This is a genomic window from Cytobacillus sp. FSL W8-0315 (assembly GCF_038002905.1).
Classification (GTDB): Bacteria; Bacillota; Bacilli; order Bacillales; family Cytobacillaceae; genus Cytobacillus; species Cytobacillus pseudoceanisediminis.
Map to the genome: position 1 here is coordinate 1442231 of NZ_JBBOOC010000001.1, position 57671 is coordinate 1499901.

Annotated in this window: 55 protein-coding genes (2 of these 55 running past the window's edge); 35 read left to right on the forward strand and 20 right to left on the reverse strand. The window is 41.6% G+C overall.

The genetic code is table 11. The annotated features are described in order from the left end of the window. Positions 1-38, reverse strand: partial view of a hypothetical protein gene (locus MKY20_RS07400; RefSeq protein WP_009331661.1) — the beginning only. Its footprint begins 145 nt before the window's first position; 38 of the gene's 183 nt are visible here — the first part of the coding sequence; it begins with the start codon at positions 36-38; the stop codon falls past the left edge of the window. Positions 39-145: 107 nt separating this feature from the next. Here MKY20_RS07400 and MKY20_RS07405 point away from each other — a divergent pair, with 107 nt between their 5' ends. Next, positions 146-529 (forward strand): hotdog fold thioesterase, encoded by a 384-nt coding sequence (locus MKY20_RS07405; RefSeq protein WP_019380050.1) that lies wholly within the window; start codon positions 146-148, stop codon positions 527-529. Between the two features lie 41 nt (positions 530-570). On the opposite strand, the gene mnhG is transcribed toward MKY20_RS07405, so the two are convergent. The 7 genes from mnhG to MKY20_RS07440 are packed head-to-tail and all read right to left on the reverse strand — an operon-like array spanning position 571 to position 6321. Further along, the gene (gene mnhG / locus MKY20_RS07410) at positions 571-939 is read right to left on the reverse strand and encodes a monovalent cation/H(+) antiporter subunit G (RefSeq protein ID WP_009331659.1); all 369 of its coding nucleotides are present in this window, start codon (positions 937-939) and stop codon (positions 571-573) included. Next, positions 923-1207 (reverse strand): Na(+)/H(+) antiporter subunit F1, encoded by a 285-nt coding sequence (locus MKY20_RS07415; protein ID WP_009331658.1) that lies wholly within the window; start codon positions 1205-1207, stop codon positions 923-925. The genes mnhG and MKY20_RS07415 overlap by 17 nt, the downstream gene beginning before the upstream one ends. Continuing rightward, a complete protein-coding gene (locus tag MKY20_RS07420; protein WP_009331657.1) occupies positions 1207-1683 on the reverse strand; it encodes a Na+/H+ antiporter subunit E in 477 nt (158 codons plus the stop codon). Before MKY20_RS07420 ends, MKY20_RS07415 begins: the two co-directional genes overlap by 1 nt. Before the next feature lie 2 nt (positions 1684-1685). Next, a complete protein-coding gene (locus MKY20_RS07425) occupies positions 1686-3179 on the reverse strand; it encodes a Na+/H+ antiporter subunit D (RefSeq protein WP_019380051.1) in 1494 nt (497 codons plus the stop codon). Then, on the reverse strand, positions 3172-3510 hold the full coding sequence (locus tag MKY20_RS07430) for a Na(+)/H(+) antiporter subunit C (protein ID WP_009331655.1): 339 nt from the start codon (positions 3508-3510) through the stop codon (positions 3172-3174). The genes MKY20_RS07425 and MKY20_RS07430 overlap by 8 nt, the downstream gene beginning before the upstream one ends. Continuing rightward, the gene (locus MKY20_RS07435) at positions 3510-3932 is read right to left on the reverse strand and encodes a Na(+)/H(+) antiporter subunit B (protein WP_009331654.1); all 423 of its coding nucleotides are present in this window, start codon (positions 3930-3932) and stop codon (positions 3510-3512) included. Before MKY20_RS07435 ends, MKY20_RS07430 begins: the two co-directional genes overlap by 1 nt. Next, positions 3919-6321, reverse strand: a complete 2403-nt coding sequence (locus tag MKY20_RS07440; protein WP_019380052.1) for a Na+/H+ antiporter subunit A — start codon at positions 6319-6321, stop codon at positions 3919-3921. The genes MKY20_RS07435 and MKY20_RS07440 overlap by 14 nt, the downstream gene beginning before the upstream one ends. 450 nt (positions 6322-6771) lie before the next feature. On the opposite strand from MKY20_RS07440, the gene MKY20_RS07445 reads away from it, so the two are divergent. Next, on the forward strand, positions 6772-6993 hold the full coding sequence (locus MKY20_RS07445; RefSeq protein ID WP_019380053.1) for a hypothetical protein: 222 nt from the start codon (positions 6772-6774) through the stop codon (positions 6991-6993). A gap of 146 nt (positions 6994-7139) precedes the next feature. Here the strand turns inward: MKY20_RS07445 and MKY20_RS07450 are convergent, their stop codons facing one another. Then, positions 7140-7682 (reverse strand): hypothetical protein, encoded by a 543-nt coding sequence (locus MKY20_RS07450; protein ID WP_019380054.1) that lies wholly within the window; start codon positions 7680-7682, stop codon positions 7140-7142. 166 nt (positions 7683-7848) lie between these two features. On the opposite strand from MKY20_RS07450, the gene MKY20_RS07455 reads away from it, so the two are divergent. Beyond that, positions 7849-8406 (forward strand): DUF5366 family protein, encoded by a 558-nt coding sequence (locus tag MKY20_RS07455; RefSeq protein ID WP_009331650.1) that lies wholly within the window; start codon positions 7849-7851, stop codon positions 8404-8406. Between the two features lie 48 nt (positions 8407-8454). Here the strand turns inward: MKY20_RS07455 and MKY20_RS07460 are convergent, their stop codons facing one another. Further along, positions 8455-10311 carry a transglycosylase domain-containing protein gene (locus MKY20_RS07460; protein ID WP_251175031.1) on the reverse strand — a complete coding sequence of 619 codons (1857 nt, stop codon included), beginning with the start codon at positions 10309-10311 and terminating at the stop codon, positions 8455-8457. Between the two features lie 195 nt (positions 10312-10506). On the opposite strand from MKY20_RS07460, the gene kapD reads away from it, so the two are divergent. Next, entirely contained in the window at positions 10507-11127 is a 621-nt protein-coding gene (gene kapD, locus MKY20_RS07465) for a 3'-5' exonuclease KapD (RefSeq protein ID WP_009331648.1), read from the forward strand. Positions 11128-11166: 39 nt separating this feature from the next. Here kapD and MKY20_RS07470 read toward each other — a convergent pair whose 3' ends face one another. Further along, entirely contained in the window at positions 11167-11547 is a 381-nt protein-coding gene (locus tag MKY20_RS07470) for a kinase-associated lipoprotein B (protein WP_009331647.1), read from the reverse strand. A gap of 121 nt (positions 11548-11668) precedes the next feature. Here MKY20_RS07470 and MKY20_RS07475 point away from each other — a divergent pair, with 121 nt between their 5' ends. The 5 genes from MKY20_RS07475 to MKY20_RS07495 all read left to right on the forward strand — a co-directional run bounded on the left by MKY20_RS07475 (position 11669) and on the right by MKY20_RS07495 (position 15162). Beyond that, entirely contained in the window at positions 11669-12403 is a 735-nt protein-coding gene (locus MKY20_RS07475; protein WP_251156292.1) for a peptidylprolyl isomerase, read from the forward strand. A gap of 82 nt (positions 12404-12485) precedes the next feature. After that, positions 12486-12695: a hypothetical protein gene (locus MKY20_RS07480; protein WP_009331645.1), complete on the forward strand. Its 210-nt coding sequence runs from the start codon at positions 12486-12488 to the stop codon at positions 12693-12695. Between the two features lie 389 nt (positions 12696-13084). Further along, entirely contained in the window at positions 13085-13648 is a 564-nt protein-coding gene (locus MKY20_RS07485; RefSeq protein WP_009331644.1) for a superoxide dismutase family protein, read from the forward strand. Between the two features lie 98 nt (positions 13649-13746). After that, entirely contained in the window at positions 13747-14121 is a 375-nt protein-coding gene (locus MKY20_RS07490; RefSeq protein ID WP_009331643.1) for a PH domain-containing protein, read from the forward strand. 90 nt (positions 14122-14211) lie between these two features. Then, the gene (locus MKY20_RS07495) at positions 14212-15162 is read left to right on the forward strand and encodes a nuclease-related domain-containing protein (RefSeq protein ID WP_019380057.1); all 951 of its coding nucleotides are present in this window, start codon (positions 14212-14214) and stop codon (positions 15160-15162) included. 656 nt (positions 15163-15818) lie between these two features. On the opposite strand, the gene MKY20_RS07500 is transcribed toward MKY20_RS07495, so the two are convergent. Next, a complete protein-coding gene (locus MKY20_RS07500) occupies positions 15819-16988 on the reverse strand; it encodes a MalY/PatB family protein (RefSeq protein WP_251156293.1) in 1170 nt (389 codons plus the stop codon). 113 nt (positions 16989-17101) lie between these two features. On the opposite strand from MKY20_RS07500, the gene MKY20_RS07505 reads away from it, so the two are divergent. Continuing rightward, the gene (locus MKY20_RS07505) at positions 17102-17362 is read left to right on the forward strand and encodes a DUF1871 family protein (protein ID WP_009331640.1); all 261 of its coding nucleotides are present in this window, start codon (positions 17102-17104) and stop codon (positions 17360-17362) included. A gap of 51 nt (positions 17363-17413) precedes the next feature. Here the strand turns inward: MKY20_RS07505 and MKY20_RS07510 are convergent, their stop codons facing one another. After that, complete coding sequence (locus MKY20_RS07510; RefSeq protein WP_009331639.1) at positions 17414-18262, reverse strand: alpha/beta fold hydrolase; 849 nt, start codon at positions 18260-18262, stop codon at positions 17414-17416. A gap of 174 nt (positions 18263-18436) precedes the next feature. On the opposite strand from MKY20_RS07510, the gene MKY20_RS07515 reads away from it, so the two are divergent. Beyond that, positions 18437-18940 carry an Lrp/AsnC family transcriptional regulator gene (locus tag MKY20_RS07515; RefSeq protein WP_071156710.1) on the forward strand — a complete coding sequence of 168 codons (504 nt, stop codon included), beginning with the start codon at positions 18437-18439 and terminating at the stop codon, positions 18938-18940. Next, a complete protein-coding gene (locus tag MKY20_RS07520) occupies positions 18940-20115 on the forward strand; it encodes an aminotransferase (protein ID WP_341000855.1) in 1176 nt (391 codons plus the stop codon). The genes MKY20_RS07515 and MKY20_RS07520 overlap by 1 nt, the downstream gene beginning before the upstream one ends. 103 nt (positions 20116-20218) lie before the next feature. Here MKY20_RS07520 and MKY20_RS07525 read toward each other — a convergent pair whose 3' ends face one another. Next, positions 20219-20587, reverse strand: coding sequence for a helix-turn-helix domain-containing protein (locus MKY20_RS07525; RefSeq protein ID WP_009331636.1), 369 nt, complete (start codon positions 20585-20587; stop codon positions 20219-20221). Between the two features lie 277 nt (positions 20588-20864). On the opposite strand from MKY20_RS07525, the gene yugI reads away from it, so the two are divergent. The 3 genes from yugI to MKY20_RS07540 all read left to right on the forward strand — a co-directional run bounded on the left by yugI (position 20865) and on the right by MKY20_RS07540 (position 23432). Continuing rightward, positions 20865-21263: a S1 domain-containing post-transcriptional regulator GSP13 gene (gene yugI / locus MKY20_RS07530; protein ID WP_009331635.1), complete on the forward strand. Its 399-nt coding sequence runs from the start codon at positions 20865-20867 to the stop codon at positions 21261-21263. A gap of 239 nt (positions 21264-21502) precedes the next feature. Beyond that, positions 21503-22927 carry a Na+/H+ antiporter NhaC gene (gene nhaC, locus MKY20_RS07535; RefSeq protein WP_009331634.1) on the forward strand — a complete coding sequence of 475 codons (1425 nt, stop codon included), beginning with the start codon at positions 21503-21505 and terminating at the stop codon, positions 22925-22927. A 139-nt stretch (positions 22928-23066) separates the two neighbouring features. After that, positions 23067-23432: a group I truncated hemoglobin gene (locus tag MKY20_RS07540; protein WP_251175032.1), complete on the forward strand. Its 366-nt coding sequence runs from the start codon at positions 23067-23069 to the stop codon at positions 23430-23432. A 160-nt stretch (positions 23433-23592) separates the two neighbouring features. Here the strand turns inward: MKY20_RS07540 and MKY20_RS07545 are convergent, their stop codons facing one another. Beyond that, complete coding sequence (locus MKY20_RS07545) at positions 23593-25017, reverse strand: sigma-54 interaction domain-containing protein (RefSeq protein ID WP_009331632.1); 1425 nt, start codon at positions 25015-25017, stop codon at positions 23593-23595. 218 nt (positions 25018-25235) lie between these two features. On the opposite strand from MKY20_RS07545, the gene pruA reads away from it, so the two are divergent. From pruA to MKY20_RS07560, 3 genes are all read left to right on the forward strand, one after another. Continuing rightward, on the forward strand, positions 25236-26783 hold the full coding sequence (gene pruA / locus MKY20_RS07550) for an L-glutamate gamma-semialdehyde dehydrogenase (protein WP_251266885.1): 1548 nt from the start codon (positions 25236-25238) through the stop codon (positions 26781-26783). A gap of 121 nt (positions 26784-26904) precedes the next feature. Next, positions 26905-28104 (forward strand): ornithine--oxo-acid transaminase, encoded by a 1200-nt coding sequence (locus tag MKY20_RS07555; RefSeq protein ID WP_009331629.1) that lies wholly within the window; start codon positions 26905-26907, stop codon positions 28102-28104. Positions 28105-28254: 150 nt separating this feature from the next. Beyond that, on the forward strand, positions 28255-29499 hold the full coding sequence (locus MKY20_RS07560; RefSeq protein ID WP_341003300.1) for a Glu/Leu/Phe/Val family dehydrogenase: 1245 nt from the start codon (positions 28255-28257) through the stop codon (positions 29497-29499). A gap of 65 nt (positions 29500-29564) precedes the next feature. Here the strand turns inward: MKY20_RS07560 and MKY20_RS07565 are convergent, their stop codons facing one another. Further along, entirely contained in the window at positions 29565-29798 is a 234-nt protein-coding gene (locus MKY20_RS07565) for a DUF378 domain-containing protein (protein ID WP_009331627.1), read from the reverse strand. A gap of 197 nt (positions 29799-29995) precedes the next feature. On the opposite strand from MKY20_RS07565, the gene MKY20_RS07570 reads away from it, so the two are divergent. The 3 genes from MKY20_RS07570 to MKY20_RS28655 all read left to right on the forward strand — a co-directional run bounded on the left by MKY20_RS07570 (position 29996) and on the right by MKY20_RS28655 (position 33060). Further along, on the forward strand, positions 29996-31159 hold the full coding sequence (locus MKY20_RS07570; RefSeq protein WP_009331626.1) for an iron-containing alcohol dehydrogenase: 1164 nt from the start codon (positions 29996-29998) through the stop codon (positions 31157-31159). A gap of 214 nt (positions 31160-31373) precedes the next feature. Then, complete coding sequence (locus MKY20_RS07575) at positions 31374-32723, forward strand: glucose-6-phosphate isomerase (RefSeq protein WP_341000856.1); 1350 nt, start codon at positions 31374-31376, stop codon at positions 32721-32723. 193 nt (positions 32724-32916) lie between these two features. Continuing rightward, entirely contained in the window at positions 32917-33060 is a 144-nt protein-coding gene (locus tag MKY20_RS28655; RefSeq protein WP_217028203.1) for a hypothetical protein, read from the forward strand. A gap of 148 nt (positions 33061-33208) precedes the next feature. On the opposite strand, the gene MKY20_RS28660 is transcribed toward MKY20_RS28655, so the two are convergent. Next, on the reverse strand, positions 33209-33709 hold the full coding sequence (locus MKY20_RS28660) for a nuclease-related domain-containing protein (protein ID WP_353057275.1): 501 nt from the start codon (positions 33707-33709) through the stop codon (positions 33209-33211). A 288-nt stretch (positions 33710-33997) separates the two neighbouring features. Between MKY20_RS28660 and MKY20_RS07585 the strand changes: the two genes are divergently transcribed. Next, on the forward strand, positions 33998-34405 hold the full coding sequence (locus MKY20_RS07585) for a YugN-like family protein (protein ID WP_009331624.1): 408 nt from the start codon (positions 33998-34000) through the stop codon (positions 34403-34405). On the opposite strand, the gene MKY20_RS07590 is transcribed toward MKY20_RS07585, so the two are convergent. The 3 genes from MKY20_RS07590 to MKY20_RS07600 form a co-directional block, all read right to left on the reverse strand. Then, on the reverse strand, positions 34402-35394 hold the full coding sequence (locus MKY20_RS07590) for a potassium channel family protein (RefSeq protein WP_071155088.1): 993 nt from the start codon (positions 35392-35394) through the stop codon (positions 34402-34404). The genes MKY20_RS07585 and MKY20_RS07590 overlap by 4 nt on opposite strands. Positions 35395-35489: 95 nt before the next feature. Then, complete coding sequence (locus MKY20_RS07595; protein ID WP_009331622.1) at positions 35490-35639, reverse strand: hypothetical protein; 150 nt, start codon at positions 35637-35639, stop codon at positions 35490-35492. A gap of 254 nt (positions 35640-35893) precedes the next feature. Further along, positions 35894-37252, reverse strand: coding sequence for a DUF4910 domain-containing protein (locus MKY20_RS07600; protein ID WP_341000857.1), 1359 nt, complete (start codon positions 37250-37252; stop codon positions 35894-35896). Positions 37253-37581: 329 nt separating this feature from the next. Here MKY20_RS07600 and MKY20_RS07605 point away from each other — a divergent pair, with 329 nt between their 5' ends. The 13 genes from MKY20_RS07605 to MKY20_RS07660 form a co-directional block, all read left to right on the forward strand. Further along, positions 37582-39399, forward strand: coding sequence for a Xaa-Pro dipeptidyl-peptidase (locus MKY20_RS07605; RefSeq protein WP_217028209.1), 1818 nt, complete (start codon positions 37582-37584; stop codon positions 39397-39399). Positions 39400-39533: 134 nt separating this feature from the next. Next, entirely contained in the window at positions 39534-41909 is a 2376-nt protein-coding gene (locus MKY20_RS07610; RefSeq protein ID WP_019383175.1) for a M14 family zinc carboxypeptidase, read from the forward strand. 298 nt (positions 41910-42207) lie between these two features. Continuing rightward, complete coding sequence (locus MKY20_RS07615; RefSeq protein ID WP_009331618.1) at positions 42208-42822, forward strand: serine/threonine protein kinase; 615 nt, start codon at positions 42208-42210, stop codon at positions 42820-42822. 72 nt (positions 42823-42894) lie between these two features. Then, positions 42895-43539 (forward strand): SDR family oxidoreductase, encoded by a 645-nt coding sequence (locus tag MKY20_RS07620; RefSeq protein ID WP_009331617.1) that lies wholly within the window; start codon positions 42895-42897, stop codon positions 43537-43539. A gap of 462 nt (positions 43540-44001) precedes the next feature. Then, positions 44002-45348 carry a cytochrome ubiquinol oxidase subunit I gene (locus tag MKY20_RS07625; protein WP_009331616.1) on the forward strand — a complete coding sequence of 449 codons (1347 nt, stop codon included), beginning with the start codon at positions 44002-44004 and terminating at the stop codon, positions 45346-45348. Next, entirely contained in the window at positions 45345-46370 is a 1026-nt protein-coding gene (locus MKY20_RS07630; protein WP_019383177.1) for a cytochrome d ubiquinol oxidase subunit II, read from the forward strand. The genes MKY20_RS07625 and MKY20_RS07630 overlap by 4 nt, the downstream gene beginning before the upstream one ends. A 12-nt stretch (positions 46371-46382) precedes the next feature. After that, entirely contained in the window at positions 46383-46484 is a 102-nt protein-coding gene (gene cydS / locus MKY20_RS28665; RefSeq protein ID WP_019383178.1) for a cytochrome bd oxidase small subunit CydS, read from the forward strand. 409 nt (positions 46485-46893) lie between these two features. Beyond that, positions 46894-47799 carry a GGDEF domain-containing protein gene (locus MKY20_RS07635; RefSeq protein WP_251156298.1) on the forward strand — a complete coding sequence of 302 codons (906 nt, stop codon included), beginning with the start codon at positions 46894-46896 and terminating at the stop codon, positions 47797-47799. Then, complete coding sequence (locus MKY20_RS07640) at positions 47789-48694, forward strand: response regulator (protein ID WP_251175036.1); 906 nt, start codon at positions 47789-47791, stop codon at positions 48692-48694. Before MKY20_RS07635 ends, MKY20_RS07640 begins: the two co-directional genes overlap by 11 nt. 26 nt (positions 48695-48720) lie before the next feature. Beyond that, positions 48721-49731, forward strand: coding sequence for a HEAT repeat domain-containing protein (locus MKY20_RS07645; protein WP_251266888.1), 1011 nt, complete (start codon positions 48721-48723; stop codon positions 49729-49731). Positions 49732-49739: 8 nt separating this feature from the next. Beyond that, positions 49740-51164 (forward strand): glycosyltransferase family 2 protein, encoded by a 1425-nt coding sequence (locus MKY20_RS07650; RefSeq protein WP_019383182.1) that lies wholly within the window; start codon positions 49740-49742, stop codon positions 51162-51164. Further along, entirely contained in the window at positions 51113-54340 is a 3228-nt protein-coding gene (locus MKY20_RS07655; RefSeq protein ID WP_251266889.1) for a hypothetical protein, read from the forward strand. The genes MKY20_RS07650 and MKY20_RS07655 overlap by 52 nt, the downstream gene beginning before the upstream one ends. Positions 54341-55121: 781 nt before the next feature. Beyond that, positions 55122-57671, forward strand: the 5' portion of a protein-coding gene (locus MKY20_RS07660; RefSeq protein ID WP_341000858.1) for a Cna B-type domain-containing protein. It continues 4227 nt past the right edge of the window; only the first 2550 of its 6777 coding nucleotides appear in the window; the start codon lies at positions 55122-55124; its stop codon lies beyond the right edge, outside the window.

Genomic DNA, 57671 nt, shown 5'->3' on the forward strand with positions numbered 1-57671 from the left:
AGAACAGTTGGAATTAATCCTTCGCGAACGCGATTCATGACGGTCACCTCTTATTTTTTGATTGTCCTACAGGACATACATAGTTTGTTCTTATATAATGAAGTATAGTATGACAACATTTTACATATGGAAAGGGGATAGGGGAATGGAGTTGAAAGATACATTAATCGAAACACTCGGAATGGAAATTGTGTCACTTGAAAAGGGCCGTGTAGTTGCTACCATGCCTGTTGATGAACGCACCCGCCAGCCGTTTGGCCTGCTGCATGGAGGGGCGTCTGTCGCCCTTGCGGAAACTGTTGCAAGCATAGGAGCTTTTGAACTTTGCGATAAAGAAGCGGAATCTGTTGCAGGGCTTGAAATCAATGCCAACCATATACGTGCTAAAAAGGATGGAATTGTAACGGCTGTCGCAACAGTGCTGCATCAGGGAAGAACCACAATGGTATGGGATATCAAAATAACGGATGAAAATGACAAGCTGATATGCACATCCAGATGCACAATGGCCGTAATAAAAAGAAAATAAAAAATAACAAAACCGCAAGAGGATTTCTTGCGGTTTTCCATTTATTGTTCCTTGCTGCCTGCCTTTTTCATATGTGGTGCATCTTTTAAGTCATCCTGTACACTTTTATCCCATAGCTCTACACCGGAGTTATAAGCTGCCCGGGCAATTAAATGCCCGGCTACAGGTGAAGTCATGAAGATGAATATAATTCCGAGCAGCACTCTGGAATTGAAAAAGCCATCTTTAACATAAAAGAACAGCAGGGCTCCGAGCAGAATGGACATAACCCCCAGTGTAGCGGACTTTGATGCGGCATGGTTCCTGGTATAGATATCAGGAAGCCTGATAACACCATATGCTGCGACAAGGCTTAAAAAGGCTCCCAAAATAATCAGCACAATAATGACAATATTAGCGATCTCGTTCATTTTCGATAATAACCCCCTTCTCCAGATATTTAGAGAAGGCTACGGTCCCTATAAAGGCAAGGATCCCGATCAGAAGGATAACCTCCACAAACGCACTTGTATTAAGGGCGATAGAAATCAATGCAACAATTGCAACAAGATTTATGCCAATAGCATCAAGTGCAACCACACGGTCTGGTGTGGTCGGCCCTTTTATCACTCTGTAAATCAAACCGATGGTGGCAGCCGAAATGATAAGGATGGCACTTAGAACAATAGTATTCAGCATTACCGGCTCACCTCCAAGATTGCTTTTTCAAACGAGTTCCTGATTGAATCAATGGTTTCCTCTGCATCTTCAATATCAATTGCATGAATGTAAAGAATCTTATTATCCGGGGAAACGTCTACAACCAATGTCCCCGGAGTCAGTGTGATCAAATTCGATAGTACTGTAATTTCCCAGTCCTTTTTTAGGACAGTGGGGTAGGCAAAAATGCCTGGCCGCATATCAAGCTTGGGTCTTAACAATACTTTGAGCACCCCGATGTTCGCTAAGATAAGCTCTTTGATGAAAAGAAACAAAAGATTGATTACCGCCACAACTCTTAATAGATAAAAGCGTGAATCGAAAAATCTTCTGAAAGTAAAGATGATGAGCAGGCCAAAAAGGTATCCTTTAAGGAACGCAACCGGTTCGTATGATCCTGTTAAAAACATCCACATAAACCCAAGGAACACATTTAATAATATTTGAAATGCCATACTCAATACTCCTTTAAAACTGCTTCAATATATATTTCTGGATTTGCAAGAGTTTCAGCAGCCTGTAAGATATACGGATAAACATACTCCGAGCCGGCTCCGTAGAAAACGGCAATGACAACAAGGATAACCGGGGCAATCATCATTTTGCCGACAGGTACTTTGTCTTCCCCTTTATAGGCGCGAGGTGTACCCCAAAAGCCATTAATGAAGACTTTCATGATTGAGAACAGCACAAGAAGACTGGACATTAAAACAATCCCTGCTCCCCAGTAATGTTCTGCTTCGAAACCGCCTTTAACAATTAGAAGCTTTCCAACAAATCCGCTTAACGGCGGGATTCCCGCAAGAGCAAGCGCTGCGATGAAAAAGGTCCAGCCCAGACCAGGATAGCGCTTGATCAACCCGCTTATCTTATGCAGGTTGCTTGTACCGGCTATCGCTATAACGATGCCGGCAAGTAAAAATAGAGCCGCCTTAATAATCATATCATGAATCAAATAGAAGATGGACCCGGTAAGGGAATCAGTCGTCATCGCTGATACTCCAAACAAAATCGCCCCTACAGCAATAATGATATTGTAGATGATAATTTTCTTAATATCCCAGTAGGCAATTGCTCCAATGACTCCGGCGATGATCGACATAACCGCCAAAAAGCTCAAGAGCTGATGGGTAAAGCCAGTATCATGATAAAAGAACAACGTATAGGTTCTTGTAATGGAGTAAACTCCGACTTTTGTCAGCAGCGCTCCGAATAAAGCCAAAACAGGAGCAGGCGGCGCATAGTAAGAGCCCGGCATCCAGAAATATAAAGGAAAAATGGCTCCTTTCAATCCAAATACGATTAAAAACAGCACAGCAATCACTGTAATGATTCCAGGGGGATTCCCTTGGCTGGCTTCGCTGATGCGGACGGATATATGCGCCATATTGAGTGTTCCAACAACGGAATAAAGGTAGGCTACAGCTATAACAAACAGAGCGGAAGATATAACGTTTACAAGGATATATTTAATGGACTCCCTAAGCTGTGCCTTCTTTCCTCCCAGTACAAGCAATACATAGGAAGCCATCAGCATAACCTCAAAAAATACGAAAAGGTTGAAGATATCTCCTGTTGTAAACGCACCGTTCACGCCAACAATTAAAAAGTTGAAGGCAGCATAATAGTAAAACTTCTCTCTGGCTTCCCCAATGCTCCAAAATGAATAAATCAAGCATAGAAATGCTATTATACTGGTTGTCAGCACCAGCAGAGCTGACATCATGTCAGAAACAAGCGTGATCCCAAACGGAGCCTCCCAGCTTGAAACATCCAGCGTTTGTATCCCGTCAACTCGAACCTTCTGAACCAGCAAGGCAGAAAAAATGATTGCAATCACTGATGAAATGCCTGCAATCCACCTTTGCAGCATAATTCTCTTAGCGGCGAAGATGAGAAGGACACCCGTAACTAAAGGGATCAGGATGGGCAATATTAAAAAGTTAATCATTTCCTTCAGTTCCTCTCATTCGATCCATATTATCAGTGCCAAGCTCCTGGTAGGCACGGTATGCCAGTACAAGGAAAAACGCAGTGACCCCGAAGCTGATTACAATTGCCGTCAGGATAAGAGCCTGGGGAATCGGATCGGTATAGGGTGCTTTTTCGCCCAGCAGCGGGGCAGATCCTGTTTTTAAACCGCCCATCGTTAATATCAGCATATGTGCCCCATGACTTAAAAGACCGGTTCCGACAATAATGCGAAGCAAGCTTTTTGACAGCATGAGATAAGTAGCTGACATAAATAAAATACCAATTACGAAAGCCATTAATATTTCCATTATTCATCCTCCCCTATCGTTTGAATAATGGTCATCGTAACGCCAACAACAACCAGAAAAACACCCAGGTCAAACAGTGTAGCTGTATGGAGGGAAGTGTCCCCCAGGACTGGCAAGTCAACATGTCCAAAAGCATGGGTAAGGAAAGGGACATTAAATAGCAATGCTCCCGCCCCTGTACCAATTGCAAATAGCAGTCCAACTGCAATCATGTGAATATAATTGACAGGAAGGATTTTTGAGACAGTTTTCATGTCAAAAGCCAGCAGCAGCAGAACGATTGCCCCCGATGTCAGCAAACCGCCGACGAATCCGCCCCCCGGTGTATAATGACCGGCAAAAAAGATATGGATAGAGAAAAGAACAATGAGAAACAAAACTACTTTCGTAGCGGTCTGCAGAATAATATCATTTGTTTTCATTTTTCTTTCCTCCTTCCAGGCGAAGTTTAATCATAGCGAAAATTCCAAGGGCTGCAATTCCGAGAACCGTAATTTCAAACATGGTATCAAAGCCCCGGAAATCAACAAGTATTACGTTTACCATGTTTTTCCCGGCTGCTTCCTTATACGTATTCTCGACGTAATATTGCGCAATGGAAGGAAACATCTTATTGCTGTGGGCAGATAGGGCAATCAGCGTGACAATCGCACCCACCCCGACAGAAATAAGGGCATTCGTCATTTTAAATCTCATCCGCTCCTCATGCCGAAGCTTAGGCAGATGGTAGAAAGCAAGCAGGAATAAAGAGACAGAAATAGTCTCGATTACAAGCTGTGTTAATGCAAGGTCAGGAGCACGGAAAATAACAAAGAACAATGAAACGGTATATCCGACTGCCCCCAGCAGAATGATGGATGTCATTCTGGATTTTACAAAAAGAATGGAAACAGATGCAGCAGCGATGACTAATGCCAGCAGAACCTCCGCATAATGGATGTCGGCCACATGCTCCGTGTCAAATTTAAACGCATCTTTCAGAACCAGTGTGGTAGCCAAAGCTACAATGAAAAATGAAAAAATATACACAAGATAGGTTCTGATGAATCCGTTCATATATAATCTTGTTAAGTTGAAGGAAGCCCTCTGTGATACTTCCAGCATAGAATCGTAAAAACGATTTAGCGCCAATTTCTCAGGGAAAAGATTATACACACTTCTCCACTTCGGCAGAGTGACAAAAAGCAGAATTCCCAATGTAATAACACCCAATGTCATAAACAATTCAGGCGTAAATCCATGCCAGAAGTATATATGAGTATCATACACATACCCTTCAACAGGCATGATGGCGGCCTGTGCAGGAGAGATGAGCGTGTTTGAAATAATATTAGGGAAGAAACCGATAATGATCACTAGTGAAGCCAGGATAATGGGTGATATTAGCATACCGATTGGAGCTTCGTGCGGTTTCTTTTCTAATTGTTCAGGCTGGAACTTGCCTGTGAACGTTTTGAATACAAGAATCATGCTGTAAATGAACGTGAATACACTTGCCACCCAGGCAAGAACAGGGAACAAGAATCCCCATGTATCCAAATTTAATATATCCATTTCCAGAACACGGACCATTCCTGTGAAGAACATTTCTTTACTTAAGAACCCATTAAAAGGCGGAAGCCCGGCCATAGAAAATGTCCCGATGACCGCCAAAGTAAAAGTAATCGGCATAAAGTTCATCAGACCGCCAAGCTTGCGGATATCACGGGTGCCGGTTTCATGGTCTACGATTCCAGCTACCATAAATAGACTTCCTTTAAAAGTGGCATGGTTAATCAAATGAAAGACAGCAGCTGTAGTGGCAACCGTATAAATACTGTCTTCTACTGTTTCGAAGTGAAGTGCTGCAGCACCAATGCCGAGAAGGGACATGATCATCCCCAGCTGGCTGACCGTTGAGAAAGCCAGGATGGCTTTAAGGTCAGTCTGTTTGACAGCTGAGAAGGAACCCCAGAATAATGTTGTAATGCCAAATCCTGCAATGAGCCAGAGCCAGAGCGAGTGCTCCGCAAATACCGGACTCATACGTGCAACTAAATAAATGCCTGCTTTAACCATTGTTGCCGAATGAAGATATGCGCTGACAGGTGTTGGAGCTTCCATGGCATCCGGCAGCCAGATGTGAAATGGAAATTGTGCAGACTTGGTAAAGGCCCCAAGCAAAATGCAAAGCAAAGCAGGAACAAATAATGCATGTGAAAATATCTCATCTGATTGAGCAATAATTTCGGAAATGCTGAAAGTACCAGTCATCATATAAAGAAGTATGATGCCTCCAAGCATAGAAAGACCGCCGAAAACCGTGATGATCATCGACTTCTGTGCACCATATCTTGATTTCTCTCTGTGGTACCAGTACCCGATTAGCAGGAATGAAGAAAAGCTCGTAAATTCCCAGAAAGTATAAAGCACAATCAAGTTATCCGAAAGGACAACTCCCAGCATAGCCCCCATAAATAGAAGCAAGTAAACATAGAAGGTGTTCAGTTTTTCTTTGTTTTTATCCAAGTAATAGATGGAATACAGAACAACTAAGGCTCCTATTCCGGTGATCAGCAAAGCAAAAAGCAAACCAAGTCCGTCTACTTTTGCCGTGAAATCGATCCCAAGAGCGGGAATCCATGCAAAAGATTTTGTGACGGATTGCTGATTGGAGGTGATGGATAAATAAGAGATAAAATAACTGAATAAAAGGATTGGCAGAGGAAGTACGAACCAACCCGTATGTATCTGCCTAAACAGCTTGTACGCAATAGGCACAAGGATGGCAAGCAAAAATGGTGAAATTATTGCCAGGTGAAGCAGAGACAAAACATTACCCCCTTTTAAATTAATTGTTGTTACTCGAAAAAGTATCCTAGTATGCAGCTTGATGTAGCGGCTATATGGCTTCTAACAGTTCAGTATATTTAGAAAACTGTATTTTTCCTCCGCAGCATGTATAAAACTTTTTTCGCAATACGTAAAGCGCTTAATAAAAGTTTTTCCACCTTCCCCCATATTATCCAGCCAAGGGAGGCAAGACAGGCGTGCCATAATCATCATTACTATCCGCTCATGCACCTCAGAACAAATTATAACCTAAAAATAAAGTCTGTGCATTCTTCAAACCCTTATCAGTAAAGGATTTATCCATTCTTATTAAATAGGTAGAAACACGAATTAATCAGGAAAAATTTTTTTGAAAAAATGTCTCCCAAAACAGCATTTTTGTATAAAAAAACATTAATTTACGCACACTACTCATAGGTGGTGTTGTGTATGATTAAGCATAAAATTTCAGCAGCCATTACAATCTTTGCCCTTCTGTTTGCAGGCGCCTGGATATTGGACCACCAAACCAAAAGGGAATTCTATATTCCGGCAGACGAAGAAGAAGTGGTCGAATTATTACCGGCAAATTACGAAATGGAAGCTGAAAATAAGCAAAAGCTGAAGGTGTTTGAACCGAGAGAATATGTGAGGATACAGACAGCATCATAAGAAAAGCGGACTCCCCTCGAGGGGCAGGCGCTCCTCCCAAAAGCTGCCGCTTTTAGTAGTGCGATGATAAAGCTGGCTAAGCGTTCCTTTTGAAGCCAGACAACAAGAAGAGGATGAGAAATGGCTCATCCTCTCTTACTGCTGTTTTAAAGTTTACTTTGGCCGCGGTTATGAAAAATCATGATGAATAGAGGGACCGTAATGATGAAGGAAAGAAAGAATAAGAAGAGAAATTTGGAGAAGGGCGTAATATTTTTTTCAATATCGTCCGCATACATTTCAAAAAAATCCCTGATTGATTCATTGCCGAGCACATTGGATGCTGTCAGGAATTCATTTTTGTCATAATCATAGTAAAAGAAATCTTTTTTCTTAAAAATAAATAAGCCATCTCTTTTTTGTTCTAATTCCAAAAAAACAATGCCAATGTGAGATGAATATTCTTCAGTTTCCTCTTCATTTTCTGATGTTTGCGGGTCATCAGGTGTAACAATCTTTGTTACTTGCCCCTGCATCCCGTATGCATCAATGACTGAAAAGGAGTCTTCGCTGTAATAATGGATAGTGCTGCGAAGCTGTTCTTCAAGTATGTCCTCGAACTCTTTTTCAGCATCAGCAGCTTTTGCAGGCATAAGGTACTGAACTGACAGCAATACGGCAAACAAAAAACAGCATATTCCTTTTTTCATTTCCTTCCCCCTTTTTCTCTATTTAATGCAAGATTTACTAGAATATGGTTTATGTCTATGCTAGGAAACACTAAAATATACAGAAGGGATAAGCTGTTGTAAAAATTATGAAAATCACTGATAATAGATAGCTAGAGTAAAGAAAGACAAATATGGATGGGGAAAAATGAAAAATACATATCTGACGAGTTATTTTCCGCTTTTGGCGATTATTTTGTTTAGTACTTCTCTGGCATTAAAAACCCAGATGGAATTAGTTTATTTTCTGAAAAAGACAGGAATTTTCCAGGGGATGCTAGAGTTCTTTTCAGAAGGCGGCGTAAAGCTGTCACTGACGGTCCTCCTCCTGGTCCTTTTTTTTATGGTGTTTGCAGCCTTGAAATTGGTGGCAGATACGATCAATGGACTGTCACTTCTGTTCTTTTCTAAAGATCTGGAAGGGGAAAGTCTGACAAAGTCGAGGCAAGGTTCGGCCATCTATTTTATTGGAGGCGCTTTGTCGCTTCTGAGTTTATTCAGTTATATCGGGATTGCCATCCTTTTTGCGGCCGCTACCTTTATTTATTTCAGTTACTTTGTTTATAAAGCCAGTTCTTCATTGACTGCATCCGGCATTGCTGGTGTGATTTTTTTTCAGGTTATGGTCTGGTCTTCTCTTTTAACAGGAATACTCTATCTTTCTTTGAAAATACACAACAGCATCATGGCAAGTCTGCCGATATAGTAAAAGGAGGCCGCAGTAAAGGGCCTCCTTTAAAGTAAACATATCATTTTAATCAGACATTATATCCTTCCAAATCAGCAGCTGGGGAGAAGCCGATTCGATAGAAGCCAGATTTCCGGGCCGATCCTTTCCAACCCAGACACCTGCTGTATACTGGCCAGTCAAGCCCACAAACCAGAAATCATGATAGCCATTAGTGGTTCCTGTTTTGCCGCCGGCATATCCAATTGGCAGACGTGCTTTCCGTGCAGTGCCGGATTGAACGGTCCTGGCCATTAAATTCCTCACTTTTTCTATCGTTTTTTCGCTCCAAACCTGCGTTTTAGAATCATCCCAGCTATAAAGCAATTTTCCTTTCAGGTCAGTGATTTTACGGATGGCTCTTGCCGGCTGGTAATAACCATCATTTGCAAACACAGTATATGCTGATGTGAGTTCAAGCGGTGTCATCCCGTATGTAAAACCTCCTATAGCTGCAGAAAGGGCATGATCCTTATCTGTAACCTTTTTAAAACCAAACTTATCTAAATCACGAAAACCATTTTCAATTCCAATGTCGTCCAGCAGTCTTACTGCAGGTGTATTATACGAATAAATAAAGGCTTTTTCGAGTGTTGTCGATCCATAGCGGGCACCGCCATAATTCTGGGGGCAATACCCATTTTTGCAGAAAGGTCCTGCATTCACTTGATCATGAATGGCTGCGCTGGTGTGCTCAAAGTATGGTGCATAAACAAGCAGCGGCTTAATAGCGGAACCGGGCTGTCTGTATGCCTGGAAAGCTCGATTAAAGTTGTATTTCTTATAATTCTTTCCGCCTGCAAGCGCTGTTATTTCATGTGATCCATTATCTATCACGGCTGCTGCACCTTCCACATCCTTGTAGGACAGGCGCTTATTAAGGGAATTTGCAGCCTTTTCCTGAAGGGCAGGGTTCAGGGCAGTTTCAATGATTATGCCTTGCTCCATTATTTGGGATATTCTCTTATCAAGCTTGGCGCTCAATGATGCTTTTTCCTGCTCTCCTGCTTTTAGGAGCTTATCCTGATAGCCTTCTTTAACAGAAATTAATTCACGCAGCTCCGCTTCTACATATGAAACATAATCCGGATATAAATCTATTCTTTGTTTGACCTGAAGCTGAATCCGTTCACTTTTCATCTTCTCTGCTTCCTTAGGCGAAATCAGCTGCTCTTCCTTTAATTGATCAATCAGCCGCTCCTGCCTTTCTTTTGTATGGTTAAAGTGTTTCATAGGATCATATAAAGATGGGTTGTTTGGGATGGCAGCCAAAAAAGCTTCTTGAGCTTTGGTCAGGTCTTTGGCGCTTTTTTTAAAATAGAGCTGGGAAGCAGCCTCAATTCCGTAAGCTCCATTATGGAAATAAATTGCGTTAATATACAATTCCAGAATTTTTTCTTTGGATAATTTCCTCTCCAGTTCATATGCATATAGGAGTTCACTGAGCTTACGGTTATAGGATTGTTCATGATTCAGAAAGATATTACGAGCCAGCTGCTGGGTAATGGTGCTGGCCCCCTGTTCAATATCATCCGATTGGATGTTGATGGCCAGGGCACGTCCAATGGCAGCAACATCGAATCCGGCATGGTCATAAAAGTGCTGGTCCTCCGCTGTGATAAAAACATCCTTAAGAAAAGGGGAAATGTCACCTGACGATAGGCTGATTCTGTTTACCGGATGATCCATTTCAGAGATTACCTGGCCGTTGCCTGCTTTAATATAACTTGTCTGGGGCAGGCTGACTTCTTTTATTTCAAGCTTTTCATCCAGCAGCTCATGAAATCCCTGAACCTTTTGCGATTCAGCAGAGACAGCAAATACCAGTAAAGAAAAAATAGGAAGCAAGAGAATGATGATCATAAATCCAGACCAGGAACGCAAAGGAATCCGCCTCCGTTATTTTAAACTTCTATCCTATTTTTCGGCTTTTTTTCTGAGGAGTTAAGCTTTTTTTAAGAAGGCAGACGCTGCTGAAAAATTCCGGCTTAAATGCAATTTACTCAGAAAATTGAAATATTTCATGCTATAATATAAGAAATTATGTGCGTGAATTTCTAATGGAAAGCAGGTGAAAACATGGGGGAGGAACACCAATACCTATTTATTGATTTTGAGTTTACCATGCCTGAGAAAGGCAGTGCTTTCAGAGGGTTTTTTCCGGAAATTATCGAAGCGGGAATTGTATCAGTCATCGGCAATCAAGTTTGTGAAGAGTTCTCTTCATATGTAACTCCCGTCCGGTTTCCGAAATTGTCCGAGCGCTGCAAATCCTTTCTGCATATAACACAGGAACAGGTAGACCAGGGCATCGATTTTCTTGAACTCGTGAAAAAAATGATAGATATGAACAGAAACCGTCCATGCACGATTGTTACGTGGGGAAATATGGATATGAAGGTGCTTAGAAATAATTGTACCCACGCTGGAGTTGACTTTCCGTTCAGAGGCAGGGAAGTGGATCTTTCGATGGAATATAAGCGTTTCTTCGGGGATCAAAACCAGACAGGATTATGGAAAGCCGTTCAGGAATATGGCAAGGAAGGAACAGGAAAACATCACCGGGCTTTGGATGATGCCTTAACGACTTACAATATTTTCAGATTGGTAGAAAAAGATAAGAAATATCTGCAGAAGCCGGAACCTACTACAATTGGCGATCGGGTGGACTTCTCGAAACTGTTTAATAAATTTGCCTGACAAGCCAAATCCATCAAAATGATTTGGCTTGTTTTCATTTTACTTAAAATAATCCTTTTCCAATGAGTCAAGATTCCTTATGCTTTGTTCTGCCCAGGGAGAAGAATCTCCTTCCAGCTCCGTTCTCATTTTATCCAAAGCTATTTGCAGCGAATCCTTATAATCTGGTATTTCTTCACTAAAGGGCTTTACCATCTGCTTAGGCACATTGGTCTGCTCTCTGTATGCAAGCGCGCGGCGCTCATGGAAAAGCATCACGTCCGCCTCTTTAGGATTATGCAAGTCGCCCTGCATTGGATGCTTTAAGACCGCAAGCACTCTGACCAGGTAATGCTGTGGCCGGATGTCTGTAACTTCCCCGATATACTTGCCTGTTTTATAGATGGCTGTTACTCTATCGCCGATCTTTACTTCTGCCAATCTAACCTCTCCTTTTCATTTTTCTTTAGCCCTATTATGAAGCTTGAAAAAACAAAGTGCAAATTTTCAATAAATCAGGTAAGCTAAAAAATGATTAGTTTTTTCATAGGAGGATGAGAAAATGAAATGTCGTTTTCTAGCACCGCTTCTTTTTCTGATGCTGATCCTGGCAGCATGCGGGACAAGCACTGAAAAAGAAGAGGACAAGGCAAATGGTTCTGCTGCTGAAGAAAGCCAAACAGATAACCAGGCAAGTGAAGAAGCACCGGACAGCTTTCCGCAATTAACAGAAGAAGTTGAGGGAAATGAAAGACTGGTGGAAATGCAGACGTCAAAAGGGAATATTAAAATTAAACTTTTCCCGGATCAGGCTCCCAAAGCGGTTGAAAACTTCATTAAGCATAGTGAAGATGGCTATTACGATGGGGTGACTTTCCACCGTGTCATTCAGGAATTTATGATCCAGGGAGGCGACCCTGAGGGAACCGGCAGGGGCGGAGAAAGCATTTACGGTGAAGCGTTTGAAGATGAATTCTCCAACGAGCTCTTTCACATTCGCGGTGCGCTATCAATGGCAAATGCAGGTCCGAATACAAACGGTAGCCAATTCTTTATTGTTCAGAACACGAGACTTGATCCAAGCTTGAAAGGGCAAATGGAAAAGGCCGGTTATCCGGAAGATATTATTAAAGCTTATGAAAATGGTGGTACACCAACGCTTGACCATAAGCACACCGTTTTTGGACAGGTTGTTGAGGGAATGGATGTAGTCGACAGTATCGCAGAAGTTGAAACTGCCGAAGAGGACAAGCCAGCGGAAGATGTGGTCATTGAAAAGATAGAGGTTTTAAAATAAGTGTATAAACATTGGACTGTGTAATCATTGCTGATATAATAATTCGGGTGGACACTGCTTTTAGCAGAAAGGATTGATTAGGATGTTGCAATGGTATGTACTGTCGCTGTTTCTATATTTTCCGGAAGATAAATCAGAATATGGCCCTGCAGCTGTAACGTTTGCCATCTTTTTAGTTGCGGCCATTCTTACAATGAGATTAATTATCCGTGTGTCAAAGCGCGAAGCAGCCAAGGCGAAAGAGCTTGAAGAGCGCATCGATAGGCAAAATAGACAAGGGGGGAACAGCTGAGCAGCTGTTCTTCTTTTTTTGTTAAGAAATTATAACTTTGATAACTGTCTAGCGCAAGCAGCCTACCCCCTCGAGGTCACAACCTTGTCTAGTTTCGGCTCCTAGGGACTCGGGGTCATAAGCCGTTTCCTTTCAGAAGGAAGAACGCCTTCTTACAGGAACCGTCTTATGCCTGAGGCCCGCAGGACAGGGAAGGCTTCGTCAGCATAAACATCGCATGACCGAAAGCGACAGCTTTTGGGAGGATGCGGGTCATGCAGACGTTGCCACAGGACGAGGCGATCTTAGTCTGCGTTCCTTAGGTGAGCAAGGAGCTTGCGCTTTTCTTGTTTATTGATAAAGTGATTGGGCAACACTAAAGACAAAATGTCTTGATGGAGGATTCAATCATGAAAAAAGCGCTGATGCTTGGTTTTGTTCTTCTTCTGTCCGGTTGCGGGGAAGAGAACATTACGAATACGGAAGTTGAAATGTTTAACGCTGCAGGTGATTCATTAGGGACAATTAAGGTGCAGGAACAGGCGAGCGGAGTAAAGTTGAGCGGGGGTCTGAGCGGACTTCCTCCGGGGGAACTTGCCATCCATATCCATGAAGAAGCAAAATGCGAGCCTCCTGACTTTAAATCGGCAGGGAATCATTTCAATCCTGACAATAAGGAACATGGGCTGCTTCATCCCAAAGGATCACATGCGGGTGATCTTCCCAACCTGATTGTTGAGGATGACGGCAAGGCTAAGATTGACTTTATGGCGCCCCAAGTCACGTTAAAAGAAGACAAAAATTCTTTGTTGACAAAGGAAGGGACTTCCATTGTTATCCATGATGGACCAGATGATGGCATGACTCAGCCGGCAGGAGATTCAGGAGAACGCATTGCCTGCGGCCGTATTTCAAAAGATAAAGAAGAAGAAGGACAGAAAAAAGCACAGGACGATCAATCAACAGAAGAATAAATAATTGAAGGCTTTCCTGGCAGGGGAGACTTTATCACTGGGAATTTTTCCGAACGATCCGTATAATGGAGTTAAACCTTATAATGGAGGTTGGTTAAATGGGAATTTTCGATGGTTTTATCGGCAATGCATCTGAAGCGGACATTAATGAGGTTCAGGAGGAATTTTCAGCAGTCCTTGCCCCGAGTGAACAGGTTGAAAAAGCCTATAGGCTCGTCCGCGATTTATTCATTTTTACAAACAAGCGTCTGATTCTGGTGGATAAGCAAGGAATCACAGGGAAAAAAATCGAGTATCATTCCATCCCTTACAAAAACATCACCCATTTTAGCATTGAAACCGCAGGCAGCTTCGATCTGGAGGCCGAATTAAAAATTTGGATCTCAGGATCAGACGAACCAATTGAAAAGCATTTTAATAAAAACTTGAACATATACGAAGTGCAGAGTGTGCTTGCTGAATATGTACTATAAATCCCCTTGCTAGTATAACCAAGGGGATTTTGCTTGTAGTTCAGGTGGAATTTTCATAAAATTAAATTATCTTGATAAAGGATGTGAGTGATGATAAACAGACTCCGTTTCGAACCAAAGGAGCTGGAAATGCTCCGCTTTCTGTCCCGCCGCCTGGAACTGCCTTTGAAAAATGAAAATCAGTATCTGCATTTAGAGAAGGGCTATGCAGGCGAGCAGCATTTTGATAGGGAGCTTCAGGACTTGCCAGACTCTTGCATTATTCTAAATGATCTATTGCTGGAAAACAGCAATACCCATTTCCAAATCGATACTCTCCTTATCGCCGGCGGCACTATATTCATCTTTGAAGTAAAAAACTATGAAGGGGACTATTACATAGAAAATGAAAGATGGTATTCCCTGCTATCCAAAACAGAAATAAAAAATCCCCTCCTCCAGCTGCAAAGAAGCGAAACCCTTTTACGGGGCCTCCTTAAAGAATTCGGCTACCATCTTCCCATCAAATCACATCTGATATTCATTAATCCCGGCTTTCAGCTTTATCAAGCTCCTATCAATATTCCTGCAGTATTTCCTTCGCAGCTTAATCGATTCCTGGAGAAATTAAAAACTATTCCTAATGCGGCGAAATCGAGAAACCTGAAGCTGGCTGAACAGTTAAATGCCCGCTGCTTGAAGGAGAATCCCTATGTTCGGATTCCAGAATACACTTATGACCTTTTGAGGAAAGGGATTATATGCAGTTCGTGTACTTCGTTTTTAGCCCGCTTTACTCAAGGTTACTTAACCTGCGGGGAATGTGGATCGAAAGAAAAGGTGGATACTGCAGTACTGAGAAGTGTAAAGGAATTTGCGGTTTTGTTTCCGGATAGGAAAATTACTACAAATACAATAGTAGATTGGTGCGGTGGTATTGGTTCCGGGAAAGTGGTGCAGAGGATACTAGTGAGAAATTATGAAAAAAAGGGGAGGGGGAAGGCTTCTTATTACCAAGCATGCCAAAGGGAGGAAAAAGTGAATGGAGGTCAGATGGATTAACACCGAAAATAAGAGAGGCAAGAGGAAAATGGTAGTTAATCGGAAGAGTTAACACCGAAAACAAGAAGGGGAGGGAAAAATGGTAGTTAATCGGAGGATTAACGCCGAAAATAGGGGAGGGGAGAGAAAAATGGTAGTTAATCAGAGGGATTAACGCCGAAAATAAGGGTGTAAAAGAAAAATGGTAGTTAATCAGATGGATTAACACCGAAAATAGGGGAGGGGAGAGAAAAATGGTAGTTAATCAGAGGGATTAACGCCGAGAATAAGAGGTGCAAAGAAAAACGGTAGTTAATCGGATGGATTAACGCCAAAAATACGGGATGCAAAGAAAAATGGTAGTTAATCGGAGGGATTAACGCCAAAAATAAGGGGTCCACAGAAAAACGGTAGTTAATCAGAGGGATTAACGCCGAAAATAAGAGGTACAAAGAAAAACGGTAGTTAATCGGATGGATTAACGCCGAAAATAAGGGGTGCAAAGAAAAATGGTAGTTAATCAGAGAGATTAACACCGAAAAAAGGAGAGGAGAGAGGAAAATGGTAATTAATCAGAAGTATTAAGGACGAAAAAAAGAGAAACAAGAGAGTATGGACAACCGGGATATCCCAGCACACAAAAAAGCACGGCCTCAGCCGTGCCTCCACAAACGCTATCACCCAAAAGCTCTTTTCAGCCTCTCCAGCCCTTCCGCCAATACTTCATGAGGGCAGGCAATATTCATTCGAACAAATCCTTCGCCGCCCGGGCCGTATTTCGGACCTGGTTCCAGGGCTAGCTTCCCTTTTTCCAAAAGGTTTTGGCGCAGTTCGGCATCAGTTAATCCCATTCCGCGGCAATCAAGCCATAGAAGATATGTGCCGTCTGGCTCCATCAAGCGAATACCCGGAAGGTGTTGTGTAATAAATTCCGCAGCAGTCCTTTTATTTTCTTCCAGATAATCCATCAAACCATCAAGCCATTCTTCACCATGGCGGTAAGCTGCTTCCATGCCAATAATTCCAAAAGCGGACAGTGTGAAGAATCCTTGCTTGTGCTGTTCTGCCTGAAAAGCCTTCCGCAGCTTCTCATTGCTTATAATGGCAGCTGAAGCTTGAATTCCTGCAAGGTTCCAGGTTTTTGTGGGAGCTATGCAGGTGACCGTGAGTTCTGCAAATCGCGGATCCAGTGAAGCAAGGGGATAATGCTTATGGCCTTTATAAATTAAATCAGAATGAATCTCGTCAGAAAGAATAAGGCAATCATATTTAACACATAGCTCCCCTATTTTCCTCAGTTCCTCTTCTGTCCACATTCGGCCGCCCGGGTTGTGCGGATTGCAGAGAAGGAATAGTTTCACGCCCTCTTTCAATTTGTTTTCAAAATCGGCAAAATCAATTACGTACCGGCCATTCTCGAGTTTCAATTGAGAATTAACGACAGTGCGCCCATTCTGTTTAATCATCTCAAAGAATGGAGTATATACTGGAGACTGCAGCAATACTTTATCCTCTTTTTCAGTAAAAGCCTGGATGGCAGTTGCGATGGAGGGAACCACTCCCGTGCTGTATAGAATCCACTCATTTTCGATTTTCCAGCCATGCCGTTTGTTCAGCCACTGTCCGATAGCTTCTGCAGTAGAATCCGGTGCATACGTATATCCATAGACCCCATGAGCAATTCTGTCTTCAATGGCTTGCTTTACTTCTTCGGGAGGCTGAAAGTCCATGTCTGCTACCCACATGGGCAATACATCGGATCTGCCAAAAACCTCCTTGGTCCGATCCCATTTAACAGAAGCTGTATTTTCCCTGCTGATTTTTTGATGGAAATTAAAACGATTCAATCCTGTCACCGCCTTAAGAATTCTTTTATGTACCTTGACTCTATGATATGATATTGATGCTAAAAATTAAAATATTGCGGCTCGGTCGGCCGAATAATAAAAAGGTGATATACATGGAAATTCAGCAAACGAATCTCTTGCTTGTCTACACCCTGGATCAGTGGGATCCATTTGGAGTGGGGCCGGGCAATTATGATACTGAAATTGCGGATTCAGTCCAGGCAGTCCATGACTTAAATGATTTAATGAAATTGGCCAGGAAGATTCAATCCATTTATGAATTCTCGTTTGAGGAAATTATTCCTTTGGAAAAATGCAAAGAAATCTCAGGGCGTCTTCTGGAAATAAAGAATAATGGCTCCTGTGCTATTTAAGATAAAAACGGCAGCTCTCAGACCTTGGGGCTGCCATTTTTATTCACAATACTATACACTTTCCTGTACCCGAACGGTATTCATAAAACTCTTGATATGCTGAAGAACATCTTCCGGCCGTTCTTCCGGCACAAGATGCCCGGTTTCTTTTAATACCACCAGCTTGGAATGTTTTAAATCCTTATTCAGCCGTTTGCCGATATGAAGCGGGACGACTCTGTCATGTTCTCCCCAAATTAATAGACAAGGCGTTTCTATTTTCTTCAATGCAGAGGCAGGCATATCGCCTTCCCTATCGCGAATCATCCTGGTTAAAGCCCGGAAAATATCGTCTTCTAAAAATGGCGACAAATATCCGTAAAGCATTTCATCATCAATCATGGAATGATCGTAGACAACATTTTTTAAATTCTGCTTTACCCCTGAGCGCTGTAGATATAATTTAACATACAGATGAAAGAAAGGTATGTAACTTGAAAAGATGATATGCGGCTTCATTCGTTTCATATATCCGGAACTGCAAAGCAATACTGCCTGGTCTACGAGTTCAGGCTTGGAGTGTGCGACATTTAAAACAATCTGTCCCCCCATGGAATGGCCAATTAAAGTAACTTTTTCAAAGCCCATCTTTTCTGATAAGCGGATAACCGTATCCGCCAAGTTTTTGTATGAGTAGACGAACTGCTGGGATTTTCCGCTTTTGCCGAAGGGCGGCAAATCAATTGATACCACATTGAATTCCGTTTGCAGCAGAGGAATCAGCCTGCGATAGCTAAAGGTGGATGACAGAAAACCATGCAGCAGCACCAGGGTATCCCTGGAGGACTCATGTTTGTAGTATTCATAATAGACCTCTGTTCCATTAATAGGCTCTGTTCCAGAAAAAGTCGCTTGTTCCATTGGCCTTCCCCTCCTAGTCCCGGTTTTACTTTATTTTCCCCTTAAACTTAATCTTGACACATATGATTTTAAAGAAATTAATAAATAATGAAAGTGACACATTTATTTTCCGCAGTTTTTGCTATAATGTAACTATTTTATAGAGTAAATCACTAAAGGATGGGAGCGACAAAGGTGAAATTAACTGAAAAGCAAATAGAGGTTTTAGAAATTTTAGAAAACAACAGTGCGCGAATCCCTGTGGAAGACATTGCGAAAATGGCTGAATTAAGTATGGCTGAAACAGAAACTATTTTAGATAAACTCGAGGAAATGAAAGTGCTTGTGCGTTTTAATTCCGTTATTGACTGGTCAAAAGTCGACGGTCATGAAGGGGTTACCGCAATGATTGATGTGAAGGTCGCTCCAAAGCGCGGGGTGGGATTTGATGAAGTTGCACAAAGAATTTACCGTTTCAAAGAAGTAAGGTCTGTCTATTTAATGTCCGGTGCCTATGATCTTTCTGTCATCATCGAAGGCCGTTCCATGAATGAGGTCGCCCGATTTGTATCAGAAAAGCTATCGACTCTCGATTCTGTCTTATCGACAACCACACATTTTATTCTAAAAAAATATAAGCATGACGGCACTATTTTTGAACATAATGAAGACGACAAACGAATTGTGGTGTCACCGTAATGAATGGAACTAAGTCTTATTTATCAAAAACGGTGGAAGAGCTGAAGCCTTCCGGGATCCGCCGCTTTTTTGACCTTGCTGCAGGAATGGAAGGAGTCATCTCCCTTGGGGTGGGGGAACCTGATTTCATCACACCATGGTCTGTGCGTGAGGCAGCCATCCTATCGCTTGAGCAGGGATATACATCTTATACGGCTAATGCCGGGTTAATGGAGCTTCGGGAGGAAATTGCAGGATATATGCAGAAAAGCTTCGGAGTATGTTATTCTCCCCGGAGTGAAATAATCGTGACAGTGGGAGCGAGCCAGGCGCTTGATATAGCTCTTAGGGCCATCCTCGATCCGGGCGATGAAGTAATTTTAGTCGAGCCAAGCTTTGTATCCTATGTGCCATTAGTGTCTCTTGCGGGCGGTGTGCCTGTTCAGGTTCAAACTTTAAAAGAGAATGGGTTTAAGATTCTGCCTAAGCAGCTGGAAAAAGTAATAACTGACAGAACTAAAGCCATTATACTTTGTTCACCCAATAATCCGACTGGAACAATGTTAAGTGGGAGTGAACTGGAGGCCATTGCCCAAATAGCTGAAAAATACGATTTGCTGGTTCTTTCAGATGAGATTTATGCTGAGCTTGCTTATGATGGCGAGTATACAAGTTTTGCCGCAATAAGCGGGATGAAAAAAAGAACCATCCTGATCTCGGGATTTTCAAAGGGGTTTGCCATGACAGGCTGGAGATTGGGGTTTGTCTGCGCTCCTGAAGCGATATCCCAGGCGATGCTGAAAATTCACCAGTATGCGATGATGTGTGCGCCAACGATGGCCCAGTTTGCCGCTCTTGAAGCCTTGAAAACAGGCAGATCAGATGTTGAGGATATGAAAAAGAGCTATAAGCGCAGGCGGAATTATTTCGTTCAATCCCTAAATGAACTGGGATTAACATGCCATGTGCCGGGCGGAGCCTTTTATGCTTTCCCATCTATTGAAAGTACGGGACTTTCTTCTGAAGAATTTGCAGAAAAGCTGCTGCTGGAGGAAAAGGTAGCGGTGGTGCCAGGCAATATTTTTGGCGAAAGCGGGGAAGGCCATGTGCGCTGCTCTTATGCCACTTCCATGGAGTTGCTGCAGGAAGCAATTAAGAGAATTGGCCATTTCTTAAAGCGAAACCAAAAGGCATAAAAAAAGGACAATCCGCAACAGATTGTCAACTTCAAAAAGGGGGGAATACTAGAAAGCCTTACACTACAAGGCTAACCAGTATTCTCTTTTTATATACTCTCTTTTATAAAACTTTTTGATCATATTTGATCTCAAATAGCATTTGCATGACACGGAGGAAATCTTCCTCGCTGAATTCCTTTGCTTTGCGCAAGATGAGCTTAGCTTTTTTGGTGCCAATTTCACGCACAAGCTGTTCAATTTCATAATCGATTCCTGACTGGCCCTTCTGAAGTTCCTGTTCAAGCAGCTCAGAAGCTGGAATATCGAGGGCGGTTGAGATTTTTAAAACAGTCTGGGTATCAGGAATCTGGTCTCCATTTTCATATTTTGCAATCGTCCCCGTTCCAACTCTCACTTTCAAAGCTAGCTGCTGCTGGGTTATATTTGCGCGTTCTCGGCAGGCTTTAATGTTATGGCCGATTTTTGACATACCCATCACTCCCACTGTCAATTTCTTCTATCTATATTTTATCATGAGAAACGTGAGATCCTTTCTTTACTTCATGAACATTTCGTTAACAAACCAAAAAGATGTCTACATATTGTTTGCGGATTGTTTTATTATAATGAATGGCTGTCAGAATTGTTTATGGGATAAAATGTAAGTGAGTGTCATCAAAATCATTTTTGATATTTTTAAGAAGTTATGATATAATTTCTTATTGCGTATAAAGAGATAAAATTTGAATTTAAATAGGAGTGTTTTCATGTCTGAGAAAATCGAAGTAGGCAGTGTTATTACAGGAAAGGTAACAGGTATTCAGCCATATGGTGCGTTCGTGGCATTAGATGAGAATACACAGGGGTTAGTGCACATTTCCGAAGTGACTCATGGTTTCGTTAAAGATATCAATGAGCATCTTAAAGTGGGCGATGAAGTAAAGGTGAAAGTGCTGTCTGTTGACGAAGAAGCAGGTAAAATTGGTTTATCAATCCGTGCAACAGAAGAAGCTCCCCAAGCAGAAGCGAAAGCTAGAAAGCCTCGCAAGCGCCAGGCAGCTCCAATCAAAATGGAAGACGAATCTGCACAGGGATTCAACACACTTAAGGATAAGCTTCAAGAGTGGATTGACCAGTCCCAGCGCGAAGATCTTATTAAGAAGTAATAAAATGGATAAACCGGGTTTCCTGCCCGGTTTTTTATTTTCATTGGGATGCAAAAAATATTTGCTTTCTCGTGCAAAATGAGCGAGCGCTCGACAAATTCTTTTGCATGCTTAGATACATAAAAAAGATGAAATTTATATTTTTTAAGATAAATAGTCTGAAAAATGTTGGAATTTAATATCTTGGCATTAATCTTGCAATAGTTAAACCAACTGCAACTTTAAAAGGAGGAACATACATGCAAGAAACAGGAAAGAAAATTCCCTTCTGGTTTTCAGTGCTGCCGCTGCTGGTGATGATTGCTGCCATGATTATTACAATTGTTAAGTTTGAGGGAAGCCCTCATGTGCCTTTAATTACCGGAACAATTGTATCCGCTTTCATCGCCTGGCGTTTTGGCTATAAGTGGAACGATATTGAGGAAGGCTTCTATAAAGGCATTAAGTTAGCGCTCCCGGCTATTCTGATTATTATAATGGTCGGTTTGACAATTGGCTCCTGGATTGGCGGGGGAATTGTAGCGACCATGGTCTTTTACGGATTAAAACTGATGACCCCATCCATGTTTTTAGTCTCAATTTGTATTATCTGTGCCATTGTCACTCTGGCAATCGGAAGCTCATGGTCTACAATGGGAACAATTGGCGTCGCCGGTATGGGCATTGGAATCAGTATGGGCATCCCGGCTCCAATGGTGGCGGGAGCTATCATCTCAGGCGCCTATTTCGGAGATAAAATGTCACCGCTGTCCGACACGACTAATTTGGCTGCGGGAATCACAGGCACGGATCTTTTTGCGCATATAAAGCATATGTTTTACACAACCCTTCCGGCGCTGGCCATTGCCATTATTGCTTATTGGTTTTTGGGAAGGCAATTTGGCGGGGATGATTTGAATAATGATAAAATAACTGGTGTCATGAATGTTTTATCAGAGAACTTTGTCATCTCTCCTTGGCTTTTACTGGTACCTGTAATTGTTATAGGGTTAGTGGCAAAAAAGGTGCCTGCACTGCCTTCGCTTGCGGTGGGGGTTTTCCTTGGCTGGCTTTGCCATATTTTAGTCCAGGGCGGTGCTGTGGGGGATGCGGTCAATACTCTTCAGGGCGGATTTTCGATTGAATCAGGCAACACAATGGTGGACGAGCTTTTCAATAGAGGCGGCATTGACGATATGATGTACACCGTGTCCCTAACGATTGTGGCGATGGCTTTCGGGGGAGTTATGGAGCAGACCGGCATGTTAAAAGCCATAGTTGAACAGATACTGAAATTGGCCCGTTCAGCAAGAAGTTTAGTAGCAACTACCGTACTATCTGCGTTCTTTACAAATGTGGCGGCTGCAGAGCAGTATATTTCCATTCTGCTGCCGGGAAGAATGTACACACAGGCATTTAAGGATAAAAATCTGCAATCCAAAAATCTTTCACGGGCACTTGAAGATGGGGGTACGGTCACTTCTGTTTTTGTTCCATGGAATACTTGTGCAGTGTTTATCATGTCAACATTGGCTGTTCATCCCTTTGAATATGCACCTTACGCGATTTTAAATTTCACTGTGCCGATCCTGGCTATTATCTTTGCCATGCTTGGCTACAAAATAACTTTCATGAGTGATCAGGAACGAAAAGAAATGGAAGAAAAAGATCAAATAGCATCATAGGGCTCCGATCATTCGGAGTCTTTTGTTTTTTGAAAAAGCGATGATAGGGTAAAGTAAACGGGAGCAATTCCTGTCGTGATTTATGAATAGGGACTTTGAGTTAGTCAAAGAATACATTTTGTTAAAAGGAGAGATAGTTATGGCAGAACAGACACTTTATGAAAAAGCAGGCGGCGGAGAAGCCATTGAAAAGGTAGTTGATTATTTTTACGAGGAACTGGTATTAAAGGATCCGACCGTCAATCAGTTTTTTGAGCATACGGATATGATTAAGCAAAAACGTCATCAATCCAAGTTCATAAGCTATGCATTAGGCGGCCCTAATCAATATTCAGGCAATTCCATGGCAAAAGCGCATGAGGGTATGAACCTGCAGCCCGAACACTTTAACGCGATTGCCAGGCATCTGCATGGTGCGCTTGCCCATTTTGGGGTGAATGAGAGGGATATCGATGAAGCTTTGACTCGCGTTGCAGCTCTTAGGGACGATATTCTATACAAATAAGCTCCCCAAGGGGAGCTTTTCGTTTTTGTTACGCGGAAATTAGGATACACCAGCGGAAAATATCTTTTATCCGCCAAAGAATATAATCACGATAATCAAGTTTTATCGCGTAAAATTCATTATATCTGCGAACAAATTATTCTTCTAACCTCAAGCGGCTTCAATCAGCTGTTTCTTTCCTTACTCCGTATTTTCTTAGCCGGTATTGCAGGTTTTGCCGGCTCATGCCAAGAGATTTTGCGGACTGGGTTATATTATTGCCATGGTGTTTAAGGACCTTCTTTAGATAGTAGGTCTCAGCTTCCTGTATATATTGTTCAAGTGGTTTAATAGGCTTGTTTTTCTGTATAAGCAAATCCTCCAAATGACCGGTTTCGTTCGGCTCCTCCTTGAATTGAGGCTTATTCCGGAAGTGAAGAGGCAAATGCACATAGCTGATCGCTTCTTCCTGGTCAATCAGATTCATGGCCCCTTCGATAATATGCTCCAGTTCCCGTACATTGCCCGGCCAATCGTATTGCTCGAATTTGCTCATTACTTCTTCATCGATTTCCGCTACATTCATCCCAAAGAGCTGATTGTATTTTTCTATGAAAAATTGTGCAAGATCCCTGATATCCTTTCTTCTCTCGCGCAGAGGCGGAACAAAGAGGGAAACAACACTTAGCCTGTAATATAAATCTTTTCTCATACGGTCTTCTGAGATAGCATCAATCGGGTCTTCGTTAATGGTTGCTATAATTCTTACATCTACTGTCCGGTCTTTCGTATCACCGACCCTTCTGACCGTTTTTTCCTGCAAAACTCTCAAAAGCTTTGCCTGCAGGGATGGATTAAGTGAATTGATTTCATCGAGCAGCAAAGTCCCGCCATTTGCCTGTTCAAACAATCCTGGCCTTTCAATGGAGCCTGTAAATGCCCCTTTCTTTGTACCAAATAAAAGACCCTCTATCAGACTGTCCGGAAGAGCAGCGCAATTTTGGGAGATAAATGGTTTTGAAGAGCGGCTGCTGCCATTATGGATGCTTTGGGCAAAAAGCTCTTTCCCTGTGCCGGTCTCCCCGATAATCAGGACAGAAGAACTTGTCCGGGTTGCTCTTTTGCTCGCTTCAATCACTTCTTGGATCTCGTCGCTGCTGCCAATAATACTATCGAAAGTATAGCGGGTGTCTCCGCGTTTATTCATATTTTCTCTGATCAGCTTTTCAAGCTTGGTGACATCACGTGCGATTTCCATAGCACCAATCTGTTCACCATCTTCCATAATTGGGAAAGTATTATTGATCGTGGTGATTTCCTGTCCCTTATTGTTAAAATAGGTTTGTTTGGCATTTTTAATTTTGCTGCCATTTTTGAGCGCCTGAAGCAAGGTGCTGTCTTCGTCCTGATTGAAAGAAAATACATCCAGCAGATTTTTATCCAGTACATCTTCATAATCCATACCCTCTATTTGGGCCATTTTTTTATTGTAGAATGTTGTTCTTCCTTCCTCATTCACTACATGGACACCAACATCAATTTCATCTAATATCCGTTGAAATAACTTGCTTTTCAATTGGAGCTGTTCAAATTCCCTGTGATTCATTGTGATCTCCTTCACTCGGCAGTTTATTCAATAGTATATACTAATTCGAATATATGCAATGAAAATTTGCACCAATAACTATTAGTGATTTAAAAAGGGCAAAAATATTTTGCTTTCAGTTTATGAAAATACTCATTTATCAGCTTTTTATATTTGGCACAGTTCTTGCATAATAAAATAGTGGATAAAAAACGAATTTATTAAAGGGGGATGGCATCATGGTACAGCCTTACAAACATGAACCTTTCACAAATTTTAAAACAGAAGAAAACCGTGAAGCATACTTACTGGGATTAAAAACAGTCGAAAGCTATTTAGGACAGGACTATGACTTATTAATAGGCGGAGAAAGAATCTCTACTGATGAAAAAATCGTATCCATCAATCCTTCTAATAAAGAAGAAGTAGTTGGCCGTGTTTCAAAGGCAAACCGCGAGCTTGCGGAAAAAGCAATGCAGGCTGCTGTTGAAGCATTCAAAACATGGAGAAAAGTGAAGCCGGAAACACGCGCAGATGTTTTATTCAAAGCTGCTGCGATTATCCGCCGCCGCAAGCATGAGTTTTCTGCCCTTTTAACAAAGGAAGCAGGGAAGCCTTGGAACGAGGCAGATGCTGATACTGCGGAAGCCATTGACTTCCTTGAGTACTATGCACGCCAAATCTTAAAAATCAAAGACGGTGTTCCAGTCAACAGCCGTCCGAACGAATATAACCGTTATGACTACATTCCATTGGGAGTGGGGATCATCATCTCTCCTTGGAACTTCCCGCTTGCAATCATGGCCGGCACTACTGTTGCCGCGATCGTGGCAGGAAATACAGTCCTATTAAAACCAGCTTCTACAACACCGGTTGTGGCTGCGAAATTTGTTGAAGTGATGGAAGAGGCAGGCCTTCCGAAGGGCGTGCTGAACTTTGTACCGGGCAGCGGTGCAGAAGTGGGCGACTATTTGGTTGACCATAAAGACACTCGCTTCATCTCCTTCACGGGTTCACGCGACGTTGGTCTTCGCATCAACGAACGTGCTTCCAAGCTAAACGAAGGCCAAATCTGGCTAAAGCGTGTTATCGCTGAAATGGGCGGTAAGGACACAATCGTTGTGGACAAAGAAGCAGACCTTGAATTGGCAGCTACTTCAATCGTTGCCTCTGCTTTCGGATTCTCCGGCCAGAAGTGCTCTGCATGTTCACGTGCGGTTGTAGTAGAAGATGTATACGATCAGGTTCTTAACCGTGTGGTGGAACTGACGAACGAATTAACGCAGGGCAATCCTGAAGACCAGAGCAATTACATGGGTCCAGTGATTGACCAGGGCGCATTTGACAAGATCATGAGCTACATCGAAATCGGCAAAGAGGAAGGCAAGCTGATGACTGGCGGAGAAGGAGACAGCTCGAAAGGCTTCTTCATCAAGCCGACAGTATTCGCAGACCTTGCCCCGGATGCACGCTTAATGCAGGAAGAGATCTTTGGACCTGTCGTTGGCTTCACAAAGGCAAAAGATTTCGATCATGCGCTTGAAATCGCCAACAACACCGAGTACGGCTTAACAGGTGCTGTGATCACACAGAACCGTGAGCACATCCAAAAAGCGCGCGAAGACTTCCATGTTGGAAACTTATACTTCAACCGCGGCTGTACAGGCGCGATTGTTGGATACCAGCCATTCGGCGGATTCAACCTGTCAGGAACTGACTCCAAGGCGGGCGGCCCTGACTACATTCTTCTGCACATGCAGGCGAAGACTACTTCTGAAATGTACTAAGACTTGTAAAGCATGCACAGGATTTTTCATATCCTGTGCATGCTAAAACCCTAAATAGTTTAAAGAAGAATAGCTTAACGTTACAATATAAAGGACTATTCTGAAAAAGGAGGAATTTTAATTGACTGAAGCGACAAAATCACATTCACTAATCGAACAAACTGAAAAATACGGTGCAAACAACTATCACCCGCTTCCAATCGTTATTTCGAAAGCGGAAGGTGTCTGGGTGGAAGATCCTGAAGGCAATAAATACATGGATATGCTAAGTGCTTATTCAGCAGTAAACCAGGGGCACCGCCATCCAAAAATCATCCAGGCGCTGAAGGATCAGGCTGACCGCGTAACGCTAACTTCCCGTGCTTTCCATAACGATCAGCTGGGGCCTTGGTATGAAATGATCTGTGAACTGACAAATAAAGAAATGGCCCTTCCGATGAACACTGGTGCGGAAGCGGTTGAAACGGCAATCAAAGCTGCACGCCGCTGGGCTTATGATGTAAAAGGCGTGGCAGATAACCAGGCAGAGATCATTGCTTGTATAGGTAACTTCCATGGCCGTACAATGACAGCGGTTTCGCTTTCTTCTGAAGAAGAATATAAGCGGGGCTTCGGACCTATGCTTCCAGGCATTAAGCTGATTCCTTACGGAGATCTTGACGCTCTTAAAGAAGCAATCACTGAGAATACGGCGGCTTTCTTAATTGAGCCAATCCAAGGTGAAGCTGGAATTGTGATTCCTCCGGAAGGCTTCCTGAAAAAAGCATATGAAACTTGTAAGGAAAACAATGTATTATTCATTGCAGATGAAATTCAGGCTGGCCTTGCGCGTTCCGGAAAAATGTTTGCATGCGAATGGGAAGATGTAGATCCTGACATGTTCATTTTAGGGAAAGCGCTTGGTGGAGGAGTATTCCCGATTTCATGCGTAGTTGCGAATAAAGATGTTCTTGGGGTATTTAATCCTGGATCACATGGTTCAACATTTGGAGGAAACCCAATGGCTTGTGCCGTATCTGTTGCTTCCATGAACGTATTGGTTGAAGAAAAGCTGGCAGACCGTTCCCTTAAACTGGGCGACTATTTCATGAGCAAATTAAAAGAAATTAATAATCCGGTTATTAAAGAAGTGCGCGGCCGCGGCTTATTTATCGGTGTTGAGCTGAATGAGCCAGCTCGCAAATATTGTGAAGAGCTTAAAGAACAAGGATTGCTTTGCAAAGAAACGCATGACACGGTTATTCGTTTTGCCCCTCCTTTAGTCATTTCTGAAGAAGAGCTTGATTGGGCAATTGAAAGAATCAATAAAGTATTAAGCTAATACAATTATACGGACAGTTGGCCCTTGTGTCTGAATTTGTGATGCAGGGCCGCCGGTTATGGAGTATTGCTGTAATTTTCCTAAATATTAAAATCAAGAGGTGCCATGATGGGAGCTGCAGGAGTAGCTGGTAAAGAAACTGAACAAAAAATGGAAGAGTCTTTAAATTTATTTACTTCAACTCAAGTTGTGATCAAAGAAGCTTTGAACAAGCTCGGCTATGCAGATGAGATGTATGAGCTGCTGAAAGAGCCGCTGAGGATGCTCACGGTAAGAATCCCGATAAGGATGGATGACGGGTCGACAAAAATTTTCACCGGCTACAGATCACAGCATAATGATGCGGTAGGACCGACAAAGGGCGGTGTCCGTTTTCATCCTGAAGTAAATGAGAATGAAGTAAAAGCTTTATCCATGTGGATGAGTTTAAAGTGCGGAATTGTGGATCTTCCTTATGGAGGGGGGAAAGGCGGCATCATTTGTGATCCCCGTTCCATGTCAATGGGAGAGCTGGAACGCTTAAGCCGAGGATATGTAAGGGCAATCAGCCAGATCGTTGGCCCTACAAAAGATATACCTGCTCCGGATGTTTATACGAATTCACAGATCATGGCCTGGATGATGGATGAATACAGCCGACTCCGTGAGTATGATTCTCCCGGATTTATCACAGGCAAGCCGCTTGTTCTCGGCGGGTCGCAAGGAAGGGAAAAGGCAACTGCACAGGGTGTAGTGATCTGCATTGAGGAAGCTGCGAAAAAGCGCGGCATTTCCATTGAAGGAGCACGTGTGGCTGTTCAGGGGTTTGGAAATGCAGGAAGCTTCCTGGCAAAATTCATGCATGATGCAGGCGCTAAAGTGGTCGCCATTTCAGATGCTTATGGTGCTCTATATGATCCAAATGGCCTGGATATTGATTACCTTCTTGATAGGCGCGATAGCTTTGGAACGGTAACGACCCTTTTCGATAACACTTTGACAAACGAAGAATTGCTTGAACTGGATTGCGATATCCTGGTTCCTGCGGCTGTGTCCAATCAGATTACCGCTGCAAACGCCCATAATATTAAAGCTTCCATCATAGTAGAGGCAGCAAATGGCCCAACCACTCTTGAAGCGACAAAAATTCTTTCAGACCGGGGAATCCTGCTTGTTCCTGATGTGTTAGCCAGTTCAGGCGGTGTGACGGTATCCTATTTCGAATGGGTACAGAACAATCAGGGGTACTATTGGACTGAAGAGGAAGTTACAGAAAAGCTGAAAAAAGTGCTTGTTCAAGCTTTCGATAATGTTTATCAGACTTCACAGCAAAGAAAAGTAAATATGCGTCTTGCTGCCTACATGGTCGGCGCGAGAAAAATGTCTGAAGCATCCCGCTTCAGAGGCTGGGTGTAATTCGGTAATCGATATATAAAACAAAAAAATCCTTGCACACAATGTGCAAGGATTTTTTGCATGCATTAACGGGTTGGCCTTGCTTCAGGTTCTCTTTCCAGCTCTTCATTTGGTTTGAAGAGAAGCCCCAGATTGATTAAGCCCGCAATGCCCACAAGACCGTATATTATTCTTGAAAGGGCTGAATCCTGACCGCCAAAGATAGCTGCCACAAGATCAAATTGGAAGAATCCGATTAAACCCCAGTTAATAGCGCCAATAATTGTTAGAACCAGTGCAATACGCTGTATGCCACTCATGATGTTTCCTCCTTGTAGTATAGGTTCACTATTATGTTGCTGCACGGAAATAAAAAATATTCATCGTAATAATCGTTAAGAGCCATAATGAAAAAGATGATCTGAGAACCGGCATATATAATGTCCGCCTTTCGAATCGTACTTTTTGCATTAGCTGAAAATTTGAAAGATAATGATGTGGAAAAGGAGATGGTGATATGCAAAATTTTACCTTTTATAATCCGACTAAATTAATTTTTGGGAAAGATCAGCTCTCCCAATTGCAGACTGAAATCCCGCAGTATGGCAAGAAGGTTCTTATTGTGTATGGCGGGGGAAGCATTAAGCGCAATGGTTTATATGATAAAGTGAAGGAACAGCTTCATGAAATTGGGGCTGAAGTATTTGAACTATCAGGGGTTGAGCCTAATCCAAGAATTTCCACTGTCCGCAAAGGCGTTGAAATCTGCAAAACTGAAGGCATTGATTTCCTGCTGGCAGTTGGAGGCGGGAGTGTAATTGACTGCACAAAAGCTATCGCAGCTGGTGCCAAATATGATGGCGATGCCTGGGATTTAGTCATCAAGAAAGCATTTGCTGCAAAAGCTCTGCCGTTTGGAACCGTTCTTACACTAGCGGCAACCGGTTCTGAAATGAATGCAGGATCTGTAATTACAAACTGGGAAACAAACGAAAAATATGGCTGGGGCAGTCCTGTGACTTTCCCTAAATTTTCAATTCTTGACCCTGTTAATACGTTCACGGTGCCAAGGAATCAGACGGTATATGGAATTGTGGACATGATGTCCCATGTACTGGAGCATTACTTCCATCTTGAAGAAAATACCGATTTTCAGGATCGCATGTGTGAATCCCTGCTGATTACCATTATGGAAGCAGCTCCTAAGCTCCTTGAAGACCTTGAAAGCTACGAGCATCGTGCTTCCATCTTATATTCCGGCACAATGGCATTGAACGGTATTCTGAATATGGGCTACCGGGGAGACTGGGCTACACATAACATCGAGCATGCTGTATCGGCCGTTTATGATATTCCTCATGGCGGGGGTCTGGCCATTCTGTTCCCGAACTGGATGAAGCATAATCTGAACGTGAAGCCTGAGCGATTCAAGCAGCTGGCTATCCGTGTATTTAACGTGGATCCGGCAGGAAAAACAGATGAGGAGACTGCGCTTGAAGGCATTGAAAAGCTTCGTGAATTCTGGAACAGCATTGGTGCACCTTCACGCCTGGCTGATTATGATATTGATGACAGCAAGATCGAATTGATGGCAGACAAAGCGACTGTCAACGGAGAATTCGGCAATTTCGCGAAATTAAATCATGATGACGTGGTTTCAATCTACCGCGCTTCTTTATAAATATCAGGCTGGACTCTGCCAAAGCAGAGTCCTTTTACAATTTTCGCCGAAAAATGACAATCACCTTTTGCGCGTAAAAAATATGTCAAAATTGGACACGCTTACATTAGAGGATGATTCTTGATTAACTTTAAGGCTTTCGTTAAAGTGGTATAAGGATGACAGCCAGAATTACTGAAGGCTGTTTAAATTTGAGAAAAATTGGAGGACATTCATGACACACGTTCGTTTTGATTACGCAAAAGCACTTCCTTTTTTTGGCGAACATGAAATTACATATCTGCAGGATGCCGTGAAGGTAGCCCATCACTCCCTTCATGAACAAACTGGAGCTGGCAGTGACTTTTTAGGCTGGATCGATTTGCCTGCAAACTACGATAAAGAAGAGTTTTCCCGCATTCAAAAAGCTGCTGAGAAAATTAAAAGCGATTCCGATGTTCTTATCGTCATTGGAATTGGAGGTTCCTATCTTGGAGCGCGTGCGGCTATTGAAATGCTTCAGCACAGTTTCTATAATGCACTTCCAAAAGAAAAGCGCGGCACTCCGCAGGTATTATTTGCCGGCAACAATATTAGTTCCGCTTATATGAACGATTTAATGGACCTTCTTGACGGCAAAGATTGGTCCATCAATGTTATCTCAAAATCAGGCACAACAACTGAGCCTGCATTGGCTTTCCGTATTTTCCGCAAAATGCTGGAAGAGAAATATGGTGTGGAAGAAGCGCGTAAACGAATCTATGCTACAACCGATAAAGTAAGAGGCGCTCTAAAGACTCTTGCGACAGAAGAAGGCTATGAGTCATTTATTATTCCGGATGACGTAGGAGGCCGCTATTCAGTCCTTACAGCAGTTGGTCTTTTGCCGATTGCTGTCAGCGGTGCAAACATTGAAGATATGATGAGCGGTGCTGCACAGGCACGCGAAGACTTCAGCAAATCTGAGCTTCAGGAGAATGCAGCATACCAGTACGCAGCGGTCCGCAATGTTCTTTATAACAAAGGCAAAACGATTGAAATGCTGATCAACTACGAACCAGGACTTCAATATTTTGCAGAGTGGTGGAAGCAGCTGTTTGGTGAAAGTGAAGGAAAAGATCAGAAAGGAATTTTCCCTTCTTCAGCAAATTTCTCCACTGACCTTCATTCATTAGGCCAGTATGTGCAGGAAGGCCGCCGGGACCTTTTCGAAACGGTTATCAAGGTGGAAGAATCACGCCATGAGCTTACCATTGAAGAAGCAGAGAATGATCTTGATGGCCTGAACTATCTTGCGGGTGAGACTGTCGACTTTGTAAATAACAAAGCCTTTGAGGGGACAATGCTTGCACACACAGACGGCGGAGTGCCAAACCTGATCGTATCCATACCAAAAATGGATGCCTACACATTTGGCTACCTGGTTTACTTCTTTGAAAAAGCCTGTGCAATGAGCGGCTACCTGCTGGGAGTGAATCCGTTCGACCAGCCTGGAGTAGAAGCATATAAAGTGAACATGTTCGCTCTGTTAGGAAAACCAGGATTTGAAGAGAAAAAAGCTGAACTTGAAAAGAGATTAAAGTAATAGTGAAAAGCGTCTGCCTGCGGGTGGGCGTTTTTTTATTGAAGAAAGTAAATTCTGCCTTTTTTTAGTGCCTGAACTGGGCATTACAGACAGAAGTCGAGATGCGGTATCTTCAGAAGCTAAATGAAGGAAGGCTCTGGCTTGCTTGTATAGCAGGACTAATCAGAAGAAGATAATCTTGGATAGCGGGCAGATGAGCTTTCTTATTCTTACACCCGCACTGGGGGCACAGCCAATCTCCATGGATCCGCCGCATGGGGAAAATAAGACAGCTTGGACATTGAACACCACTAATAATTTCTTGAGAAGAGATATTGTAATGGTCCAAGACATTTAAAAATCCAGGTACATGGTTTATAACCAGTGCTCTCGGAATCTTTTTAATCTGTCGAGATGTAATAACTTCTATAGGATAACTTTGTTTGAAGAACTTAATTTTTTCAATAAGGTGTTCGATGTGAATAACGCGAAATGGAACATGTGTGCTATCTGCAGAAGTTTTCAGGATAGTAGAGGGGCTGCTTATGCCAATTAGATATTCTATTGGTATATCGGCAGCTAAGTTTTGGATTAACCAGGTTTTTAATTGTGTTTTCTGGGCGCTTGGCTTGTATAAGAGGATTAGGGAAGCCTTCTTCTTTTTCATTCCGAGTTCTTATGAACTGATTAAAGGTCTCATCGAAAAGGAGGGTTCCAAGGATATTTTTCACTTCAATAATTAAAGCGAAGTATGGGGAAAGAATGAGGGTGTCGATTTGAAAATAAGTGCTTCCATTAAAAAGCCTTAAATCATGCAGGATAGTAAATTCCTTATCAGGCAGGTGACTTAAATAATAATCCAGCGACTGTTCCCCTCGATAACTGACTCTTCTTTTAGCTAAATCACCTTCTATAGTTGATCTCTGTGGATGAGCAGCTGGGATTCGCCTGATTAGGGCCTCGTTCTGTCGGATTCTGATAGGTATTAAACGATTTTTTATTATCAAATAGGTTTCACTCCTTTCTAAGTAATGATAATTCCGCTTTTAAGAATGGAATTCCTTCTTTCCAAAAACGAAAATAGCACTTAACCGCAAAAACCTTAATAATTTCCGCGAGATTTTACATATATCCGCGAAAAACACAGAGTTATCCGCGATTTTCTGCAGATAATCGCGAAAACTAAATTATATTCGCGAAACCTCAAATTCTTAAACATAATCTTCGGAAATCGCATTCATGATATCCCTTACATTGGAGAAACTAAGCAAAAAGCGTAAAAGGGGATGGATTCAGTGATTGAGATACCTTCAAAAGCGGAAGGAAAGCATTTTGATTTATATAAGCTGGAGCAGGCTTTGAAGCCGATTGGCTATTCGATTGGCGGGAACTGGGATTATGATCACGGATCTTTTGATTACAAAATTGATGATGAGGTGGGGTACCAGTTTTTAAGGGTCCCATTTAAGGCAATTGATGGGCAGCTTGATGATCCAAGCTGTACGGTGGAAATAGGCAGGCCGTTTCTGCTTTCCCATAAGTATCAGCGCGGCCTGGATGACCACGCCTATACAGGGAATTTCAGCGCCTCCTTTGATCAATTCTCGGAGCCTGTGGATAAGGATGCCAGTTTTCCGGAAGAATTCATTGATCTCGGCAAAGCGCTTGTCGAAGAGCTGGAGTCTAAATTATTAAGAGATTAACCGAGTATAACAATCAGCTGATCCTGCTGAAGAATTCTAAAAGGCTGGGGAGGATTAACCAGAGTTTCTTCCCCTCTTTTAACACCCAAAAGCAGAATGCCTTCTTTCATAAGCTCAGCACTAAGTTCAGCAAAAGTCTTATTTTCCACTTCTTCTGATGCAGGCTGAAAAGTTAATTTGCGTTTATCAAGCTGTCCCAGCAAATCAAGGAATGAAGTAACAAGCTCCTGGGAAGAGACGCTGTTAATCATGACGAAGCTAGTAAGAACATTCGTTTGAACAATTTCATCGGCTCCCGCTCTTTTGGCGTTGGCTGCCTGTTCTGAAGTTAATATTTCAACAATACATTGTACATCCCGGTTTAATCCTTTGATTGCCAATAAGGTTAATATTGAATTCATGTCAGCATGCAGTTCATCTTTGTTCTGATCAGCTGTTATAATTACTTTTTGGGCATCAAAGATATTTGCCTTCACAAGTACATCATCTCTGTTAGCGCGACCCTGAATAAAATGTACATTATTGTGGGGAACAGGGTTAGACTTTAGTGTTTCATCTATTAAGGCAATGGAATGGTTCATCCCATCGCCTCCAAGAGTATTGACGATCTCCCTTGAGCGCTCGTTCCAGCCGATCACAACAATATGGTTTTGACCCCGATATTCGATCTTTCCTTCCAGGAAGTCATTCTGTCTGGTAACTGCTGCTGTTGCAAGTGAAATAAAATAGGTAGACAGAAAGCCCGCTCCTGTAAAAATAAGCGCAATACCCACTATTCGCCCTGCAGTACTTTTGGGATAAAAATCTCCAAAACCGACAGTTGAAGCGGTTACAACCGCCCACCAGATTCCATCAAAAAATGTCGGAAAGGAGGAGGGTTCAATAATATGTATTAATCCGCCAAATAGAAAGATCACCATCAGGGCAATCAGCAGAATTCTGATTACTAAGGGCAAACGTATGAAACTGTAATAGATGTGCTGAGGCATATTACCCCTCCTAAATTTCAAAAAGGTTTCAGCAGCTGACTGCTAAAAAATGCCAGCTGCATAGAATATAAAAAAAAGCCATGCCAGCATATACTTTAATTAAGTATATCGTCTATTGCACGGCTCAGCAGTTGAATGTCCTTTGATATTTCATTTTTCACGTCGTCAATCTCGCACCTTTCATATTCATCCATGAGAAGGGAGAGTTCTCTTTGTAGTATGACAGCCTCGTGTTCAAAATCCATGATGACTCCCTCCTTTAGGGATATATAGGACTATCGGGCAGATAGTAAATGCCTTAGTATTGTTACATTTATGTTACCCGATTTCTTTTCCATTTAAACGGTAAATCCCTTAATAATTTGAACATGAAATTTAGAACGAATATAATTTACCCTCATATTTTGCTCGTAAACGCATCGTTTATACTAAATAGCCGGAAAGTAAAAAAACGAAAAAAAATACCCCGGGGAAAATCCGGGGATTCTTTAAGTCAATTCTATTTTCGAATTAAGCTGTAAACCGAAGCGCCTATTAGATCACCGGCTTCTTTCATCCGCTCGGCACTAATGTGCTCGATGGAATCAAGTGGTGTGTGGTAATACGGTTCAAGATTGGCAGTGGCAGGTTCTCGTCTGATAAAGTTGACTGCCGGGATTCCTGCATCATGAAAAGAAACATGGTCTGAAGCTCCGCGCTGATAAAGAACCAGCTCAGATGGGGTGCCAATCCGCCCGGCTGTGGCAATGGCGGCTTCTGTTGCGATATTTGCCTGGCCATCAAGGGTATTCATGTAAATCGCAGTGGCATTTTCCCATGCTGTGCCTACCATATCCATATTGAAATTTGCGATGCTTCGCTCTATTTCATTGCCGCTCAGCTGGCTCACATAATATTGAGAACCAAGAAGACCAATCTCTTCTGCACCTACAAAAGCAAAACGCAATTCTTTGTCAGCGGGATAGCTTTTCAGGACTCTGGCCAGCTCTAAGGCAACAGCGGTTCCGGATGCGTTATCGCTAGCCCCAGGAGCAAATGGTACACTATCAAAATGTGCAGAAATGTGGACAATGTCAGTTTCCCCGCCTTTATTAGGCTTAGGGTGCTTGGTGGCAATAATATTTTGCGATCTTATGTTTTTAAAGCTCTTGACAGTCAGTGTTACCGTTTTGTTATGTGCAGCAACATCTTGAAGTAGTGCTTCTCCGCTTGCCTTTGTTATGCTTCCCACCGGAATGTCATATGGGCCTCCAATTGAAGGATTCATGGGTGCTGGCTGATCCACATTGTTATAAATTAGAACTCCCGCAGCACCGGCATTCACTGCGTTTGTAACTTTTTCCGCAAAACTAATCTCTCCGCGTGAAATAAGTGCTATTTTTCCTTTGGCTTCCTCTGTAAAATCAGCTGCCCTGCCTAATCCAGCATCATATAATTCAGAAGTAATTCCTTCTTCGGGCGTTGATCCTGATCCGGAAGGAATGGTTATAAGAACCTCCTTCAGATCACTGGTGTGTAAATCTCCAGCCATTTTATCCGGTATGCTGAACTCTTGTGTTTCTACTGTGTAGCCATAGGACTCCAGGCGTTTGCGTATAAAATCAGCTGCCTGCTTTTCTGCTTCTGTTCCTGCAACCCGCGGCCCTATGGTTTCAGATAAATAGCTGACATCCTCCATCATGCGGGATGCATCGACCCTTGCAATTACCTTCTGATCAAATGCACTGGAGCCAGGATCCAAAGCTTTACTTTGTGCTGCTTCAGCACTCTGCACAAATTGAACAGGCACTGCATACAAACTTGAAGCTGTCAGAACGGCTGCAAGCATAATTGAAGAAGCTTTCCTTCCAACTTTCATCTTTTATTCCTCCTCGACTAGTAATCCAGCTATATGTATTCGCTTACATATCTCCGCTTCCTTTAATAAAGAGTTAAAACGATTCTATTTGACTAGCAGATATTTCAGATGTGTGAGAAAAGTAAGATTCTGCCTTTTCGAATTGTAAAAAATGGTAGATTTAAAGTACTAAATCTGGACAGCAGACATGTAAAATCATGACCTTTGAAGGAGACTGATAGTTTATGATCATATGCAACTAGAAAAATACAGGTCTTTCGACTATCGAAACTTACGTACTTTTGATTTATTCTGAAAATTATAACATTATTTTAAATAGGGGGATTTTTATGAAAAAAGCTGCATTAAAAGTGGTCATGGCCTCAGTTATCGTTTTCCCGCTAATTGCAGGAGGGATTTTGCCTGCAGCAGGTAAAGACAATCAAAGCAGCATGGCCTTGGCTGAATCTCGGATTAAAGTCGAAAATGGCATGACACAGCCCATTTTTTCTCTGGATGATGCCATTGTCGAAAGAGTATTTGTTGAAACAGCAACTGACAGTGATGGAGATGGAAAGCTGGATCGAATACGTGCTGATATTATCAGGCCAAAGGAAACAGAGGAAGGTTTAAAGGTTCCTGTTATTTATGAAATGAGTCCTTACCGTTCTGGAATTAAAGGTGTCCCGGTTTATGACGTGGATACAGAACTGAACTCTGTACCCAAGAAAGGGAAAAGCAAAGGTGAAAAAGGTAACCCTCAGGCAAATCTCCCAGGTTATTATGATGACTATTTTGTACCAAGAGGCTACGCGGTTGTTCTTGCAGAAAGTGTAGGGACAGGCTTGTCGGATGGATGTCCTACAACCGGCGATGAGCATGAGATCCTTGGAACTCGTGCTGTAATCGATTGGCTGAATGGCAGAACGAAAGCTTTTAATGCAGAGGGACAGGAAATACAAGCTGATTGGTCAACAGGGAATGTGGGGATGACAGGAGTATCTTATAATGGAACACTCCCTAATGCTGTGGCAGCAACAGGAGTTGAAGGCCTGAAAACGATTGTGCCAATAGCGGCCATAAGCAGCTGGTATGACTATTATCGTTCGAATGGTGCTGTGATAGCACCAGGCGGATACCAGGGGGAAGATGCGGATAACATGGCAGAAGCCATTTTAACCAGGCAAAACCCTGAAGCTTGCAGCAATGTCATAAAAGGATTAACGGAAGGCCAGGACAGGGAAACCGGGGATTACAACGAATTCTGGAGTAAAAGGGATTATACAAAGGATGCTGATCAGGTTAAAGCAAGTGTCTTTATTGTCCATGGGTTAAATGACTGGAATGTTAAAACAAAGCATTTTTCAGATTGGTGGCAAGCGCTTGGCGATAATAATGTTCCCAGAAAAATGTGGCTTCATCAAGGCGGCCATTCCAGCCCATACAGCTTCAGACGCGATGTATGGCTACCAACTTTAAATAAATGGTTTGATTACTGGCTCTATGATATTAAAAATAATGTCATGGATGAACCAATGGTTGACATCCAGAGGGAGGATAAAACATGGCATACTGAGGCAAACTGGCCGGCTAAGGGAACCTCTGACGCAAAATTGCATTTTAAACCGGCTTCCGATGGAGGGGGCAGCTTAGAACTGCATCCTGTACCGAACAAGAATAAGGAGAATCAGCATTTTGTGGATGATGCCACAATCAAGGCTGAAGAATTGGCCCTGAATCCTGATTCTTCATTACCTCATAGGCTCGTCTATTTGACGCCTCCATTAGAAAACGACATTCGGATGAGCGGAACCCCGGAAATTCAAATTCGTGCAAGCATTGACCGGAAAACGGCCAACTTAACTGCCCTCCTTGTTAAATATGGGGAAGGAAAGCCGGAAATTGTTACTAGAGGGTGGATGGATCCGCAAAACCTTCACAGTGAAAATAGATCTTCAGGACTGACGCCGGACCGTGAATACACTTTTACATGGGATATGCAGCCGGATGATTATGTATTTAAAAAAGGTGATCGTATGGGAGTAGTAGTTCTATCAAGTGATTATAACTATACAATCAGACCTGGGGCAGGCACGAAAATAACCATCGACCCGGAGAGAAGCCATATAATGCTTCCTGTGCAAGGTGGAGTTAAAGCATTTAAGTAGAAAAATAGAAGGGATCATTTCTGGGTCCCTCTTTTCTTTTTAGGAAAATAGTTGCATTGCCACAATTGAATACATTGAATTAAAATAAAACCTATCTCATAAATATACAAAACTATTGCATCTGGAGGTACATAATGAATAAAAAGAAAGCTTTATCAGGAGTTTTGGCAGCGGGTATTTTGGCATCTGTTCCTTTAAGTGCTGCTCATGCGATCAGCCCAAAGTGGGTCAATGTTAATGTGTCAGAGGAAAAGGAAGGAAGTTTATTCAATAGCGAAAACTATGACTTTATGAAATTCTCAGTAATAGGGACAAAACTTGCAGAAATTGAAAAACAGTCTAATAGAGTGAAGGTGGAGGTAAAAGGTACTTCCGCGGATGGATACCCTCTATATGTCGTGACCATTGCAGATCCGGGTGCTCAGGGCAAGTTCGGTAAAATTCAGGCCTTAAGAAAGCAAATGTTCAAAAATCCGGAGAAAGCCCAGGATTGGATTGCTGATAACCCGGACTTTAAAGTGCCAATCATGATCAATGGGTCGATCCATGGGACAGAGTTTGTGGGAAGCGATGCTGTGATGCAGCTTATTGAACGTTTTGCCACACAGAATGACGAGGAAACAAAGGAGATTCTGGACAATAATATCCTTATTTTTAACGTGGTGCAGAACCCGGATGGCCGTGTGGATGCGACCCGTTTTAATGGCGAAGGAATTGATTTGAACCGTGATTTTATCACGCAATCACAGCCTGAAACGCAAGAAACCGTGTCTCTTATTAAAGAGTGGAATCCGATGGTCTTCCTGGATACTCACGGATATGTGAAAAATTATGCACCAAACAAACAGGGTTTGATTGAACCTTGTACACCTCCGCATAATCCTAACTATGAATATGATTTATATCAAAAATGGGCTAATCATCAGGCAGAAGCAATGGAAGCAGAAATTATGGGAGACAAGGCTCTTTACACAGGCACCCTGTATAAAGAAATGGATGGTGCATATATTCCGCAGCGGGATGATTCCGCCGGCTGGGACGATTATCCGCCAATTTTCACCCCGATGTATGCCATGTATCATGGTGCTTATGGCCATACCCTTGAAGCTCCGACAAATGACGAAGACGGCGTCCGCTGGATGTACAATGCCATTATGGGAGCACTGAAATATTCAACCGATAACAAGGAAGCAATGATTACAGACCAAATTGAAATGTTTAAGCGCGGCATTAATTTTGATCATCCTTTTCATGAAGAAGGGCATTTCCCGAAAGCATATATTCTTCCAGTGAATGAGGAAGATCCAACCGCAGTAAATAAGGCTGTTAATCATTTAATTAAGAATGATATCGAGGTTGTTCAGGCGTCAAAAGCATTTGCAGCAGACGGCAATTCCTATCCAAAGGGCACTTACATCGTTCCAATGGATCAGGCAAAGGCAGGTCTGGCAAACACCATGCTGTGGGATGGTGAGGATATAACAGATGATACACCGGCCATGTATGATATTTCTGCCTGGAGTCTTCCAGAACTATGGGGCTTTGAAGCAATCGCTGTTCAAAATGATGTAAAGGCAGCGGCAACAAAGGTGAATAATGTGAAAGAACAGGGTTCACTAAGCGGAAAAGGGCCATTTATTATTCCGAACAGCTCAGTGAAAGCAGTTCAGCTTGTGAACGAATTGCTTAAGCAGGGGGTTATGGTTAAACGAGACAGCGAAGGAAACTTCTATGCTGAAGGATCAGCAAGTGCTATTTCAGCGGCTGTTAAAGAGTCCGGCCTAGATATCATGTCAGGAAGTGTTCCTGCAGATGCAGAGACAATTAAAGAAATGAGTGTAGGCATTTTAAAAGATGGAGGGATGAACAAAGCGCAATCTCATTCAGGCACGAAACTGGCTCTTGAGAGATTAGGCTTTAGTGTAACGGAATTGACTCCAGCGGAGGTTGCAAATACTGGCCTTGCTTCCCATGATGTCTTTGTTTACAGTGGAACGGAAAATTTAATTTCTTTGAATTTGAGTAATGCCAATAAAGAATTTGGCCTTAAAAATCAGGAAGAACTGGCTGCATTTAAAGCAAATGTAGAAAAGTTCGTTTCTGAAGGAGGAAAATATATTGCTGTAGGTGCCGGTGCTTCCCGTGCAACAAAGACCCTGGGCCTGACAGATGATATTATCAATACTGGAGGATCCAATAGCAACGGAATTATTAAGGTAGATTATAAAGGCACTGGCGCAACAGCAGGCTACAGTAGAGATGATCTTGGATTCGTTTACCGTCCAGTCTGGTATACGGGCACAGAGAATGATGACGTGCTTGCAGCCATTGCTGATGAAGAAAACTTCTTCGTAGCGGGACACTGGAAAAACCGCAGTGCTGCACAGGGCCAGGCCATCATGGTGAAAGAGCAGGATAAGGATGTTACACTAATTGGCCTTGAAGCCGGCTTCCGTGATCATACTGATTACCTCTTCCGATTGCTTTCAAATTCTATTTTTGAAAAGTAAAGTCCCCTTAGGGAGTACCCATTCAGTTTCGGGAGGAACGTATCATTTGACTAATGGATGATTGAATCATATAATTAAGTTAACAAAATAGTTCGGATTCTTCCTGAAGGGGAGTAGCTGTTAAGTAGAGTCGTCAATACGAGATGATAAATCTCCGGCTTTACTGGCAACACAACGTTGCTTGCGAGACCTTTACCATTAATTTGGTAAGGTCTCTTTTGTTTAAAAGGCACTGAGACCAATAAATGGTTCAGTGCCTTTTATTTTTAGGGGAGAGTCTGGAACAGGGAGGTTTAAAATGAAACCATATCAAAAGCTTGCAGAAAGTGTGAAATTTTCCAGGAGCCTTAATTGGACCAGACTTCTTGAGAAAGATGACAGCTTGGAATTTATAGGAGCAGGAAGAAGTGCATTTGCCTTTAGGATAAAAGGAACTAATCTTGTATTAAAAGTATTTTTCCCTGAGTTTAAGAAAATTGCCAGGGAAGAGGCGGAAATTTACAAGGCGCTCCCTGACCACCCATATTACCCATCTCTGTATGGGTCTGGAGATAACTATATTGTGATTGATTATGTACAGGGTTTGACTCTCTTTGAATGTCTCGCAAAGGGAGTCCCGATAGAAGAGGAGAAAATCAGGCAGATAGATGAGGCTTTAAAGCTTGCGAGGGAAAAAGGGCTGAACCCTTCGGATATCCACTTGCGCAATATTATTCTTACAGATGATGGCCATATTAAGATCATTGATGTTGCCCGATTTAAACAGACGAAGAATTGTACACAGTGGGACGACTTGAAGCATGCATTCTATAAATTTTACAGAAAAAAATATTTTCCAAAGAAGATTCCTGTATTAATCATGAATACGATTGCGGCTCTTTATAAAAAACGGATTGTCCGGATGGGTTCCTAAACAGTTCATTTGATATAGCATTTTTCTTTTGAAATAATAAATATCACAAAAACACAGAAAGGGGCGGTATCCATGAAAGTTCTAATCGTCGGAGCAAACGGACAAATCGGAAAGCAGCTGGTAAAGCTTATTAAAGAAGAAGATAAACATACAGTACGAGCGATGATCAGAAAAGAAGAGCAGGCCCGGCAGTTTGAAGATATGGGTGTTGAGACGGCAGTTGCAAGTCTTGAAGGAACGGTTGATGAATTGGCTGAAGCTGCCAAAGGCTGTGATGCAATTGTGTTTACTGCAGGTTCAGGCGGACATACAGGCTATGACAAAACTCTGCTGATTGACCTTGATGGAGCTGTAAAAACAATAGAAGCGGCGGAGAAGGCTGGTGTGGATCGGTTTGTTATGGTCAGCGCTATTCAGGCGAATAATCGTGATAATTGGAGTGAAACGATCAAGCCTTATTACGCGGCAAAGCACTATGCCGACAGAATTCTGGAAAACAGCAGCTTGAACTACACTATCGTTCGTCCAGGCGGCCTGACAGATGAAGCCGGAACCGGCAAAATCAAAGCAGCAGAAAATTTGGAGCGTGGCTTCATTCCCCGTGAGGATGTAGCCAAAACCCTGTACGCTGTCCTGGATAAAGAGAACACCTATAAACGTGCATTTGACCTGGTATCAGGTGAAGAAGATGCAGAAACTGCAGTGAATAATTTATAACTCTTGCCCGGTGTGTATGCACCGGGTTTTTTATTGGCAAAATCAAGTATATATTGTGCCGTTTAGAGAAGATTAAATTATAAAACACAGGTGTCTGCCCATAAGAAAAGGGTAAAAATTATATTGCTTATGGCTATTTATACGCCAAAACACATATAAGTTACAGGCATTGGAAATTCCAATGTCCTTTTCGTTTTAATTGCTTCTCAAAAGGGAATAGGAAGCTGTAAAAGGAATTACATAACTTTCACATTTTCCTCATATAAATGTTGTTTAAGTGTCACAGCTTTTAGTCCGGAACTGGGGAATAATGTGATGTAGTGAGCATTCTGGAGGAGTGAACGAATGAATGTATAAAAAACAGGAACGCATATTAATGTGGCTTGCTTTTACAGTGGCTATCATTATGGGGCTTTCTTTTATTGGCCGCATTTTTGCAGGATAGGAAAAGGAGAATGTTAAATGGGAAATGAAGAATCTGTCTTTTTCAGCCGTGTCTTAACTGAGCTGACATTATCCTTCCATATCATTTACGCAACCATTGGTGTTGGCATTCCGCTCATGATTATGATTGCACAATGGGTGGGGATAAAAAAACAGGATGAGCATTATATTCTGCTCGCGCGAAGATGGACGCGCGGTTTTGTCATTACGGTGGCAGTCGGTGTTGTTACGGGCACTGCCATCGGCCTGCAGCTTTCATTGCTGTGGCCAAACTTTATGGAACTCGCAGGCAATGTCATTGCACTGCCTCTTTTTATGGAGACATTTGCCTTTTTCTTTGAAGCGATTTTCCTTGGGATTTATCTGTATACGTGGGATCGGTTTGAGAATCAGAAGAAGCACATGCTTTTATTGATCCCGGTTGCAATTGGGGCTTCATTTTCAGCTATTTTCATTACAATTGTAAATGCTTTTATGAACGCACCTCAGGGTTTTGACATTGTGAATGGGCAGCTTGTAAATATTAACCCGATACTGGCGATGTTCACTCCCGCCATGCCAACGAAGGTAGCGCATGTGCTTTCAACAGCCTATATGACATCAGCGTTTGTTCTGGCATCAATAGGAGCCTTTCGCCTTCTAAAAGGATCGAATCATATCTACCATAAGAAGGCATTACTGCTTACAATGAAAATCGGATTGATTTTTTCGATCGCTACAGCGGTAATTGGTGATTTCTCCGGAAAATATCTCGCAGAATACCAGCCGGAAAAACTGGCTGCCGCCGAGTGGCATTTTGAAACAAAAGAAGGGGCACCGTTAATGCTCTACGGGGTCCTTGAAGACGGTGAAGTGAAATATGCGATTAAGATTCCTTATGCACTCAGCATCCTTGCGCACAGCAATCCAAATGCAGAAGTTATCGGACTCGATCAATTTCCAGAAGATGAAATTCCGCCGCTTTATATCCATTACCTGTTTGACCTGATGGTGACTATCGGCATGTGGATGACGGCACTTTCACTCATCTATGTCTTAGGCACCTGGTTTAAAATGCGGTTTGTTAAGTCGAAATGGTTCCGCTGGCTGATCGTTCTGGGCGGCCCTTTATCCATCATTGCGATTGAAGCAGGCTGGTGGTTTGCGGAAGTGGGCCGGCAGCCGTGGATTCTGAGGGGTATCATGCGTACTGAAGATGCGGCAACCTCAAGCGGCCAAGTAGACTTAATGCTTCTTCTGTTTGCAGGCTTATATCTCGTGCTGGCAATCGGAAGCATCATTGTCCTCACTAGAATGTTCCGCAAAAATCCTGTCGAACAGGAATTGGCCGACCGGGAACTGGAGAAAGAAGGTGAGCTGCGATGACTCTTGAGATCATCGGAATTTCCGTCTTATGGCTATTTCTATTTGGTTACGTCATCGTTGCCTCGATTGACTTTGGAGCAGGGTTTTTCAACGCATACAGTCTATTCCGCGGTAAGCAGCATATTTTAACGAGAATCATACAGCGTTATTTATCACCGGTTTGGGAAGTTACAAATGTGTTCCTGGTGTTTTTCTTCGTAGGCATTGTCGGATTTTTTCCGAAAACAGCCTACTATTATGGAACGATCCTGCTGGTGCCGGCAAGCATTGCAGTAGTCCTTCTTGCCATCCGCGGTTCTTATTACGCCTTTACCACATACGGAGGGCTAAGACAAAAAAGGTGGACCTACCTGTATGGGCTCTCAGGTCTTTTCATCCCAGCTTCCCTGTCCATTGTCCTGACCATTTCTGAAGGCGGATTCGTTAGTGAAGGATCAGCGGGACTGGAGCTTGACTATTGGGCATTGTTTACAAGTCCTCTTACGTGGAGCATTGTTGTGCTGAGTTTGGCAGCAGTATTATATATATCAGCAGTGTTCCTGACGTGGTATGCCAATAAAGCAAACGATGAACCAGCTACTGAGCTGCTTAGAAAATATGCCCTTATATGGGCGGTGCCTGCTATCGTAACAGCGACAGGCATTATTGTCGAATTGCGGGATCACAATCCTGAGCATTTCAGCAGATTAATGGACCTATGGTGGCTGTTCGGCATTTCATTCATTCTGTTTGCAGGAACTGTTTATCTAATATGGAAGCGAGAAATGTACGGACTTGCATTCGGGCTCTTGGCAGGGCAATTCCTTGTGGCGTTCTTTGCCTACGGAATCTCGCATTATCCGTACCTGCTTTATCCATACCTGACCATTTATGACGGCTTTACAAACGAAGCTATGGCCATCGCCCTGATCATTGCCTTCATAGCAGGACTGGGATTGCTCCTGCCGTCCCTTTATCTGCTTCTCAGGCTGTTCCTTTTCAATAAAGACTATGTTCAGGGAAAGCGGGACGATCATGCATAGGAGGGAAAACTCATGGCGGAATTTGTGATGTTTTATGCGCCGTTTATTGTGATCATTGCTTCCATTGCCGCGGCTTTTTGGCTGGCGGGGAAGGATGAGCGGATAGAGGAGTAATTAGTACGATTCAGCCCTAAGCGGGCTGTTTTTTTTTGCCAATGTATACTTGGAAACCTTCTCCTTTTATAACATAAACCTGTCATCATTCAGTGATTTACTAGGATTCACCTAATTGACTCTATCTAGAGCTAGTCTAAATCCTGATGACTTATATTATAGACACTGCTAATAAAAGAGATAGATGAACGGAGGAATGCTTGCAGAAGCGTTTTAACTATTGGATTCTAATCTATGTTCCGCCATTTGGAAATAAGGAAAATTAATCAAAGGCTTCGATGCATTGATAACCGTCGAAGTCTTTTTTATGCCTTTTGAAACACAAAAATATATTGTTTAAGAAATTTGTAAGAGCGGACCTTTACTATAAGTAATGCTTACATTTTTATATGATAGCGGGAGGTTTTTCATGTGTTTTGAAAGTTTACATAAAGGTAAGCTAGCATGGCTTAGTGAATTTTCACAAAGTGAAATGATGAATTGTTTACTCTCTATTTTAGACATTTATAATGTGGTTTTTATTGATACAAAGGGAAAATTTGTGAGATATAACCAGCAATTTAAAAACTTTATTCAGAGCGGCGATTATCATTTTTGCGATCAAGGTTGCATAGCGGAGATTTTTAAAGAGTTAAATGAGCAGAAGCTATTTGACTCCATACTATCCAATGTAGAAGATAACGGGATATGGTCGGGGAAACTTCTCATTAATTTCAGCGGTTTTCCCCAGGTACAGGTCCATATTTCGCGTGTAAATGGAGATCAGCTTCATGATCCAATATACATGTTTTTATTTTTCAAGGACGAAGTAAAAAGTGCAGAAGAGAAATGGAAGGAGCTTGCCTATACAGATGAACTGACAGGACTTTCGAACTGGAGGGAATTCCGGGAAAAGTTTTCCACTATCAAAAAAGAAAGAGAGTCGTTCGGGCTCTTATTTATTGATATTGACAATTTTAAAGAAATAAATGATCGGCATGGGCATATTGTAGGAGACAAAATGCTGCGGTTATGTTCCAATAGGATTAAAGAAGTTATAGGTCTAAATATGCATGCTTTCCGAAAAAGCGGAGATGAATTTCTTGTCCTCGTCGAGGAAGTAGAGAAGACAGAATATGTAGAGAAAAAAATAAAAAGAAGCTTATCTGGCGATTTTCTAATAGGGGAATCTGTGGTGAGTGTGAGTGTGAGTATTGGGCTAAGTACTTACCCAGCATTGGGAAAAGATGAGGAAACACTCATTCACCATGCAGATATGTCGATGTTTAAAGATAAAATGAGAAAAGTAGAAAGAGGTATAAGTTGTGGGGATTAGGCAAGAAAATAAGACGGGATTAATAATTGAAGAGATGCAGGCTGCTCCAATCTTCAATATGTTAACTGCTAATATTATAAGATCAAAAGCACCTATTACAGCAATTTTCTTAGGCGTTTACAAGGAATCAATATTGCTTGAGGGAGATTTGGAAGCAATTGAAGATGATATAACATCATACCTTAATGCTCAAATACGTCAAACAGACATGCTGATAAAGTTATCCAAGGCATTTCAATGGTGTGTTATCTTACCCCAAAGCAAGGAGGAAGAGGCAAACGCCTTTTTAAGCCGTCTTTTCCAGGGAGTTCAAAAGGAGAATGATTGGTTATTTCAGGTGCATCAGCTAGCGTTTTCAGCAGGTGTGATAGAAATAAGAAACAATGAAATTAATTATGATGAGTTAATGCTTATTGGGTACAGATCACTTGAAAGATCCATAAGGCTAGGGGATTGGAATATAGAATATATAGAAGATTTCAAAGAAACAGCCCCTGAGGAAATAAGGGTTAGCATTCTCGAAGAAGATGAAGTTTTCAGCCGCATTCTAAATATGAGTCTGGAAAATCTTCCATTGAAACGGGTGGATCTTAATATTAATACGTTTCAAGATGGCTTGGAATTCCTTGAATCAGACTGGCATTCATCGAGCCATACTCATTTAGTTATAATGAATGATATTTTGCCCAGAAAGAACGGGTTTGAGGTCCTATATAATATTCGAAGATGGCCTAACAATAAACGATTTATCATTTTTATGCTTACGAAAAGAACTACAGAAGAAGATATGATTTTTGCCTTTGAGAATGGAGCCGATGCGTATTTAGCCAAGCCGTTCAATATCCGTTTGTTTGAAGCACAGGTGAAAGGGACACTGGAAAGATTATGGAAATGATAAGGGTATCGATAGGAGTGCTGGCGGTGTTCATAATTATTATGCTGCTGGTTTTAATTTGCCTGGCATTTTATATTGCAGTTCAATATGAGAAAAAACAAGCTCTAATAACAAGGAAAAACGAATACTTAAATGAACTATCAAGTGTCTGGCATGATTATTTGGTTAAAAGTAAGGAAGCTGATCTTGCAAAATTAAAGCCCTCCAACAAAGAAGAATACGAGATTACAGAAAAAATACTTCTATGCTATGTGAAAAACTTATCTAATAGTGAGATTCTGTTGAAAATTAATGGTTTTGCGAATGAATTTCTTACAGACTATTATGCGCTTTTATTGAGAAGCCGTAAATGGAGTCTAAGGATGAATGCTTTATACAGAACAGCTGACTTTAAATTGGAAACACTGATTGAAGAATGCCATCTGCTTGAGCAAAGGAAGTGTACACCAGAGGAAATACATCAAATCTATAAAATATACTCAATCATGGATTTTGATTCTTTAGTGGAAAAGTTACAAGCAAATAAAGACACATTCACTGAAATAGAATACAGTAGACTGCTAACCTTTATTTCTGATAAGGATTTAAATCATATGGTTACTTTATTTGAAGAGTTCCCATACAAATGTCAGTTAGCGATTGTAAATGCACTTGGTCATAGAAGACTGCAGGAATATGTTTCCTTTTTTGAAAAATTGATTTTGCATACAGATCCAGAAATGCGATTACGCTCTTTAAAAGCTATATTCGAAACAGGGTGGGTTATCGACATTGAAAAATATCTGCATTTTGTGCATTCGGATATTTGGGAGGAAAGGCTGCATGTCACAAAATTATTGGGCCGTCTTCCACTGGAAGATTCGTACTCATATCTCCAAAAATTGCTTAAGGATCAATCTTGGAAGGTACGCTCTGAAGCGGCCAATACTATCGGGAAAATTAAAGATGGGAAAAAAATGCTAATAGAGTTCGTGGACACTTCCAGTGACCGTTATGCTATTGAGATAGCGAATGAAATAATCAGGAAAGGAACGTAAGGAAGAAAATGGAGAAATTTACCGAAACAATAGGACTGTTCTTCGGGAGCGCAATCCTTATTTACATGCTAATCGTTATTTTTGCTTACACTTTTATGCTCGTAATTGCCTTTATCCATATCCGTAAGCATTATTTGCTTGATAAAGAGGAAGCGGATGAAGAAAACTTAAGCAGTATTAATATGAAGCCTATCTCCATTATTGTACCTGCTTATAATGAGGAAGCAGGAATATTGGATACAGTTCATTCCCTGCTTTCCCTTCGATTTCCTCAGACTGAGGTTATTATTGTTAATGATGGTTCCACAGATAGTACTCAGAACAAACTAATCCAGGAATTCAAATTTCTTGAAGTAGAAAAAGTCTACAGGCAGGAGCTTTCTACAAAGCCCGTTAAGCGGATTTTTCAATCAGCCGTCTATCAGGGGGTATGGCTGATTGAAAAAGAAAATGGCGGGAAGGCTGATGCTTTAAATACAGGCATAAATTTTGCAAGGTTCCCTTACTTTTGTTCGATAGACGGAGATTCCATTCTTAATGAGAAATCGCTCCTCAAGGTCATGAATCCAATTATATCATCAGATGGTGAAGTTATAGCTGCTGGCGGGAATGTCAGAATTGCAAATGGCAGTATTGTTCATTCCGGCACTGTAAGAAAAACACAATTAGCGAAAAATTCCCTTGTATTAATGCAGGTAATTGAGTATTTGAGAGCCTTTATGATGGGAAGGATTTCATTCAGCAAGTATAACCTGGTTCTAATAATCTCCGGGGCATTTAGTGTGTTCTCCAAGGAATGGACCGTCAAAGCTGGAGGTTATGCTGCAAATTCCATCGGGGAAGATATGGAATTGGTTGTAAAGCTCCATCGATATTTAAAAGAAAATAAATTAAAGAAGAGGATAGAATTTGTTCCTGATCCTGTCTGCTGGACTGAGGCTCCAGAAAAACTTTCAATACTAAGGAAACAAAGAAGAAGATGGCATCAAGGCCTAATTGAAAGTCTCTGGAAGCATAAACGTATCACTTTGAATCCAAAGTACGGCGCAATTGGAATGGTTTCCTTTCCATATTTCTGGCTTGTAGAATGCCTGGGACCGATTTTTGAGTTAGGCGGATATCTTTATATCATAGCAGCCTTTTTTCTGGGGGAGATCTATTTTGAATTTGCTGTCTTATTGGCCCTCTTATTTATACTTTATGGGAGTGTTCTTTCTATTGCTTCCCTCCTGCTGGACGCATGGAACAAAGATGTTTACCCCACAAAGAGCGACCTCTTTCGCCTTATTTTTATGTCTTTAACAGAGGTTTTCTGGTATAAGCCGCTGACACTTTTATGGCGGATGGAAGGACTTATGTTTTTCATAATTAGAAGAAAAGAATGGGGAAATATGCAGCGGATCGGACATTCTTCGAAAGGACAATCAATATGAAGCGTTTTTATATAGCTGGGGTTTTTCTGCTGATACTTTGTCTGCTGCCAATTATATGGTGGCAGCTTGAATCACATAAAAACGTTAAAATTGCAATTCTTGACAAGACGGTGCCAAGTGAATCATACCGAGAACATCAGGGATTGACCTGGGTCTTAAATTACTTGAAGTACGGAAATGATAAAGGAAAAGCTATACATGCATCTGAGGATTACTTCGGTTTCAGGCCTAAAGAAGACAAGAGGAGCTACAAGGTCAAGAATTTTCCAAGCCATTATTTGGATTATGATATTATCTATGCAGCTGATACTTATGGTGTGTATGAAGATGATCTTCCATGGCTTGATAAAAAGAGAAAGGGTGCTCGGACCGGACAAATTTATGGAGGTCTGGAAGAAAGTGAATGGAAGTCAATTTTAGAGAGACTTAATCAAAAGGAAAAAAGCTTATTTATTGCTGAGTTTAACACCTTCGCCTCACCAACTAAAAAAGCAGTAAGGGAATCTGTTACGGAATACCTTGGGCTCGATTGGGGCGGCTGGACTGGAAGGTATTTTGAAGAACTTGATCCTGACAAAAATGAAGAAATCCCCAAGTGGATATTGGATGAATATAGAGATGCATGGAAGTATAGCGGTGCAGGCTTCATTCTTGTCAATGATATCGACTATAAAGTAATCGTACTGGAAAAAGATAAACATATAAATGAAGGCGGCATAAAGTTATCTTTTACTGATAATGGAACTAAACTGTTTGGACTTAAAGATAGTCCAGAGTACAAGTATTGGTTTGACATTGTTACGCCGAAGGGCACGGCCGAAGTTCTGGCAAATTACCAGTGGAATCTTACTAACGAAGGTAAGGCCTTACTTGAAGAAAACCGGATTCCATCCCAATTCGCAGCTGTTCTGGCAAATAAATCTGGAAGTGCATTGAGTTACTATTTTGCTGGTGATTTTAATGACATCGAACGAGTGCCTTCATTTTACGGGATGAAATGGCTGGATGCTGCATATCAGTTTGGGCACAAATATTCAGATGAAGCATTCTACTGGTCAGCTTATGTTCCCATGATGAAAAATATTCTGAGCCATTTCCCCGATAGTAATGAAATTGAAAAGTCTAAACCTGATAGTCTTCAATATAATGCAAGAGTTAATAAGGATGCCTTTGAGGTGAACAAAAATGGGAAATGGATTGAAATTCCCATAAAAGGTGTCAATTTAGGAATGGGGAAGCCTGGGCATTTTCCTGGAGAAGCGGCCATTACAGAAGAGGAATACTATCGATGGTTCGAAATGATAGGAGAAATGAATGCAAATAGCATTCGAGTATATACACTTCATCCTCCTGGGTTTTATCGCGCCTTAAAACGATATAATGAAGAGCATAAAGAGAAATTATACATTTTCCATGGTGTGTGGATGAATGAAGAGAAATTAGAGGAATCAATGGATGCATATGAGGAAGATAATCTCCGCGATTTCGAGAAAGAAATGAAAAAAATTGTGGATGTCGTTCATGGCAATAAAATAGTAGATCAAGAGCCTGGTCATGCTTCAGGGGCCTATCAGGCAGATGTGTCTGAGTTTGTAATTGGATGGCTGATAGGAATTGAGTGGAATCCGTATATGGTTGAAAACACAAATAAAATTCATAAAGGAATGAGGGATTTTAAAGGAGAGTATTTCCAAACAAAAGATGCAGAGCCGTTTGAAGCATGGATTGCCCAGCAGATGGAAACGATTGTCCAATACGAGAAGGATAAATATAATTGGATTAGACCGCTTAGCTTCACAAACTGGGTTACTACCGATATTCTTGATCACCCGGCAGAACCTAATGATCAAGAAGACCTTGTCAGTGTCAATCCAAATGTCATTTATACCAAAGGTGATATGAAAAAAACAGAACAGTTTGCCTCATACCACATTTATCCATATTATCCTGATTTCTTTAATTATGAAGAATCCTATCAGTCTTATAGAGATCATAGAGGGGAAAATAATAGCTATGCTGCCTATTTAAATGAACTGCATCAAGTGCATAGGCTCCCCATTCTGGTGGCGGAATTTGGTGTGCCAGCTTCGAGAGGCTTGACACATGAAAACCCTTTCGGATGGAATCAGGGATTCCTCTCTGAAAAACAGCAGGGGGAAATTGTCAGCCGTTTATATGAAGATATTATGGCCGAAGAGTTACTCGGGGGTATGATTTTTACCTGGCAGGATGAGTGGTTCAAACGGACGTGGAATACTATGGACTATGATAACCCTGACCGACGGCCGTTTTGGTCCAATGCTCAGACAAATGAACAGCAATTTGGTCTCTTGAGTTTTGACCGGAACAAGATCCGAGTAGATGGAAATACAGAAGAATGGGAGGATGAGCCTCTTTACAAAGGAAATAAAATTAAAGAGTTATACGCTGATCATGATGAAAGGTATTTCTATTTGAGAATGGAGCTCGATGCTGAAAGTAAAGGCTATCCTATGATTCTGCTCGATATCATACCTAATCAGGGAAATCACTTTATCAATGGCCGTGATCTTCCTGGCTTCTCTAATGGTGTTGATTTTATCGTGAATTTGAATGAGAACGAATCCAGAATAATGGTGGATGATTATTATAATCTCTTCAACTTCCAGTACGGTCATCAATTGGAGATGATCCAACCGAAACCTCCATTACCTGCGAAAAATAGCGGGAATTTCTCCCGGATTGAATACGTATTAAGCAGAGAGCTTTTTATCCCATCTCAAAACCGTAAAATAGACTTTAAAAGCTATGAGACTGGCAAGCTGCAAGCAGGAAATGGAAACCCCGAAGCAAAGGAATACGATTCGCTCGCAGATTATACTATTGCAGAGGATGGCATAATAGAAATGAGGATTCCTTGGCTCTTATTGCAGGCAAAAGATCCGAGCCAAAAAGAGTTCATGGCTGATGTCTATTCAGAAGGACTAGAAGGAAGCGTAAAGATCGATCAAATATATGTAGGCGGACTCTATTTTGATGAACAGCACAACTTAATAGATTCCGTGCCTGAAATAACCAATGGAAACCTGGAAAAAATGAAGGAATATAAGTGGGAGGCATGGGATATGCCTCTTTCGGAAGAAAGGCTAAAGCAGTCCTATTATTTAATAAAAACGTTATATGGGAATTACAAATAAAAGTTCAGAGGGCTTTGGCCTTCTGAACTTTCTTAATCCAGGAGCATATTGTATAAGTCTCTTGCTTGTGGGCTGGTTTCCTCTTCAAGCAGCTTTTCATAGCTATGATAGGTTCGTATGGCTTCTGAAAGCCATCCTATTTCAGCAAAGATTCGTTGTAAGCAAAGATCCTATCATAATTGAACGGATACCTATGACAAAATAATGAGTTAATACCAATTTCTTTTATGTAATAAAAGATAATAATTTAAACGGCCTAACCATGAAGATATTCATCCAAAATGAAGTTTTTATGATATTCCCTGCTGCAGAAGGACAAGTCTCCTCCCAGTTAAAGAAAACTAGCCTGATAATTCTAAAATCAGGTTTGTACTTTATAAAAATGTCACTGATGTTATATTTGATTAACCTACCTACCCCTCCTCGTATTTTATACGGTAACACAATTCCCTATTCTCATTTAAATTACAAATTAAAACGTTAAGAGAATTATTTTTTCCCTGCTAAATGGGGCGATTAATTAATAGCTTAGCAAGTTAGCTATCATAGTTCCATCTTTTTAGGTTTGTGTCCATCATTATTTATTTTTAGAGGGCACGTGAAAAAATGTTTATTGTTAAGAAAATGTAAAGAGGAAAATAGTAACTTTATTTAAGTTGCTATGGGGGATATTTCCTCGATTGACCAAACAGAATCCTTTAGTTTTTTCTTATTTCCCTGTAGTTAATAAGAATAAAGCATCATAGGTTGCTTTAAAAAATTTAGGGAAGGAGATTTTAAAGTGTCAAAAAAAGTAAGCATTATTATGTTCATTCTTATTCTAGTTTCTCAGACTGTACTAAGCGGGAGCGGACTTTCTTACTCAGCAGTAGCAAGTGAAGCTGCACAAGGATTTTTGACTGATGTTAATATGACGGATGATAAAGGCAATCTTATAGATTCTGAGAGGAACCCAGATTATCAGTCAAATGCGGAAACTGCTGTAAACGTAAATTATCACTGGAGTTTAGAGGGCTTGAAGGTAACAAGCGGAGATACATACTCGTTTAAAATACCTAAAGAGATAAAAATCCAAAATGAACAGCAAGGGAAACTAATTGCAGCTGATGTTGAATTAGGATCCTTCTACGCAGGAACAGACGGAGCGGTTGTCGTCACATTCTATGAAGAAGTCGAGAATTATGCAGGAACTGAAGGAATGTTTACTATTAAAACATTCTTTAGTAGTGACATGATTAAAGACAATGAAACGGTTTCCATTCCTTTCGCTTTATCTGCAAAGGAAAAAATTATTAACGTTGCTTTTCAAGTGGATCCCATTTCAGAAAATAATCAACAACAAGATGAAACTCCCGCAAGTGTGGAATCTGATGAAAAGACTGAAGCACACACTGGAGATTTAAAAGATGAAGTAAAAGTTGAAACAGATGCAGAGGCTGCAGAGGAAGAGCAAACAGAGGACAAGGTGCCAGTGCTTGAAAAGTCTACTAAAGAGGAGAAAATAGAAACAAATCAAAGTAATCTATATGAACCTGTAGAAATTCAAGAAAATATTATCACTGATTTTGAATTGACATTAAGAGACGGCACTCCTTTGCCAGATCCCCTTCCAAATCCAAACGAACATGATATCGAACTTAAAGCAAAGTACTCATTTGCTTTAGCGAATGACCATACTTATAGGGCTGGATCAACCTATACGTTTAAACTCCCTGAGCAATTAACAGTGTATAACCAGGCTAGCGGTAAACTCGGAGAATACGGCACATTTACAGTATCGACAGATGGTACAGTAGTTTTTACCTTCAACGAAAATATTGAAGCCCATTCAGATATTGATGGCTGGATTGAAGTATATTCGCTAATTGATAGACATTTAGAAGGCGGCACGACACAGAAAATCGTTGTTCCGATTAAGGGTGAAACTGTAAAAGAGTTAATCCTGAATTTTGAACCTAAAAATGGAAACTCAATCGACAAAAGAGGAACACCTAATCAAAAGTATAACGCCTCGTCCATTGCATGGGAAATTGACTTTAATAAAAACCAGGATGTTCTTGCAGGAGCACAACTGCTGGATCCTATCGATGATCCAAATCAGGAATTCATTGCTGGTTCGATAAAAATTTATAAATTAGACGTTCAATTAAATGGATCGGTGAACCTTGGAGAAGAAGTTACAGAGAAATATAAAGGGACATTCCCTATTGACTTTGGAAACATTAATAGAGACGCATACCGAGTAGTATTTGATACCAGGATAACAGACAGTGAGGCAACAAACTATCAAAACCATGCCACCATTAAGTGGAAAGATGGGGAATTGTCTGCGGGTGCAACTGTAAATGTTGGCCGCGGGAAGGCATTAGAAAAACGGTCAAGCCATTACGATTCAAAGTCACAAACTATTACTTGGGAAGTGAAATATAACTATAATCAAAAAGAAATCTCTAAAGACGAAGCTGTGTTGACAGATATCTTTGGGGAAAATCAAGTTTTAGTAGAAGACAGCTTTGAAGTACGTGAAATCACGATTAATCCTGAAACAGGTGCCGAAGCAGGGGAAGGCGAAATATTTAATAATTATTCTATTACAAAGAATGGGAATAAAGGATTCCAGCTTCAGTTTGGGCAAGACATTCAGACGGCATACAAAATCACTTACAAAACAAAAGCTGATGAACGGGTCTACGAAAACAGCACGGTGTCTAACAAAATAACGGCGAATGGAAAAGAAGCGACAGGCAGCCGTACAATGATTCAAGAAGTTTTCCATAAATACCATTACAATCAACATACGGATTACAATAACAAAACCACCCGCTGGGGAATCTCGTTCAATAAAGACAGCCACACAATGGAGAATGTCACATTGACGGACACACTTCCAAAAGGGTTGAAGCTTGAGAATTATACCATTAAACATGGCGGGGAAGCCTTGGTTAAGGATGAGCATTATGAATATAGCTACAATGAAGAGACAGGTGAAGTAGTATTTAACTTCACAGGACTAAACCCTGTTACAAAAGAAGTATATATCGAATACACAACAAGCTTCGATTTTAATATGATAGATAAAGATAATGAAAGCTTTACTAATTTGGCTAAGCTGACTTGGACTCCTGAAGGGGAAGAAGAGCAGCGGAGTGAAGAACGGAAAGCTACATTCACACCGAACAAGAACACTCAGCTGAACGGTTCGAAGAGTGGTTCTTATAACGCTAAAACTAAAGAAATTACTTGGACAATCGGGGTAAATTACAATAACCGTAACATTAAAGAAGCGATCGTCGAAGACTTGATTCAAGGTAATCAAAACCTTGATTTAGGG

Coding starts and splice junctions, on each gene's coding strand:
- MKY20_RS07590 (WP_071155088.1), bottom strand. CDS start 35,394: ATGCCTCAGCACATCTATTACAGTTTCATACGTTTGCCCTTAGTAATC.
- MKY20_RS07575 (WP_341000856.1), top strand. CDS start 31,374: ATGACACACGTTCGTTTTGATTACGCAAAAGCACTTCCTTTTTTTGGC.
- MKY20_RS07560 (WP_341003300.1), top strand. CDS start 28,255: ATGGAAGAGTCTTTAAATTTATTTACTTCAACTCAAGTTGTGATCAAA.
- yugI (WP_009331635.1), top strand. CDS start 20,865: ATGTCTGAGAAAATCGAAGTAGGCAGTGTTATTACAGGAAAGGTAACA.
- MKY20_RS07630 (WP_019383177.1), top strand. CDS start 45,345: ATGACTCTTGAGATCATCGGAATTTCCGTCTTATGGCTATTTCTATTT.
- pruA (WP_251266885.1), top strand. CDS start 25,236: ATGGTACAGCCTTACAAACATGAACCTTTCACAAATTTTAAAACAGAA.
- MKY20_RS07405 (WP_019380050.1), top strand. CDS start 146: ATGGAGTTGAAAGATACATTAATCGAAACACTCGGAATGGAAATTGTG.
- MKY20_RS07445 (WP_019380053.1), top strand. CDS start 6,772: ATGATTAAGCATAAAATTTCAGCAGCCATTACAATCTTTGCCCTTCTG.
- cydS (WP_019383178.1), top strand. CDS start 46,383: ATGGCGGAATTTGTGATGTTTTATGCGCCGTTTATTGTGATCATTGCT.
- MKY20_RS07475 (WP_251156292.1), top strand. CDS start 11,669: ATGAAATGTCGTTTTCTAGCACCGCTTCTTTTTCTGATGCTGATCCTG.
- MKY20_RS28655 (WP_217028203.1), top strand. CDS start 32,917: ATGAGCTTTCTTATTCTTACACCCGCACTGGGGGCACAGCCAATCTCC.
- MKY20_RS07480 (WP_009331645.1), top strand. CDS start 12,486: ATGTTGCAATGGTATGTACTGTCGCTGTTTCTATATTTTCCGGAAGAT.
- MKY20_RS07610 (WP_019383175.1), top strand. CDS start 39,534: ATGAATAAAAAGAAAGCTTTATCAGGAGTTTTGGCAGCGGGTATTTTG.
- mnhG (WP_009331659.1), bottom strand. CDS start 939: ATGAACGAGATCGCTAATATTGTCATTATTGTGCTGATTATTTTGGGA.
- MKY20_RS07420 (WP_009331657.1), bottom strand. CDS start 1,683: ATGGCATTTCAAATATTATTAAATGTGTTCCTTGGGTTTATGTGGATG.
- MKY20_RS07655 (WP_251266889.1), top strand. CDS start 51,113: ATGGGGAAATATGCAGCGGATCGGACATTCTTCGAAAGGACAATCAAT.
- MKY20_RS07450 (WP_019380054.1), bottom strand. CDS start 7,682: ATGAAAAAAGGAATATGCTGTTTTTTGTTTGCCGTATTGCTGTCAGTT.
- kapD (WP_009331648.1), top strand. CDS start 10,507: ATGGGGGAGGAACACCAATACCTATTTATTGATTTTGAGTTTACCATG.
- MKY20_RS07520 (WP_341000855.1), top strand. CDS start 18,940: ATGAATGGAACTAAGTCTTATTTATCAAAAACGGTGGAAGAGCTGAAG.
- MKY20_RS07615 (WP_009331618.1), top strand. CDS start 42,208: ATGAAACCATATCAAAAGCTTGCAGAAAGTGTGAAATTTTCCAGGAGC.
- MKY20_RS07485 (WP_009331644.1), top strand. CDS start 13,085: ATGAAAAAAGCGCTGATGCTTGGTTTTGTTCTTCTTCTGTCCGGTTGC.
- MKY20_RS07595 (WP_009331622.1), bottom strand. CDS start 35,639: ATGGATTTTGAACACGAGGCTGTCATACTACAAAGAGAACTCTCCCTT.
- MKY20_RS07620 (WP_009331617.1), top strand. CDS start 42,895: ATGAAAGTTCTAATCGTCGGAGCAAACGGACAAATCGGAAAGCAGCTG.
- MKY20_RS07415 (WP_009331658.1), bottom strand. CDS start 1,207: ATGCTGAATACTATTGTTCTAAGTGCCATCCTTATCATTTCGGCTGCC.
- MKY20_RS07425 (WP_019380051.1), bottom strand. CDS start 3,179: ATGATTAACTTTTTAATATTGCCCATCCTGATCCCTTTAGTTACGGGT.
- MKY20_RS07635 (WP_251156298.1), top strand. CDS start 46,894: ATGTGTTTTGAAAGTTTACATAAAGGTAAGCTAGCATGGCTTAGTGAA.
- MKY20_RS07495 (WP_019380057.1), top strand. CDS start 14,212: ATGATAAACAGACTCCGTTTCGAACCAAAGGAGCTGGAAATGCTCCGC.
- MKY20_RS07565 (WP_009331627.1), bottom strand. CDS start 29,798: ATGAGTGGCATACAGCGTATTGCACTGGTTCTAACAATTATTGGCGCT.
- MKY20_RS07545 (WP_009331632.1), bottom strand. CDS start 25,017: ATGAATCACAGGGAATTTGAACAGCTCCAATTGAAAAGCAAGTTATTT.
- MKY20_RS07540 (WP_251175032.1), top strand. CDS start 23,067: ATGGCAGAACAGACACTTTATGAAAAAGCAGGCGGCGGAGAAGCCATT.
- MKY20_RS07430 (WP_009331655.1), bottom strand. CDS start 3,510: ATGGAAATATTAATGGCTTTCGTAATTGGTATTTTATTTATGTCAGCT.
- MKY20_RS07435 (WP_009331654.1), bottom strand. CDS start 3,932: ATGAAAACAAATGATATTATTCTGCAGACCGCTACGAAAGTAGTTTTG.
- MKY20_RS07650 (WP_019383182.1), top strand. CDS start 49,740: ATGGAGAAATTTACCGAAACAATAGGACTGTTCTTCGGGAGCGCAATC.
- MKY20_RS07505 (WP_009331640.1), top strand. CDS start 17,102: ATGGAAATTCAGCAAACGAATCTCTTGCTTGTCTACACCCTGGATCAG.
- nhaC (WP_009331634.1), top strand. CDS start 21,503: ATGCAAGAAACAGGAAAGAAAATTCCCTTCTGGTTTTCAGTGCTGCCG.
- MKY20_RS07605 (WP_217028209.1), top strand. CDS start 37,582: ATGAAAAAAGCTGCATTAAAAGTGGTCATGGCCTCAGTTATCGTTTTC.
- MKY20_RS07600 (WP_341000857.1), bottom strand. CDS start 37,252: ATGAAAGTTGGAAGGAAAGCTTCTTCAATTATGCTTGCAGCCGTTCTG.
- MKY20_RS07490 (WP_009331643.1), top strand. CDS start 13,747: ATGGGAATTTTCGATGGTTTTATCGGCAATGCATCTGAAGCGGACATT.
- MKY20_RS07510 (WP_009331639.1), bottom strand. CDS start 18,262: ATGGAACAAGCGACTTTTTCTGGAACAGAGCCTATTAATGGAACAGAG.
- MKY20_RS07455 (WP_009331650.1), top strand. CDS start 7,849: ATGAAAAATACATATCTGACGAGTTATTTTCCGCTTTTGGCGATTATT.
- MKY20_RS07525 (WP_009331636.1), bottom strand. CDS start 20,587: ATGTCAAAAATCGGCCATAACATTAAAGCCTGCCGAGAACGCGCAAAT.
- MKY20_RS07625 (WP_009331616.1), top strand. CDS start 44,002: ATGGGAAATGAAGAATCTGTCTTTTTCAGCCGTGTCTTAACTGAGCTG.
- MKY20_RS07570 (WP_009331626.1), top strand. CDS start 29,996: ATGCAAAATTTTACCTTTTATAATCCGACTAAATTAATTTTTGGGAAA.